Source organism: Curtobacterium sp. YR515 (genome assembly GCF_900113095.1).
Taxonomy (GTDB): Bacteria; Actinomycetota; Actinomycetes; order Actinomycetales; family Microbacteriaceae; genus Curtobacterium.
The window spans coordinates 288,042-343,512 of sequence record NZ_FOOD01000003.1 but is presented as its reverse complement, the minus strand read 5'-3'; the positions used below and the strand labels follow the sequence as shown (position 1 = coordinate 343,512).

Genomic DNA, 55,471 nt, shown 5'->3' with positions numbered 1-55,471 from the left:
GCGGCCTGCCCGACGTGCGCGCCGCCCGCGCCTACGTCGAGGGGGTGCTCGCCGTCGCGGCAGCCGTCCGACCGCTGGTCGAGGCCCCGCGCGCCCTGCTCAGCATGGGCGGCAGCGCCTGGTTCGACGGCGTGGTCGACGCGGTCGCCACCCGCCCCGACGGCCTCGACGTGCTGCTCCGGTCCGGCGCGTCCCTCACGCACGACGACGGCTTCTACGCCGAGCGCACCCCCTTCGGCCGCCACCCCGACGAGGGCTCGCTCCTGGCCGCGATCGAGGTCTGGGGACGCGTCACGTCGTGCCCCGAGCCCGGGCTCGCGCTCGTCGCGGTCGGCAAGCGGGACATCTCGTTCGACGAGGGGCTGCCGGTGGTCCGTTCCGTCCGACACGTCGGCCCAGGAGGCGCGGCTGGCGTCGTCCCCGTCGCACCCGACCCCGGGGCGGTCACCGTCACCCGCCTCGACGACCAGCACTGCTACCTCGCGCTGGCGGACGGGGCACTCGCGCTCACGCCCGGCGACGTCGTCGTGTTCGGCATCTCGCACCCGTGCACCGTCTTCGACAAGTGGCGCCAGGTGACCGTCATCGACGACGACGAGACCGTCCTCGACACGATCGCGACGTGGTTCTGATGCGCGCCACGACCCCTGTCGCCCCCTCCACCGAGGACGCTCCGGCACGGAACGCCGCCCTGTCGCTCCGACGCGGGCTGCGGCTGCTCGACCGCATCGCCGACCGCACCCGGAACGGCGAGCCGTCGGTGTCGCTGACCGTGCTCGCCGCGGAGCTCGGCACCTCGAAGTCGACCGTGCTCCGGCTGACCGCCCCGATGCTCGAGAACGACCTGCTGCGCCGTACCCCGGACGCCGGCTTCACCCTCGGGCTCGGGGCGCTGCTGCTCGGGCAGAGCTACCTCGAGGGCATCGACCTCCGCGCCGCCGCAGCCCCGTTCCTCCGGCGGACCGCGGAACGCACGGGGCTCACCTGCCACCTCGTCGTCCCGGACGGCACCGACATCGTCTACGTCGACAAGGTCGAGACGCGCGGCACGGTCCGGATGGGTTCGCGGATCGGCAACCGACTGCCGATGCGGAACACGGCCTCGGGCAAGGCGATGGTGGCGTTCGGCGAGCCGGAGCTGCTCGACCGGGTGCTCGCGGAACCGGCCACGGCGATGACCGAGCACTCCATCGTGGACGACGACCGCTGGCGCGCCGAGATCGACCGGACGCACGGCCGTGGCTACGGCATCGACGACCGCGAGAACGAGCCCGACATCCGCTGCGTCGCCGCGCCCGTGCTCGACCACGCGAACCAGGTCGTCGGCGCGATGAGCATCTCGGGGCTCGCCTCCCGGTTCCCCGCCGCGGCCGTCCGCGAACTCGGCGACCGCGTCGTCCGGACCGCGCTGGAGATCTCGGTCGCGCTCGGCTCCTCCTCCGCCCAGCTCGCCCTGGCGAAGGGCACCCGGTGACCGGCCGCGTCCTGACCTTCGGGGAGACGATGCTGCTCCTCACCGGCGGGGACACGGGTGCCGTCCCGGACCTCGAGCACATGCGGGTCGACACCGGCGGAGCCGAGAGCAACGTCGCGATCGGCCTCGTGCGCGCCGGCGTCCCGACGACGTGGATCGGCCGCGTCGGCACCGACCCCGCCGGGGACCGCGTGACGCGCGACGTCCGGAGCGCGGGCGTCGACGTCGTCGCGGTGCCGGACCCGGACCGCTCGACGGGCATCATGATGAAGGAGCGCCTGGCCGACGGACGCACGCGGGTGACCTACCACCGCCGGGGTTCGGCGGGGTCGGCGCTGCGGGCGAGCGACCTGCCGGCGAGCGCCGTCGAACGCGCAGCGCTCCTGCACGTCACGGGCATCACCCTCGCCCTCTCCGAGGACGCCAGGGCCACCGTCCAGGCCGCGCTCGACCGCGCGGACGCCGCCGGGGTCCCGGTGTCCTTCGACGTGAACCACCGGCCCAAGCTCATCGACGCCGAGACCGCCCGCGCCCGCTACCGGGCCGTCGCCGAACGGTCGTCGATCGTCTTCGCCGGCGACGACGAGGCCCGACTCGTGCTCGGACTCGGCGACGACGAGGGCGACGACGAGACGCTCGCGCACGAGCTCGCCGCCCTCGGCCGGGGTCGTGCCGTCGTCAAGCTCGGCTCCCGGGGCGCGGTGGCGTCGGTGGACGGTGCGTTCCTGCGGCGCCCGGCGACCCCGGTGCGCGTCGTCGACCCCGTCGGTGCCGGTGACGCCTTCGTCGCGGGCTGGCTCGCGGCGACCCTCGGCGGAGCCACGACGGCCGAGGCGCTCGACCGTGCCGCCGACGCCGGTGCGCTCGCCTGCACGGTCGAGAGCGACTGGCGCCGCCCGGACCCGGCCGCGCTGCACGACCCGACCACCCCCACGGACGTCGACCACGCCGTCCACGACCGCGTCGACCGCTGAGGCGAGGAACGAAGACCATGACGAACACCACCAGCACCGACCCGTCCGCCGCTCCCCGTGTCCGGCACCGGCACGCCGCCGGCCCCGCGATCGCGATCCTGCGCGGCGGGACGGGTGACCACGTCGAGGACGTCGTCGCGACACTGGTCGACGCCGGGGTCCGGGCGATCGAGATCACGACCAACACGCCCCGCTGGCGGGAGGGCATCGCCTGGGCCGCCGAGCGCTACGGCACGGGCGCGTCGATCGGCGTCGGCACGGTCCTCGAACCACGACAGCTCGACGAGGCCGCCGCCGCGGGTGCCGTGTTCGCGGTGAGCCCGCACCTCGACGCGGCCATCGGGGAACGGGCGCACGAGCGTGGTCTGGGCTGGTACCCGGGCGCCGCCACCCCGACCGAGATCGTCCGCGCCTGGCAGCTCGGGGCGCGCGCGGTCAAGGTGTTCCCGGCCGCACAGCTCGGCGGCCCCGCATTCCTCAAGCAGGTCCTCGCCCCGCTCGACTTCGTCGACGTCATCCCCACGGGCGGCATCGGCGTCGAGGACGCGTCCGAGTACCTGGCGGCCGGCGCCGTCGCCGTCGGCCTGGGTTCGCCGCTCGTCGGTGACGCCCTGACGACCGGCGACCTGGACGGCCTCCGCACCCGCGCCGAACGACTCGTCGCGGGGCTCGCACGGTGACGTCCGAGGTCCTGCTCACCGGCGGCTCGGTCGTCGACACCGACGGCACGGCCCACCGATCGGACGTCCTCGTCCGCGACGGCCTGGTCGCCGAGCGAGGCGGGCCGGGCGAGCGCCTCCGGGCCGGGGCCGACGCCACGGTGGTCGACTGCACCGGCCGGCTCGTCATGCCCGGGTTCGTCGATGCGCACTCCCACGCCGGGTCCCTCGTGTTCGACGAGCGCGTGCAGCTCGCCCTCCTCCGGCAGGGCGTCACGACGATCGTCACCGGACAGGACGGCGTCGGTCCGGCACCGGGCGACGGCTCCTACGCCGCACGGTACTTCGCGGCGATCGACGGTCCCCACCCGACGTACCGCGGCGGCGGCATCGCGGGGCTGCTCGCGACGTACGACGGCACGACCGCGCTGAACGTCGCCACCCTCGTGCCGGCCGGCACCGTCCGGCACGAGGTCACGGGCGACGACCCGGCCCCGGCCGACCCCGGCCAGCTCGACACCATGCGCGCCCTCGTGCGGCAGGGCATGACGGACGGCGCCGTGGGGCTCGCGACCGGCCTCGACTACGTCCCCGGACTCCACGCCGGCACCACGGAGATCGCCGCCCTCGCCGCCGAGTCCGCGGCCGCCGGCGGCACCTACGTGACCCACATGCGCGGCGGCTACGAGACGAACGCCGGCGCCGGCATCGAGGAGGTCGTCCGGATCGTGCGCGCCGGCGGCGGCCGCGCCCACGTCTCGCACCTCCACGCTCCCGTCGGCCTCGCGCTGGCGGAGCTCGCCCACGCCGAGGCCCAGGGCGCCCCGCTGTCGTTCGACGCCTACCCGTACTCGCGCGGCTGCACGATCCTGTCGATGCTGCTCCTGCCCGCGGGCCTGGCCCGGCCGGGCACCGACGACCTCGCCCGGGCGCTCGCAGTGGACGGCGGGCGCGCTGCCGTCCGCGCCGCGGTGCTCGAACGGGTCCTCGGGCGCGCCGACCTCGGACCGGGCTGGGCCGAGCAGATCACGCTGTCGCACGTCCCCGCGCCCGAGTTCCACGCGCTGCAGGGCCGCACCCTCGCCGAGGCCGCCACGGCCACCGGGACGGACGCGGTCGACCTCGCGCTCGACGTCCTGGTCGACTCGGACCTGCAGGTCACGGTCGTGATGCGGGTGCCGCACCCGCGGACGCCCGAGCAGCTGGCGGACCTGTTCCGGTCCGGCGGCCACACCGGCGGGTCCGACGGCATCTTCGTCGGGACGCACCCGCACCCCCGTGCGTACGGCACCTTCGCACGGTACCTCGGGGACTACGCACGGCCCGGCCTGCTCACGTGGTGGGAGGTCCAGCAGCACCTGTCGACACTGCCCGCCGAGCGCTTCGGACTCGGGCACCGCGGCGCCGTCGCGCCCGGGTGGATCGCCGACCTCGTCGTCGTCGACCCCGAGCGCGTCCGTGCCCGATCGACGTACGCCGAGCCGATGCTGTTGGCCGAGGGCGTCGACGACGTCCTCGTCGCGGGCGTCCCGGTGCTCACCGACGGCGTCCTGACGCACGCGACCCCCGGTGCCGGCATCCGCCGGACGACGTGGAGCCGTCCGGGCGGTGCGCGCACCGGGGGTCGATGAGGCTTCACTCAGCGAGCACGCCGAGCGATCACGCCGGGGCCGGCCGGGTCACTCCGCCGTCGGGAGCACCGCGACGACGTCGATCTCGACGAGGATGTTCGCCAGGTGCGACTGCACCGTGGTGCGGACGGGGTACGGCTGCGAGAAGTGCTTGGCGTACTCCTCGTTGAAGGCGGGGAAGTCGCGGTCGGAGTGCTCGAGGTGGACGGTCGACTTCACGACGTCGTCGAGCGTGGCGCCGTGCTCGGCCAGGACGGCGGCGACGTTCGCGAGCACCTGGGCGGTCTGACCGGCGACGTCGTCGGCGATCTCGCCCGTGGCCGGGTCCTGCGGACCGAAGCCGGCGGTGTAGAGGAAGCCGTTCGCGACGATCCCCTGGCTGTACGGGCCGGCGGGCTTCGGCGCGTTGTCGGTCACGATGGCGGTCTTGTTCGGCACGGTGCTCCTCGGTGTCGATCGGGGTCGGTCGGACGTCGCCCACGGCACCGACCGCGCCGTCGCGGCCGGAGGACGACGCTCCCAGGCTAGGTGAGCGCCCCGCGCCGGACCCGGCCGTCCGTCGGGCTCGTTCCGGTCTGCAGAACGCGAGTCGCGCCTCCCGAGCCGAGCCGTGAGGAACACCCAGGCAATCGCCGTCTACGCTCGTACCGTGCCCTCTGCCATGCCCGAACACCGCGGAGCGCCGCGGTGAACCGCCTGGACGGGACCCTGACGGAGTCGATCGCGAGCGGACGCCGCCGTGTCCTCGACCTCGCGACCGCCCTGCCGGCGTGGGCCGCCGTGCTCCTGGTGTGGACCGGCGGGCGCATCGTGTCGACGTTCTGGTTGGCGCTCGCGTTCCCGCTCATCGGGCGCGCCCTGCCGGAGAACGCGATCTGGGGCAACGACCACGGCTTCCTCAACTTCCTGACGGCGTGGGACGGGCAGTACTACGAGCAGATCTCGGTGCACGGGTACCCGACGACCCTGCCGCTCGACTCCGCGGGCCACGTCGCGCAGAACGCGTGGGCGTTCCTCCCGGCGTTCCCCTTCACGATCCGGATGCTGACCGCGTCGACCGGTGTGCCGTTCGACGTCGGCGCACCGGCGATCGCACTCCTCGCCGGACTCCTCGCCACCTACCTGCTGCACCGGCTCGTCCGCGACCGTGCGGGGTCGGCGGCGGCCATGTGGGCGGTGTTCTTCTTCACGTGCGGTCCGCTGTCGTTCCTGCTGCAGGTCGGGTACGCCGAGAGCATGTTCCTCGCCCTCGTGTTCGGGGCGCTCCTCGCGCTCGACCGTCGGCGGTACGGGCTCCTCACGGTGCTCGGGGTCGTCGCCGCGTTCACCCGGCCCGGAGCCCTGGCGATCCCGCTGGTCCTCGGGGTCGTCGCGCTGGTGCGGTGGATCCGGGCGCGTCGGACCGAGGGGGTCCGGTCCCTCGACGCGTTCCCCGTGGCGGAGCGCGTGCGGGTCGTGGCCGCCGGCGTCGTGATGGTGGTCGCCGGGTTCGCGTGGCCGCTGATCGCCGCGCACGCGACCGGGTCGCCGAACGCCTACCTCGAGACCGAGATGTCCTGGTGGGTGAACTTCATCGGGCGGGTGGACTTCATGCCGCTCACGCCGTGGTTCCTCATCGCCGGCCGGTGGTTGGGCGTGGGCGGGATCCTCATCGTGGTGTTCCTGCTCGTGTCGTACCCGGTCTGGCTGCTGCGTCGGTCGACCCGGCGCCTCGGGTTCACGACCGTGGTCTTCTCGGCCTCGTACGCGCTCTACGTCTTCGCGGTGTCGTTGCCGATGGCCTCGACGCCCCGGCTCCTGATGCCGCTCGCGCCGCTGTTCGGGTCGCCGGAGCTCGTGGCGAAGCCGTGGATGCGGTGGACCCTGGTGGTCTGCGCGGTGCTCGGGCAGCCGGTGCTCGTCGCCGTGCTGTGGCTGCTCGGCCCGCCGTGACCGGACGGACGACGCCCGGCACCCGCGGTGTGCGGGGACCGGGCGTCCGTCTTCAGCGCTAGAGCTCGATCGTGCCGTGGTCGCCGGTGTCCGGCTGACTCTGCTTGCCGATGGCGGCCTTGAGGGTCTGCACGAGGCTGCCGACCGGGCCGGTGTCCTGCGTCCAGTACTCGACCGAGTCGCCCTCGACGGTGAGGAGTCGGATCGAGGGGTCCTCGCGGCCGTCCGGGAACCAGGCCTCGGCGAACGGGGACCACAGCTCGTCGATGACGGAGTCGTCCTGGCTGACCGTCGCGGTGCCGGCGATCGACAGGTACCCGCCCTGCGACTCGATCGCGACGTTGACGTGCGGGTTCCGGGCGATGTCCTCGACCTTCTCGCTCCCGTCCTGCACGAGGAAGCGGAGTGTGCCGTGGAACGCCTTGTCCTGCACGGCGAGGGGCCGTGCGTGGAGCTGGCCGTCCTCGCTCACGGTCGTCAGGAGTGCCGTGTGGGCTCCGTGGACGATGTCCGAGATGGCTGCGCGCTGGTCTGCCTCTGTGTCGGTCATGGTGCTCCTCTCGCGTCGTGCGCCCCGTTGTGCTCGACGTGCGGCCGGCCCTCGGGGCGCTGTCCGTTCCGGCCAGTCTGCCCCTCGACGCTGAGCGCGTCCGGCGGACGGGGCTGCGGGGCCGTGCGGGCGCGGTCGCGGGCGGGGCTGCGGGGCCGTGCGGGCGCGGGCGGGAGTGTGCGACAACACCGATGTCGTACGACCTCGACGATGTCGCCGCCGCGCGCGTGCAACTGTTGCGCCCGCAAGGAGCGACATCGCGGACGTCGTACGACGGCGACGATGTCGTTCCGGGTCGCCCCGACCGCCCGGACGCCCGCCGCGCCTCAGACCGGCTCGCGGATGGTCGTCTCGACGTCGACGACCTGCGGGATCCGCGGCATCGAGGCGAACCCGAACGCCACCGGCGGGTCGAGCGGCGCCAACGACCCGAGCGACTCCCCCGCCCAGGTCCCCCGCACGCCCGTGACGTCGTGCGCCCCCGTCACGCCGTAGTACTCGCGACGCCCGTTGCCCGCCGACCCCGCGGTCCCCGACCCGGGTGCGACGAGCCGTGCGACCGGGTCGATCGCGGCGAGCCACCGGGGGTCGCGGGCGATCTGCTTGGGGACGATGCGGAGCACCCTCCCGAGCGGGGAGATCGTGCCGACGTCGATGGAGGCCTCGAGGGCGCCCGCCGACAGCTCGAGTCCCCTGGCGGTCCGGCGAGCCGAGACGTCGACGACCGAGACCGTGTCGAACCGGTAGGTCCCGGAGACGTACGCGGCCACGATCTCGTCGGGCGCGAGGAGCACCGAGGAGCCGTCCGGCAGCTCGAGGAAGACGTCCGTGAAGGCACCGAACGGCGAGCGCTCCCACATGCCGACCACGATGCGGATGCCCGAGGTCGTGCCGACGCCCATGATCCGACCACGGAACCGACGTTCGAGTGCAGCGGGGCGTGACGACATGCCCTGGACCGTACCCGGCGACCCCGTGAGCGGCGCGGACGGGGCGAGCCGCGCCTCCAGGCCCGCCGGACGGACCCGAACGGACCCGGACGAACCCGACCGACCCGGCCGACCCGCCGCGGTCGACCCAGCGCCTACGCGACCGGCACCGGCGCCGCGAGCAGCTCGCGCACCCGCGGCGCGACCTGCGTGCCGTAGAGCTCGATCGACCGCATCATGTCCTCGTGCGGCAGACGCCCCGTCGCGTACCGCATGTCGAACCGCGAGACGCCGAGGATCCGCATGTTCCGCGCGATCTTCCGGGCGACCGTCTCCGGCGACCCGACGTAGAGCGACCCGCCCGCGGACAGCCCGGCACGGTAGCCGGCGACGTCCAGGGGCGGCCAGCCGCGCTCCCGACCGAGCTGGTCGGTGACGGCCTTGTGGTACGGCCAGTAGCGCTCGGCCGCCTCTTCGTCGGTGGCGGCGACGAACCCGGGCGAGTGCATCGCGATCGGCTGCTGCGGCAGGTCGAGCTGCGTGAGCGCCTGGCGGTACAGGCGCGAGAACGGCGCGAACTGCGCGGGCTGTCCGCCGATGATCGCGAGGAAGAGCGGCAGACCGTACGACGCCGCACGGATGACGGACTGCGGGGACCCGCCGACGCCGATCCAGGTCGGGATGGGGCCGTGCTCGAGCTTCGGGTAGACGTCCTGGTCGACGAGCGAGGCGCGCTTCGTGCCGGACCAGGTGACCGCGTCGCCACCGCGGAGGGCCGCCCAGAGCTGGAGCTTCTCCTCGAAGAGGACCTCGTAATCGGAGAGCTCGTACCCGAAGAGCGGGAAGGACTCGGTGAAGGACCCGCGGCCGAGGATGACCTCGGCACGACCGTCGGAGATCGCGTCGACGGTGGCGAAGCGCTCGTACACGCGCACGGGGTCGTCGGACGAGAGCACGGTGACGGCGGACCCGATCCGGATCGAGGAGGTCCGGGCGGCGATCGCGGCGAGGACGACCTCGGGGGCGCTCACGATGAAGTCGGCACGGTGGTGCTCGCCGACGCCGATGAAGTCGAGGCCGACCTGGTCGGCGAGGACAGCCTGGTCGACGACGTCGCGGATGCTCTGAGCGTCCGACTTGACGCTGCCGTCGGGCAGCTCGGTGACGTCGCCGAAGGTGTCGAGGCCGAGCTGGACGGGGCCGATCCGCTCGGGTGCGGGCGGTGGCACGTCCGAGGGGCGGTCGGTGCCGAATGCGTTGCTCATGGTGTCCTGTCCTCCCGAGCGCACGTCCATGCATCTGCATGTTCATGCGTTCGCATCAATCTAGCACCCTCGCACCGGATCCGCACCCCCGGCGGAGTACGGTCACGCCCATGCCGCAGATCCCCGACCAGACCGGCCGCCGCATCGTCGTCACCGGCGCGAACAGCGGAACCGGCAAGGAGACCGCCACCCGCCTGGCCGCAGCCGGCGCGTCCGTCGTCCTCGCCGTCCGCACGACCGCGAAGGGCGACCGGGCCGCAGCCGACATCCGTGCGGCGCACCCCGGTGCCGACGTCGAGGTGCGGGAGCTCGACCTCGCCGACCTCGCGAGTGTCCGACGGTTCGCCGCGGGCATCGCCGCGGACGACCGGACGCTCGACGTCCTCGTGAACAACGCCGGGGTGATGGCGCCCCCGAAGCGGTTCGAGACGGTCGACGGCTTCGAGCTGCAGTTCGGCACGAACTTCCTCGGCCCGTTCGCCCTGACGAACCTGCTGCTCCCGACGCTGCTGCGCTCGCCGGACGCCCGGGTCGCCACGATGTCGAGCCTCGCGGCGATCCCCGGCCGGATCCGCTTCGACGACCTGCAGTGGGAGCGCGGCTACAACGGCTGGCGGGCGTACGCGCAGTCGAAGCTCGCCGACCTGCTGCTGGCGCTGCACCTGCACCGGCTGTCGGTCGAGCTCGACTGGCCGCTCGTGAGCACCGCCGCGCACCCCGGCTACACCCGGACGAACCTGCAGTCGGCGGGGCGGTCGCTCGGTCGGTCGAAGCCGGTCCGGTCCTCGAACCGCGCACTGCCCTTCACGCAGGACGTCGAGCAGGGCTCCGAGCCGCTGCTGTACGCCGCGGTCGGGCCGAACGCGGTCGGCGGCGCGTACTACGGACCGTCGGGGCCGTTCGGGCTCGTCGGGCCGACCACGACCGTGTCGATCCCCGGGTCGGCACGGAAGGCCGACCTGGCGCGTTCCCTCTGGGCGGTCGCCGAGGACCTCACCGGGACCACCCCGCCCGTCTGACTCGGTCGGACGGTCCAGGAGGCGCGGCTCGTCCCCGCCCGTCCGCCGTCAGAACCGCACGTGGTCGCGTTCGAACGCGGCCGTCACCGCCGCCGCGATGGCCCGCTGTCCGCGCACGGTCGGGTGCACGTCGTCGGACTGCATCCACGTCGGGTGCCCCCGCAGCGGCTCGCCGATGTCGACGTAGGTGCCGCCCTCGCGAGCGAGGGCGTGCCGGAGCGCCCCCGAGATGGACGCGAGCTGCGCCGGCGGGGCGTCCTGGTTCCAGATGGCGCTGAGGCCGATGAGCCGCGCGTGCGGCAGCCGACGGTGCACCTCGTCGACGACCTGGTCGGTGGCGCTCCGGACCTCGGCGGTGTCGAGTCCGAGGTCGTTCGAGCTCGCCTGCACGAGGACGACCTCGGGACGGAGGTCGACCGCACGCCCGACGATGGTCGCGTAGTCGCTCGCGCAGTCGTCGTCGTCACCGAGGGCGGCCACGCCTGCGCCGTCGCACGACAGGTTCGTGAGCGACCAGCCCTGGGCGTCCGCGACGACGGCCGGCCACGCCTCGGCGGTGGTGAGGCCGTGCCCGCCGCTGATCGAGTCGCCGACGACCACCACGCCGACACCCGCGGCGTCGTCCCAGGGGCGGGTCGTCGCCGTCGTCGGGTGGGACGTCGCGTCGGCAGCGGCCGGCGGGCTCGAGGCGCACGCCCCGAGGGAGACGGCCACGACGACCGCCGTGAGGACGGCGAGCACGCTCCGGGTTGCGGTGGTCACGAACGGTGAAGGTACGCGCTCCGGCCATGACCGGCCGCGGGTGCGCGCTGCGGGTGCGCTCAGGCGCGGTGCAGCGCGGTGCAGCGCGGTTCGGCTCGGCGAGGACCGCGCTCAGGCGCGGTGCAGCTCGACCGAACCGTCCAACCGGCCGGGCTCGGTCAGCCGCGCGTGCTGCAGGACGGTGCGTCCGGGGGCGACCGCCGCGGCGACGATCGACAGCGTCGCGAAGTGCCCGTCCGGCTCGTGCGCGTCCCGGAGGATCGCGTCCGGATCGTCCGCCGGCAGCGACGCCGATCCGGCGAGCAGTCCGAACCAGCCGCCCCACCCGTCGCCGGCGTCGGCACCGGCGTCGGCCGCCCGCAGTTCGTCGAAGGGGCCGAGCACCGGCGGCCCGACCGGAGCGTCCACGGCACGGAAGGCGTCGAGCCACCGCCCGATGCGCGGCGCCGCGGGGTCGTCCGGTTCGCCGTGCGTGACCATGTGCACGCCGCGGCCGAGCGCGGTCGTCCGGACCTCGGTGCCGTCCCAGGTCGTGACCTCGGCGCCGTCGGCCGTCGCCCGCACGAGGTTGAACGCGCGCGTCGTGGGCAGGGTGCCGTCGTGGCCGGGGAGCGCCCCGGTGACCGCGTCGAGCGGGACGACCCCGCGGGTGGTCCACGTGCCGTCGTCGCTCGGCACCGGTTCGCCCCGGTTGAGCACGACCGCGAGCCCGGCGCCGTCGGACGCCGCGAGCCACGCCCCGCCCGCCGAACGGTCGCGGACGCCGCGGATCGACGGGTCGCGCTCGGGCCACCAGGCTGCCGGCGGGTCCCACGGACGCTCCGGCGACTCGTCGCGCATGGCGAGCATCGTGACGGGCCACTCGGACCCGGGGTCGACGCGGACGACGACGGTGCACATGGGATCGATCCTCGCACGACGTGCCGGGTAGCGTGACCGGTGTGAACGCAGCAGCAGAGCGCCGTCTGACCGTCGTCGTCGGGATCACCGGGGGCATCGCCGCGTACAAGGCCGTCGGCGTGGTCCGCGACCTCGTCAAGCGGGGACACGACGTGCACGTCGTCCCGACCGAGGGCGCGCTCCGCTTCGTCGGGCTGCCGACCCTCGAGGCGCTCAGCCGCAACCCGGTCACCACGAGCGTGTTCGAGGACGTCGCCGAGGTGCGCCACGTCTCGCTCGGGCGCCGGGCGGACCTCGTGGTCGTCGCCCCCGCCACCGCGGACGCGCTCGCCCGGATGACCGCGGGGCTCGCCGGGGACCTGCTCGGCACGACACTGCTCGCGACCGAGGCGCCCGTCGTCGTCGCTCCCGCGATGCACCCGCAGATGTGGGAGCACCCGGCGACCCGGGCGAACGTCCAGACCCTGCGGGAGCGCGGCGTCCGGTTCGTCGGCCCCGTGGTCGGGGCCCTGACGGGCGACGACGCGGGGATCGGCCGGATGGCGGAGCCCGAGGACATCGTCGCCGGGGCACTCGCGGTGCTGGACGACCCGGCACCGGCCGGCCGGACCGGCGCGGACCACCCGACGGACGCGGGTCGCGGCGACGGGGACGACCCGCGCCTCCCGACCGACACCGCCCTCCCGCCGACCGCAGCCGCCGCCGAGAAGGCGGGGACCACCGGCGCCCGCGGCGAGCTCGGCGACCTCGCCGGCGTCCGCGTCGTCGTGAGCGCCGGCGGCACGCGCGAGCCCTTCGACCCGGTCCGGTTCGTCGGCAACCGTTCGAGCGGTCGTCAGGGCGTCGCGATCGCCGCCGACGCGGCCCGACGCGGCGCGGCCGTGACGCTCGTGAGCGCGAACGTGGACGCGTCGCTGACCGCCGGACTCGACGCGACCGTCGTGCCGGTGGGGTCCGCCCTGGAGCTCGCCGACGCCGTCCACGCCGCAGCGGCCGACGCCGACGTCGTCGTGATGACCGCGGCCGTGGCCGACTACCGGCCCGCCGAGGTGCGAGCCGACAAGCTCAAGAAGGAGGCGCAGGGCGACACCATGACGCTGGAGCTGGTGCGGAACCCCGACGTCCTCGCCGACCTCGTCGCGTCCCGCCGGACCGGCCAGATCATCGTCGGCTTCGCCGCGGAGACCGAACCCGACCGTGCCGCACGCATCGAGCTCGGACGCGCCAAGATCGCCCGCAAGCCGGCGGACATGCTCGTCGTGAACCACGTCGGCTGGTCCGCGGGGTTCGAACGCGAGGAGAACGCCGTCGAGGTGCTCGTCCCCGGCGGCGAGGTGGTCCGCGAGGCCTCCGGCAGCAAGGCCGACGTCGCGACGGTCATCCTCGACCTCGTCGCGACCGCGCTGACCTGAGGACTCTCCGTGCGTCCCGAGCGCGCCGCGGGCACCATGGACGCATGCGACGACGCGAGCGCGCACGACGCGCCACCCGGACCGCCACCCTCCTCGCCGTCGTGCTGGGCGGGGCCGGCGTCACCCACTTCCTGCGGCCGAGGGGCTACGACCGGATCGTCCCGGACGCCCTCCCGCCGCGCCTGACCACCCTGGCGTCCGGCGCCGCCGAGCTCGGCATCGCGACCGGCCTGGCGATCCCGGCCACCCGCCGGGCCGCGGGCTGGGCCGCCGCCGCACTGTTCCTCGCCGTCTTCCCCGCGAACGTGAAGATGGCGAACGACCTGCTCGACAGCCCGCGGTCGACGCGGGCGATGCGGCTCGTGTCGGTGCTCCGCCTGCCGCTGCAGGCACCCCTCGTCGCCTGGGCCGTGCGCGTCGGCCGGCACGCGCCACGACGGTGACCGAGCCCGCACGGGACCGAGCCGCGGTCCCGCTGCTGCACCGACCGGTGACGGTGCACGCCTGGGAGGACGTCGTCTTCGCGCACTGGCGTCACGACCCCGAGTCGCTCGCGCGTCTGGTGCCGCGCGGCACCCGCCCCGACGTCGTCGACGGCAGTGCGTGGGCCGGCCTCACGGCGTACGTCTTCCGCGAGACCCGGGTGCCGCCGTTCCCGCCGTCCGGACGCCTCGGCTCGATGACCGAGGTGACGATCGAGGTGCTCACCGTCGACGACCGCGGTCGCCGCGGGGTCGCCTACCGCACGGTCGACACCGCGAACGTGCCCGCGATCGTGGCGGCGCACGCCCTGCTCGGGGTGCCGTACACGTTCGCGCACGCGCGGGCGCGACGTCGTGGGGACACGCTGTCCTACCGGTCGGTGCGGCATCCGGCACGCTCCCTCCACCCGGTCCGCTGGCTCCGCGGACGCCGGGGCGGACCAGGGTCCGGTGCGGCGTGGCCCGGCGGTCCGGTCTGGCCGGGCAGTACGGGTGGGCCAGGAGGCGCGGTGCGACCCCGCCACGACGCCACCGTCCGGGTCGTGTCCGGTGACGTCGTCGACGACCGACTGGCGACGGACCTCACCACCCGACAGGGCATCCACGCCCGGCACCTCGCGCAGACGCTGTTCTGGCAGCGCCAGCACCCGCCGCTGACGATCCGGTCGGCACGGCTCGAGCGGCTCGGCGGCGACCTGCCCGACGCCGTCGGGATGCCCGGGCTCCTCGACCGCGAACCCGACTCGCTGCTCGTCGTGGACGGCACGACCGTCCGCTACGCCTGGGGGGACGTGGTCCGGTGAGCGACGATCCGCACGACACCGACCAGCACGGCACGGACCGGTTCGACCTCGACCGGTTCGTCCGCGCGCAGCAGGGTGTGCACGACACCGCGCTCGCCGAGCTGCGGCGCGGCCGGAAGTCGTCGCACTGGATGTGGTTCGTGTTCCCCCAGCTCGCCGGGCTCGGCCGCTCGCCCACCGCGCAGCGGTACGCACTCGACGGCCTCGACGAGACCCGGGCGTACCTCGACCACCCCGTCCTCGGCCCGCGGCTGCTCGAGGCGACCCGTGCGGCGGAGTCCGCCCCGGCCCGGACCGCCGACGACCTGCTCGGGGGCATCGACGCGCTGAAGCTCCGGTCGTCCATGACCCTGTTCGCCGCGGCCGCCGCCGACCCGGAGCCGTTCCGGGCCGTCCTCGACCGCTGGTACGACGGCACCGAGGACCCGGTGACCCTCCGGCTGCTCCACCCCCACGACTGACACGCTCCGAGCCGACAGGGACACCGTTCACATATCAGGTACGGTGAACCGTGCGCCCGCACCGACCGGTGGGACGCCCGCCGACGCCACGATCCCGGAGGAACCCGCATGCCGGTCCCCAGCAGTGCACCGACCGAGCACCAGCTGCTCCGCGACACCGTCCGGCTCAAGATCCACGCCGCGATCATGGACGGCACGCTCGAGCCCGGCGAGCGACTCAACGACGACGAACTCATCGCCTGGCTCGGCGTCTCCCGCACCCCGATCCGCGAAGCGCTGAGCCAGCTCGCACGCGCCGGCCTGATCGAGATGGCGCCGAACCGCTACACCCGCGTCACCACGCCGGACCCGACCGAGGTGGTCGAGGCGCTGCAGACCCTGGGCGTCCTGTTCGGCGGGGTCGTGCGGCTGGCGGTCCCGCGCCTCGGCGCGAGCGCGAAGAAGAAGATCCTCGCCCAGCTCGACGCCACGATCGCGGACTACGAGTCGCACGACGTCGCCGCGGTGAACCGTGACGCCCTCGCCGTGTTCGCCCGCTACGTCGAGGAGTGCGGCAACGAGAACCTCCAGCGCGTCTGCCGGGACACCATGGACGGCCTCGCATTCCGACTGCGGCTGCCGAACCTCGACGAGCTCGTCGACTGGGACCAGATGACGGCCGACTTCCGCCGTCTGCGTGAGGCCACCGCGTCCGGGGACAACATCGAGGCGGAGCTCGCGACCGAGGCGATCCACCTGCTCCCCGGCGAGAAACGCTGACCCCGCCTGAACTCCCGTACAGGAACACGCCCGTCTCGCCCTCGCGAGGCGGGCGTGCTCCGTCCGCCACGGCGGTCGGCGACAGCGCGGCGACCCGCGCGACGCTCCCAGTCACACCGTCCGACGAGCCGGTAGCATCGCCCCGACCACCCCGTCGAGCGACCCGGAGCACCGTATGAGCCACCGCCAGCCGGACCGTACCGAGATCGCCGCGCGCCTCGCCGCGGCGGTCGGCCGGATCAACCGGCGGGCCCGCACGGACTCGGCCTCACTCGGGTACGGCATCGTCTCGGCGCTGGCGACGATCCAGCGCGAGGGACCCCTGCGCCCGGGCGACCTGTCGCGGATCGAGGTCGTCACGAAGCCGACGATGACCCGCATCCTGACCGAGCTCGAGCAGCGCGGGTTCATCGAGCGCGAGGCGGACCCCCGGGACGGTCGGGCGTTCATGGTGACGGCCACCCCCGAGGGCATCGCAGCGGTCGAGCGAGCCCGTTCCACCCGCACCGGCATCGTCGCCGAGCTCATCGCCGAACTGCCCGACACCGACGTCGACGCCATCGCCGCCGCGCTCGACGCCCTCGAACGCGTCGCGCAGGGTGAGCGCACCCAGGAAGCTCACACCTCCCGGGCCTGACCAGCCCGTTACCGAACCGTTACCAACGGGTGGACGGACGGTTCTGCCAGACAAACTGGACGGTGCACCCAGCAACACCGGTCATCGTGGCGGCTTCGCCCAGCGGCGGCCACCCCACGGTCGCCCGTCGGCGGACGGACGGGCCCCACACCACCGTCCGGTCCTCCCCCGGCTCGCGAACTCCTGACGACGGACGTCTCGTTCATCCGCACCCCTGCGCGCTCCCCCACCCCGCGTGCAGCGTCACGAGTCACGCACCACGAGCCGGCCGACCACCGGAATCGATGACAGGACGCAACACCGACCTCCCCACCACCACCGCCTCGACCCGACGTGAGGCCCTGAACTCCCCCAACCGGCGCCTCCGCCGCGCGCTCCGCCGCCCCACCACGCTCATCGTGGGCGGGGCCGCCGTCCTCGCGGTCGCCGGAGGCATCGCCACCGTCGGCACGCAACCCGCGATCGGCGAGGCCCTCGGCATGCCGACCGCCAGCGCGACCGCGGCACCGGCACTCGCCGGGACCGCGCTCGACCGGGCCCAGGCCGCGGCGACCATCGCCACGGCCGAGACGATCGCCGACTCGGCGAACGAGAAGACCGACACCGGCGTCCTCGAGCGCCGCATCGACGCGCTCGACGACTACCGGACGCTCTCCGGCGCGGCACTGACCTCGCGGATCTCCTCGACGGTCGACGCCACGACGGCGGTCGCGGACGCCAGCGCCGCGCAGGACAAGCAGGACGCCGACGCGAAGGCCGCCGCTGCCGCCGCAGCGAAGCGCGCCGCGGCCGAACGGGCAGCAGCCGCCGAGGCCGCGCGCAAGCAGGCCGCCGCGAACACGGTCGAGGGCGCCAAGGCGACCGCGAGCTCGCTCGCCTCGTCGAAGTACGGCTGGGGTTCCGACCAGTTCCAGTGCCTCGACAACCTGTGGACCAAGGAGTCCGGTTGGAACTACCAGGCCGTCAACGCGAACGGCGGCGCGACCGGCATCCCGCAGGCCCTCCCCGGGTCGAAGATGGCCACGATCGCCGCTGACTGGCGGACGAACGCGACCACCCAGATCACCTGGGGCCTGCAGTACATCAGCGACGCGTACGGCACCCCGTGCGCCGCGTGGTCGCACTCGCAGGCGTCGAACTTCTACTGAGCCGACGCCAGGCACGCACGACGAACGACCCCGGGTCCTGCACCCGGGGTCGTTCGTCGTGTAGGCATACGCAGGTGACCACCATCGGACTCCGCCGCATGGCACCCCGCGACCCCACCGAGGCACACCGCGCGGCCAGCCCCCTCGAGCTCCTCTTCGACCTCGTCTTCGTGGTCGCCGTCGGGTTCGCCGCGACGAACCTGCACGAGATCGAGGTCGACGGGCACGTCTCGTCGGCCGTCCTCGCGTACGCCTTCGTCTTCTTCGCGATCTGGTGGGCGTGGCTCAACTTCACCTGGTTCGCCACCTCGTTCGACACCGACGACTGGCTCTACCGCGTGATGACCTTCGTGCAGATGGCGGGGGTGCTCGTGCTCGCCGCCGGGGTGCACGCCGCGATGGTCGAGGGGTCGACCACGGTCGTCGTGCTCGGCTACGTCATCATGCGGCTCGCCCTCGTCGGGCAGTGGCTCCGGGTCGCCGCGTCGTCGTCGGAGTACCGGCGGACCGCACTCCGGTACGCCGGCGGCATCGTCGTCGTGCAGGTGCTCTGGGTGCTCGCGCTCCTGCTGCCGGACCGCGTCTCGTGGGGTGTCATCCCGGTGCTCATCCTGCTCGAGGTCCTCGTCCCGCCGTTCGCGGAGGCCGGCACGCAGACCACCCCGTGGCACACCCGGCACATCGCGGAGCGCTACTCCCTCTTCACGCTGATCGTCCTCGGCGAGGGGCTCGTGGCCTCGGCGAACGCGGTCATCGACGGCATCGCGCACGCCGACCACCTCGGGTCGCTCCTCGTGCTGGCGGCGTGCGGGCTCGTGATCGTCGCCGGACTGTGGTGGATCTACTTCTCCCGCGAGCAGCACGACCACATCCGGTCCCTGCCGACCGCGCTCCTGTTCGGCTACGGTCACTACCTCGTCTTCGCCGCCGCCGGGGCACTCCCGGCGGGGATCGAGGTCGCGGTGAGCGCCGACGCGGGCGAGGCCGACCTGTCGCACGCGACCGTCGCGGCCACGATCGCCGTGCCGGTCGCGTTGTTCGTGCTGTCGATCTGGGCGCTGGCGCTCCGGCCGTCCCTCAGCCTCGGCTGGAACGTCGTCGTCGTGGCGCTCGCGCTCGCGGTGCTCGCGAGCATCGCCGTGCCGTCGGTGTCCCTCGTGGCGACGGCACTGCTCGTCGCCGCCGTGGTCGTCGTGCTGGAGGTCGCGGACCGACGACCGTGACCCGCGGGCGGACGTGAGCGGGGCCCGTGACGGTGACCGGCTGACGGACGGGAGGCGCGGCGCGGGCCCGCGCCGTCCCTCCCGAACCGCAGGCGGGTGCGTCAGCCGACGCGCGCGATCCGCACGTCGACCCGGCTGAGCGGCAGGCCGTGCTCGGTCGCTGCGGCGAGCGCCGCGAGGTGTGCCGCGCGTGCCGTCTCGGGTGCCGGGACGGAACCGTCGGTCCCGATCACGATGCGGAGCACGTCGTCGTCGAGCACCACGCGCGCGACCGTGGTGCGGGTCGCGAGGTTCTTGGCGGCACCGACCGCGCTGCCGAGCGTCGGGCGTGCCCGGTAGAGCTCGGCGACCCCGGGGACCGCGACGACCGCTGCCTCGATCGCGGCGAAGGTCTCGTCGTGGCTGCTCATGCTCGTTCCTCCTCGGCGTCGGGGTCCGGCTCGTCGTCGGACGGTGGCAGCAGGTCGCGCACCACGACGTCCACGGACTCGACGAGCAGGTCGGTCTCGGTCGCGAGGACCTCGGCGACGGTCTCGCGGATGTCCGACGCCACGCGCTGGATCGTCGACCCGGCGCGGACGGCGATCTCGACGACGATGCGCACCGGGGCACCGAGCTCGGTGACGTCGCCCTCGAGCGTGCACCGCGCGATGAGGGCGTCGGGCACCGCGTCGCCGGCGGTCCGGACGAGCGAGCGGATGGCGCCCTCGGTCATGACCGGGCGTTCGGTGGGCGCCGCCGGCCGGAGCGGGACGTCACGGCCGGCGCGTGCCTCGAGCGAGATGTTCGCGAGCACGCCGCTGATCCACGACTCGTCGGCGGGTGCTTCCTGTTCGGCGGCGGCCTCGAGCGAGCCGAGCGAGGACTGCCGGAGCCGCACGATGGCGGCGAGGGCGTTCTGGCACGCGGCGGAGTGGTCGATGCTCGGGTCGGCCGGCTGCATGCCGGCGTCGAGGTAGTCGGCCAGCTCGTCGATCGTGTGGCCGTCGAGGTCGTCGGGTTCGAGGGAGTCGAGCCGGACGGGATCGGGTTCGGTCATCGCCATCCCTCCATGAGACGGATCATGTTCTTGCGCGCCCGGGACAGCAGTCCCCGGACGGTCGAGGTCGGGAGGTCCAGTTCCTCCGCGATGGCCTCGTACGAGTACTCGAGCACTTCCTTCATCACCCACGTGCGGCGCTGCGCCTCGGGGAGTTCGGCGAGCGCCGTCTCGACCGCTTCCTCGCGGGAGCGGGCCTCGGCGACGCGTTCGGGTGCGTCGTCCGCCGGTGCCTCGACCTCGAGCTCGGTGACGTCGTCGTGGAACCGCCGGGCCCGGATGCGGTCGATGCACTTCCGGCTGAGGATGCGCATGAGCCACGCCTTGACCCGGGCGCCGTCCTGGAGCGTGTCGAGCTGGTTCCAGGCGGTGATGAACGTCTCCTGCACGACGTCGTCGAGTTCGTCGGTCGAGCCGAGGGTCCGGCGCGCGTAGGCACGGAGCAGGGGGGTGTGGCGCCGGATGAGGACCTCGAACGCCCGGACGTCGCCGTCGGACGATCGACCAGCGAGGACGGCGTCGTCGAGGTCGGTGAGGGGCTGGTGGTGCACGCTTTCCTTCTACTGGTGTGGGGTCGGGGGTTCCTGAGTGCGGTGCCGTCGTGCCGCTAGGCCGCGTGGGCCGGGTGTCCGTGCGTGCGGCGGACCTTCATCGGGCCGACGGGCCGCGCGGACAGCGACCGGACGCGTGCCTGCGCCAGGAGGTGCTCGTGCCCGACGCGGACGAGCGCGGTGGTCGCGAGGTGTGCTGTGGGTACGGTGTCGGTCATGACGGGGTCCTCCATCGGGGTGCTCACCGATGGGACGGAACGGGCAGCCGGATCGTCACACTTCTGCGTTCGCGGGTTCCGCGGCAGGCTGGGGGCATGTCCCTCGTCACCGCCGTCTGCCGCGTCGACCGCCTGCTGCCCGACTCCGGCACCATCGGGGTCACCGCGATCGACAAGCGCCCCGTCGACGGCCCCGTCCGGGTCCGTCCGCTCGGGCTGTACGCCGACGTGCAGGCGGACCGGAAGCACCACGGTGGCGAGGACCAGGCGGTGTACGCCTACGCGGACGAGGACGCGGCGTACTTCGCGGACCTGCTCGACCGGGACGTCCCGCCGGGGCTGTTCGGCGAGAACCTGCGCACGACGGGCGTCGACGTCACCGGCGCCGTGACGGGGGAACGCTGGCGGATCGGCGAGACCCTCGAGCTCGAGGTCACGATCCCGCGGATCCCCTGCGGCACCTTCGCCCGCCGGATGCGGGTGGACAAGTGGGTCAAGCGGTTCACGGAGGAGGGCCGCCCCGGCGCCTACCTCCGCGTGGTGCGGTCCGGGCCCGTGTCCGCCGGCGACCCGGTCGTCGTCACCCACCGACCGGACCACGGCGTCACGATCGGCCAGCTCTTCACGGGCCTGACGCCCGAGCAGGCACAGGCCGTGCTGTCGTCGGGGCGCGGGACGGGTCCCGGTGGCCCGGGGACGGGTGGGCTCGCGCCGAAGGTCGTCCGGGACGTGTCGAAGGTCCTGGCGCGCGCGACCGCCTGAGTGCGGGCGGTCCGCCGCGCCCTGGTCAGTCCGGCTGCGTCCGGCGCACCGGGTCGATCGGGCGCTTCGCCTGCGGCAGCTTCGCGACGACGAGGTCGTACGCGTTGCCGACGAGGTCCTCGACCAGGGTCTCGTCGATGCCGTCCCCGGGTGACAGCGTGATCCAGTGCTGCTTGTTCATGTGCCAGCCCGGGGTGATCTCGGCGTGGTCGCGCACCAGGGCGGCACCGTGGGGCGGCGCGCACTTGAGGTTCACGATCGGCACGCCACGGAGCTCGGACGTCATCACGAACATCTTGCCGACGACCTTGTAGACGAACGCGCCTTCGCCGAAGGGCTGGGTCTCCGCCACCGCGGGCAGGGCCATCGCGGTGCGGATCGCGACCTCGTGCAGCGTCTCGCCGTCCATGTGCTCCAGCATGCACCGGACCGCCGACGGTGCACCTCGTTCTGGGGTGCGTGCGGACCCCGGTTCCGAACTATCCTCAGGCCGTGCACATCACCCGAACCCTCAGCATCGCCGCCGCCACCGCCGTGATCGCTGCGACCGCCGTCGTCGGCGGCGCCTCGACCGCGCAGGCCGCCCCCACCGTCTACAAGAACTGCACCGCCGTGCAGAAGGTGTACTCGGGCGGGATCGCGAAGAAGTCCGTCACGAAGAACCGCGTCACCTCGAAGGGCAAGGTCACGTACCGGGCGCTCAAGGGCACGGTGAAGAAGGACGACGCGCTGTACGCGGCGAACAAGAAGATGGACGCCGACGGCGACGGGATCGCCTGCGAGAAGAGCTGACCCCGGTCCGTCAGAGGGGCGGGACGCCCTCGTGTCCCGAGCGCGGGCGGGCCGTCCCGGCGACACCCGTCACGACCGACCCCGGTGGGACGTCCTTCGTCACCACCGTGTTCGCGCCGACGACGGAGTCCGCGCCGACCGTGATCGCGCCGATGAGCGACGACCCGGCACCGAGCACGACGCGGTCCCCCACCGCCGGGTGCCGACGGGCTCCGGGCCCATGGTCGCCCCCGCGGCCGCCGAGGGTCACCCCGTGGAAGAGCACGACGTCGTCTCCGACCACCGCGGTCTCCCCGATGACGACCCCCATGCCGTGGTCGATGAAGAACCGGCGGCCGATGCGGGCACCGGGGTGGATCTCGATGCCGGTGACCGACCGCGCGACCTGCGCGAGGACCCGGGCCGCGAACCGCGACCCCGGCAGGCCCTCGGCGATCCAGAGCCGGTGCGTCAGTCGGTGGGTCCAGACGGCGTGCAGCCCCGAGTAGACGATCGCGTTCTCGAGGTCGCCACGGGACGCGGGGTCACCGCGGCGTGCTGCGGCCAGGTCCTCCCGGACGGTCCGCAGCACGCCTCGTCGGGCGGGACGACTCACGCAGTGAGTCCCTCGAAGAGGACCGTCGACAGGTAGCGCTCACCGGTGTCGCACACGATCGCGACGACCCGCTTGCCCGCGTTCTCCGGGCGTGCGGCGATCTCGATCGCTGCGTGGATGATCGCGCCGGACGAGATGCCCGCGAGGATGCCCTCCTGCGTGCCGAGGTCGCGGGCGACCCGGAGCGCGTCGTCCAGCTCGACGTCGAACACCTCGTCGATGACCGACTGGTCGAGGACCTCGGGGATGAAGTTCGCGCCGATGCCCTGGATCTTGTGCGGACCCGCCTTGCCCTCGGTCAGCAGCGGCGAGTCCTTCGGCTCCACCGCGACGATCTGCACACCGGGCACGCGCTCCTTGAGGACCTGGCCGACACCGGTGATCGTGCCGCCCGTGCCGACGCCCGCGACGAACACGTCGACGTGCTCCTCGGTGTCGCGGAGGATCTCCTCCGCCGTCGTCTTCCGGTGGATGGCCGCGTTCGCCGGCGTCTCGAACTGGTGGGCCAGGATCGCTCCGGGCGTCTCGGCGACGATCTGCTCCGCCTTCGACACCGCGCCCTTCATGCCCTCCGGCCCCGGGGTGAGGACGATCTCGGCACCGTACGCGCGGATGAGGGCGCGACGCTCGACACTCATCGTCTCGGGCATCGTGATGACGACCCGGTACCCGCGAGCCGCGCCGACCAGTGCGAGCGCGATGCCCGTGTTGCCGGAGGACCCCTCGACGATCGTCCCGCCGGCCTGCAGCTCGCCGGACTCCTCGGCTGCGTCGATGATCGCGACGCCGAGCCGGTCCTTCACGCTCGCACCCGGGTTGTAGAACTCGAGCTTCGCCAAGACCTCGGCACCGCCCTCCTTCGGGAGGCGGTTCAGCCGGACCAGCGGCGTGTTCCCGAACGCCTGCGAGATGTTGTCGTGGATCGTGCCGCTCATCGGTACCGTCCTCTTCGGGTCAGGTCGCGTGCCTCCGCCCTGGAGGCACGGCGTGCGCTGCGATCCTAGCGATCCGACCCCGGATGGTGCTGCCTGTGTGACGCGTGCTGCGCACCGGGCGCGCGCCGCGCCTCCCGTCCGTCACGCCGCGACCGCGACGCGCGTACCGTGCGCCGCAACGACGAGGAGGTCGCCATGTCCAAGGAGCAGCAACCCGACGCCACGCCACCCGTCGTCGACCGCGCAGCGTTCGACACGGCGCTCGCCGCGCAGGTGCGCGACGAGAAGGAACTCACCCGCCACGGCGACCGCATCTCGGCCGCGCGCCGACGGCTCCCGATGGTCCGCGTCGACGACTACGAGTTCACCGGTCCCGACGGTCCCGTGCGACTGACGGAGCTGTTCGCCGGGAAGTACCTGCTCCTCGTGCAGAACGTCATGTACGGACGGGACTGGGACGCCGGCTGCCCGAGCTGCACGTGGGCCGTCGACAACCTGCCCGCCGACATGGGCCGCCTCGACGACGAGGGGATCGCGTTCGCGATGGTCTCCGAGGGGCCGATCGAGCGGCTCGAGGCCTGGCGGCAGCAGCACGGGTGGCCGCACACGTGGGTGTCGTCCGGCGCGACGAGCTACCACGACGACTGGGGCTGGACCGTGCACAGCGACGACTGGGACGGCCCGGTGCCCGGCTACTCGTACTACCTGCTGCGCGACGGTGTGCCGTACCTGACCTACGCGACCGGTGCGCGCGGGACGGAGGCGATCCTGCCGGTGCCGCACATCATGGACCGCACGGCGTACGGGCGGCAGCAGGACTGGGAGGACAGTCCCGAGGGCTGGCCGCAGTACCCCACCTACGGTTGACCGGGCCACCGGTCAGCGCACGTGCGCCGTCCGCGCGAACCGCTCGTCCGTCGCCGCGAGCACCCGCAGCACGTTGCCGCCGGCCAGGGCACGCAGGTCCTCCGGACCCCAGCCACGACGCTGCAGTTCCGCCGCCAGCACCGGGTACCGCGACACGTCCCGCAGGTCCGGCGGCAGCACGGGCGTCCCGTCGTAGTCGCCGCCGAGCCCGATGTGCGCCGCGCCGGCGACCTCGCGCGCGTGCTCGACGTGGTCCGCCACGTCCGACACCGTGACGAGCGGGGGCTCCCCCACCGAACCGGCGTCCTCCCAGTCGGCCCACGCCCGGGACACGAACTTCGGCACGAAGGTGATCATCACCACACCGCCGTTGTCGCGCAGGCGGGCGAGTACCTCGTCCGGGACGTTCCGCGGGTGGTCGTTCACCGCGATCGTCGACGAGTGGCTGAACACCACGGGCCGGGTGGCGACGTCGAGGGTGTCGCGCATGGTCTCCGGCGACGTGTGCGACAGGTCGACGAGCATCCCGATCCGCTCCATCTCGGCCACGACCTCGCGCCCGCGGTCGGTCAGGCCGCCGTGCGGGTGGGAGCCGGTGGCCGAGTCGGCCCAGGGTGTGTCGTCGTTGTGCGTGAGGGTCATGTACCGGACCCCGAGCCGGGCGAGGTCGCGGAGCACCGCCAGGTCGTCGCCGATCGAGTGGCCGCCCTCGGCGCCGAGGAGCGACGCGGTGCGCCCGGCGTCGACGGCCGCGACGACCTCGGCCGCGGTCCGGGCGAGGGTGAGCGACTCCGGGTACCGCTCGATGATCCGGTGTGCGAGGTCGACCTGCTGCAGCGTCGCGCGGACGGGATCGGGGACGTCGGTGGGGACGAACACCGACCAGAACTGCCCGACGACCCCGCCGGCACGGAGCTTCGGCAGGTCGGTGTGCAGGGACCCCTGCTCGGAGTCGATGCCCTCGATCCCGGAGTCGTGGGTCTCGCGCCGCTCCCAGGGCAGGTCGTTGTGTCCGTCGATGACCGGGAACGGGAGCGCGTCGAACGTCATGGCCACGACGCTACCGCGACGACCGCCGTCGCTAGGCTCGCCCCATGGACCCCGTCACGCTGCGGACCGAGCGGCTGGTCCTCTCGGTCCCCGAGCTCACCGATGCCGACGACGTCGTCGCCTACGCGACCGATCCCGACGTGGTGGCGTTCATCCCGATGCCCGAACCGTACGGTCACGCCGAGGCCCGCCACTGGCTCACGGCCGTGGTGCAGGACGGCTGGGCGTCGGACACCCGCTACGAGTTCGCCCTCCGCCGTGCCGACGACCCACGGCTGCTCGGTACCGTCGGGCTCTTCGGGTTCGCCGGCGGCGGCGCGGAGATCGGGTACGCGACCCACCCGGACGCCCGCGGGCACGGCTTCGTGACCGAGGCGGCGGACCGCGTGCTGCAGTGGGCGTTCGCGCCGGCTCCCGACGGGCTCGGGCTCGCGCGCGTGCAATGGCGGGCGATGGCGGAGAACCGTGCGTCGATCGCCGTCGCGCAGCGGCTCGGCATGCGGTACGAAGGGCGTCAGCGGTCCGCGGTGCTCCAGCACGGCCGCCGCCACGACCAGCTGCTGGCGGCCGTCCTGCGCGACGACGACCGATCCGTCCGACCGGTCTGGCCGACGTCGTGACCGTCGCGTTCCGGGTCGTCACCGACCTCGCCGCCCCGCCGGAGCGCGCGTTCGCGCTGTCGCTCGACATCGGCGCGCACGAGCGGTCCATGGCCGCCACGGACGAGCGCGCGGTCGCGGGTACCACGGCCGGCACGATCGGGCTCGGTGAGTCCGTCACGTGGCGCGCGCGGCACTTCGGGATCGTGTGGCGGATGACGAGTCGGATCACGGCCCTGGAGGCGCCTCACCGGTTCGTCGACGAACAGGTGCGTGGACCGTTCGCCCGGTTCCGGCACGAGCACCGGTTCGAGCCGTCGGCCGGCGGCACGCGGATGGTCGACGAGATCGAGTTTCGCGCACCGCTCGGGGTGCTCGGGGTCGTCGCCGAGCGGCTCGCGCTGGCTCGGTACCTGCCGCGGCTGATCCGGGAGCGCAACGCCTCGCTGGCGGCCGAACTCGCCGACGAGCGCGGCGGTGCCGGCGAGGACGAGCGCGGCGACGGCACGGGTCAGGGCGCGGCGAGCTCCCCCAGCGCGTCGTAGGCCTGCGCCACCGCGTCCACCCGTGCACGCCCGCCCGGGCCGGATGCCTCGTACACGTCGTTCGCGACCGCGGCGACGACGGCGAACAGCGCCGCCATCGAGTCGAACGCCGACGGGGAGTCCACCGGGCAGAGGATCGCCGTGGCCGCCGGGGCCGCGATGACCGCCGCGGTCGGGTCGCCCAGGACGACGACGTCCGCGCCGCTGGCGACGCAGTGCCGCACGAGCTTGCCGATGCCGGCGGCGTGCCGGCGCACCGTGACGATGATGACGAGGTCGCGTCGGTCGAGATCGGCCACCTCTTCGCCGAGGCGCTGCCCCGGGGCCGGGCCGATGCGGACGTCCGGTCGGACCTGCGCGAGCTGGGCGCGCAGCTGGAGGGCGATCGGGTACGCCCCGCGCTCCCCCGCCACGAGCACCCGCCGCGCGCGGACGATCCGCCGGGCGAGACGGGGACGGTCGGCCCGTGCGAGCGAGGCGAACGCGGCGTCGAGGTTGCGCGACTCGACGGCGCGCTGGTCGACGTGCGCCGCGTCCTCGGCGGCCCACGGCAGGCCGGAACCCCGTGCCGACATCAGGTTCTGCCGGACCTCGGCGGCGTCCTGGAAGCCGAGCGACCGGACGAGCCGGGAGACCGTGGCCTTCGAGGTGCCCGACTCGGCGGCGAGCTCGGCCGAGGTCCCGACGAGCAGGAGTTCGGGGTCGTGGCGCACCATCGCGGCGACGCGGCGCTCGGCCGGGGACAGCTGCTCCCACACCGAGTCGATGCGCGCCCGGACGTCGGGGCCCGCGGTGCTCACGCTGCGGCCACCCGTCCGACCGCGACCGCGAGCGCGTCGAGCCCGAGGGCGATGTCCTCGGTGGAGACGAACTCGTCGGGGTGGTGGCTGATGCCGTCCGGGTTGCGGAGGAAGAGCATCGCGACGTCGGTCACGAGCCCGAGCGACATGGCGTCGTGTCCCGCGCGGGAGAACAGCTCGATCGGACGGGGCTCCCCCGTCGACTCGATGCCCGCCCGGACGGCGTCCATCAGCCGCGGTGCGCAGAACACCGCCGGCGCACGGTGGACCTCGGTCGGCTCGACGCTGACGCCACGGCGTTCCCCGATGAGCGCGAACGCCTTCGTGATCTCGTCCCACACGGCGTCGCGTCCCTCGTCGAACTCCCCGCGCAGGTCGACCGAGAACCGTGCCAGCCCCGGGACGACGTTCACCGCGCCGGGTTCGACGGTCATGGTGCCGACCGTGCCGACGTGCTGCGACGCCCGGCAGATCCGTTCGACGGCGAGGGCGGCCTCGGCGGCGGCGAGCAGCGCGTCGTGCCGTCGGTCGTAGGGGGTGCCGCCGGCGTGCCGGGCCTCGCCGACGGCCTCGACGGTGAACCGCCGCGCGCTCGCGATGCTCGTGACGACGCCGAGCGCCTGACCGGCCTGTTCGAGGTACGGTCCCTGCTCGATGTGCGCCTCGAGGTAGCCGGCGAGCACCGACGGTTCGACCGCGGCCTCGTGCACGCGCGACGGGTCGAGCCCGAAGCGGGTGAAGGCGTCGCGGAGGGTGACCCCGTCGCCGTCGGCGAGGTCCCACCAGGACTCGTCCCAGACACCGGCGACCGCGGAGGACCCGAGCAGCGCCTTGCCGAAGCGGGTGCCCTCCTCGTCGGAGAACGCGATGACCTCGAGCGCGACGGGGAGCGGGCCGTCGGCGGTCACGCGCGCCACCGTCCGGATCGCCATCAGGACCCCGACGATCCCGTCGTACCGGCCGGCGTCCACCACGGTGTCGAGGTGCGATCCGAGCAGCAGCACGGGGGCGTCCGGGGTCGCACCGTCGACGCGGCCGTGCAGGTTGCCCGCCGCGTCCTGCCAGGTGCTGAGGCCGGCGTCGCGCATCCAGCCGGCGACGATCGCGTTGACCCGTGCGTGCTCCGGCGAGAGGTAGACGCGGGTGATCCGGCCGGGCTCCTCGGTGACGGTCGCGAGTTCGTCGCACCACCCGGCGATCAGCGTCGCGTCGGCGGTGGCGGTCGCGGAGGCCCGGACCACGGACGGCGCGCTCACGCCGACACCCCGGCAGCGACGACGCCTGCGCCGGCGTAGACGTCGAGCGCCGCGTCCACGCCACCGCCGGACGGCACCGCGTGCCCGGCCCGGCGCAGGGCGTGCTCGAGCGCGGCGAGGGTCGTCACGACGGTGTCCTTGCGCGCGTTGTAGCCCATGGTGCCGATCCGCCAGACGCGTCCGTGCAGCGGCCCGAACGACGTGCCGATCTCGATGCCGTGGTCGTCGAGCATCGCGGCGCGGACCTGGTCGCCGACGACGTCCGACGGGATCTCGACCGCGACGACGTTGTGCATCTTGTGCCCGAGGTCGCCGAAGACGCCGAGCCCGAGTGCCTGCACCCCGGCGGTCATCGCGCGACCGGCGGTCTCGTGCCGTGCGACCACGGCGTCGCGGCCCTCCTCGAGCAGGATCCGGGCGCACTCGTTCGCGGCGTAGAGCATCGACGCGGCCTCGGTGTGGTGGTTGAGCCGTCGCGGGCCCCAGTAGTCGAGGATCATCGCGAGGTCGAGGTAGTTCGACCGGATGGGTTCGTCGGCGACCTCGTCCCCGGGTTCGCGGATGCCCGCCTCGACGCTGCGACGCTGGTCGAGCACGGCGACGGCCCGCGGCGAGACGGTGAGCGGCGCGCTGCCGGACGGTCCGCCCAGGCACTTCTGCAGCCCCGCGCTCACGGCGTCGATGCCCCAGGCGTCGACCTCGAGCGGGTTGCCCCCGACGGTGGCGGTCGCGTCGGTGTAGAACAGCACGCCGTACCGTTCGCAGATCGCTCCGAGCTCGTCGAGCGGCTGGTTCATCGTGGTCGAGGTGTCGCCCTGCACGATCGCCAGGACCTTCGGGCGCACCCGCGCGATCGCGTCCTCGATCGCCGACGGGGTGAACACCTGCCCCCACTCGGTCTCGATCGTGTGGACCTCGGCCCCGGCACGCCCGGCGATCTCGGCGAGCAGGTGCCCGAAGCGCCCGAACACCGGCACGAGCACGCGGTCCCCCGGGGCGAGCAGGGAGACGAGCGCCGCCTCGATGCCGGCGCGGGAGGTCCCGTCGACGAGGACGGTCGCCTCGTTCGTGGTGCCGAACACCCGCCGGTACAGCTCCTGCGTCTCGTTCATCGTGGTGGTCATCCACGGGTCGTACTGCCCGACGAGCGGTGTCGACAGGGCACGGAGCACCCGTGGGTCGGCGGTGATCGGCCCCGGTCCCATGAGCAGACGGGCGGGCGGGTTCACAGGGAGCATGTTCGGTCCTCTCGTTCCGGTGGAGATCGTATCGGAACGATCGTTACAGCGGTGTTCCCGCGAGCACGGGTCGGTCGACGAGCGCCCCGATGACGGACGCGACGCCGCCGTCCGCGGTCGCGACCAGCTGACCGCGCAACCAGGTCTCGGTGACGCTGCCCCGTGCCTCCAGACCGGCGAACGCCGAGACGGGGTTGCGGTGCGCGAGCCCGGCCACGTCGACGACCGCCGAGGCGGACGGGTCGAACACCGCGAAGTGCGCGAGTGCGCCCGGCGCGATGCGCCCGCGGTCGGCGAAGCCGGCGAGCCCCGCCGGGCCGGTCGTGAAGTGCGGCAGCAGCTGCTCGAGCGCGACACCGCGGCGCCGGGCCTCCGTCCACACGGCACGGAAGCCGACCTGCAGCCCGGCGATCCCGCCCCAGGCGGTCCCCCAGTCGTCGGTCTTGAGGTCCGCGGTGGAGGGCGAGTGGTCGGACACGATCATGTCGATCGTCCCGTCCAGGACCCCGGCCCAGAGCGCGTCGCGGTTGGCGTCGTCGCGGATCGGCGGGCAGCACTTGAACTCGGTCGCCCCGTCGGGGATCGTGCCGGCCTCGAAGGCGAGGTAGTGCGGGCAGGTCTCGACCGTGATCCGCACGCCGTCGTCCTTCGCGGCGCGGATCATCGGCAGCGCACCGGCGTCCGACAGGTGCAGGACGTGCACGCGAGCGCCCGTCTCGCGGGCACCCTCGACCACTCGGGCGATCGCGGACCGCTCGGCGTCGACCGGGCGGGTGGCGAGGAAGTCCTCGTAGTGTCCGCCGAGCGCCGCGTGGTCGACCAGGAACTCGGGGTCCTCGGCGTGCACGATGAGCAGGGCGTCGATGCGGGCGACCTCCTCGATCGCCGCGCGCAGCTGCGGTGCGTCGAGGTGCGGGAACTCGTCGACCCCGGACGGCGCGGTGAAGCACTTGAAGCCGAACACGCCGGCGTCGTGCAGGCCAACGAGCGACCCGAGGTTCGCCGGGACGGCACCGCCCCAGAACCCGACGTCGACGGCGACGCGGCCCGCGGCGCTCGCGCGCTTCACCTCGAGCGCCTCGACGGTCGTCGTCGCGGGGATCGAGTTGAGCGGCATGTCGATGATCGTGGTGACGCCACCGAGTGCGGCTGCACGGGTCGCCGAGGCGAACCCCTCCCACTCGGTGCGGCCGGGCTCGTTCACGTGCACGTGCGTGTCGACCAGGCCCGGGAGCAGGACGTGCGCGTCGGGCACGGTGCGGTCTTCGACGGCGTCGACGAGTTCGTCCACGGCCACGACGGCGTCGACTCGCCCGTCGCGGACGACGACGGCTGCGGGCCGGAAGACGCCGTCGATCCAGGCGCGGCCGGCGCGCAGGACCAGGTCAGCGGGTGCGGGTGCGGCCGTCGTGTCGCCGGCGGGGCCCTGGAGGCGCGTCATGCGCCCGCCCCGACCGTCGCGCCCGCCATCGGCCGGCGTTCGAACCCCGCGAGCAGTCCCGCCATGGGCTTGGCCGGGGGTGGCGCGTACTCGCCGCGTCGCCCGGTCGTGAGCCCGAGGCGCACGAGGGACTCGGCGAGCACGGTGGCCGCCGCGACACCGTCCACGACCGGCGCCCCGACGGCCCGGGACACCTCGGCGCAGAAGTCCGCCATGCCGGCGCAGCCGAGCACCACGGCATCGGCGCCGCCGGCGAGCACGGCCCGGCACTCCTCGACGACGAGCGACCGGGCGTCCGAGTCCGGGTCCTCCAGGCGGAGCACGGGGACCTCGCACGCCCGGACCTCGGTCACGAGCGACGCGAACCCGTACCGTTCGGCGAGCTCGTGCGCCCGGCCGGTGGTCCGGCTCAGGGTGGTCACCACGCCGAACCGGCGCCCGAGCATCGCGGCGGCGTGGAAGGCCGCCTCCGCGATGCCGATGACGGGTCCGGTCGCGACCTCGCGTGCCGCGTCGAGCCCGGGGTCCCCGAAGCACGCGACCACGAACGCGTCGACACCGTCCTGCTCGCCGAGCGCGATCTGCTCGAGGAGCCCGGGGACGGCCAGCGCCTCCTCGTAGTGGCTCTCGATCGACGCCGGCCCCATGGTGGGGTTGACGGCCTCGACGATCGTCCCGGGCCCGGCGACCGCGGCGGCGGCGCTGCCGATCGCCGCGGTCATCGAGGAGGTGGTGTTGGGGTTGACGACGCGGATGCGCATCGAGTTCCTTCCGGTGGTGCGGGTGGGACGGCTCGGTCGGTCAGGCCCGGCCGACCGCGGCGCCGTCGTCGACGGACGGGTCGTCGGCGGCCAGCACGGGCATGCTCGGACGCAGGCGCTCCATCCCGACGAAGACGACGAGGCCGAGGGCGCACCCGATGAACCAGCTGTAGTTCGACAGCCACGGGACGACGCCGAGCGCCGACGGCAGGACCGCGCTGGCGACCGACACCGCACCGGTGACGACGAGCGTCCAGATGGCGTTCGGGTTGAAGCCCTTGACGTACCAGTACCGGGCCGCGGGGTCCTTCGTGTACATGTCGTCGACGGCGATGCGCTGCTTCGCGACGATGTAGTAGCCGGCGATGAGGATCCCGAACAGCGGGCCGATCAGGGCGCCGAGGACCCCCAGCGTGTACAGGATCGCCTGGTCGTTGCCGTACCAGTTCCACGGGGTGAGGAGGACGGACCCGACGGCCGCGATCATGCCGCCCGCCCGCCAGCTGATCTTCCGCGGGGCCACGTTCGAGAAGTCGAACGCGGGGCTGATGAAGTTCGCGACGATGTTGATGCCGACGGTCGCGGTGACGAAGGTCAACCCGCCGAGGAGGATCGCGAACGGCGCCCCGATCGCCTGCACGGTCTCGATCGGGTCGGTGATGAGCTTGCCGAACACCGGCACCGTGGCACTGGCGCAGAGGACGGTGAGCACCGAGAAGAACAGGAAGTTGATCGGCAGGCCCCAGAGGTTGCCACGCTTCACCGCGTCGAACGACTTCGCGTAGCGGGAGAAGTCGCCGAAGTTCAGCATCGGGCCGGAGAAGTAGCTCACCACGAGGGCGATCGCGGACAGCATCACCGGGATGCTCGCGCCGAACGACAGCGGCGCACCGGCGGACAGCGTGAACGAGATGTTCCCGATGCCGGCACGGCTGACGAGGTAGATGGCGAGGGCGATCATGATGACGTACACCGCCGGGCCGGCCCAGTCGATGAACCGCCGGATCGCGTCCATGCCCATCCAGAAGAGGGCGCCCTGTGCGACCCAGAGGATGGCGTACGAGATCCAGCCGAGCGCGGAGAGCCCGAGGAACGAGTGCTCGAGGAGCCCCGCCGAGGCCGGGATGAACTTGAGGAAGACGATGTTGAGCGACTGGGCGGCGAGGAAGGTCTGCACGCCGTACCAGGCCATCGCGATGAGCCCGCGGATGATGGCGGGCACGTTCGCCCCGAGCACGCCGAACACCGCGCGGTTGATCACCGGGTACGGCACCCCGGTGCGCTGGGACGGCTTGGCGACGAGGTTCGCGAACACCTGCACGATGAGGATGCCGACCACCAGGGCGATGAGCACCTGCCAGCTGGCGATGCCCAAGGCGAACAGCGATCCGGCGGTGACGTAGCCGCCGACCGAGTGCACGTCCGACATCCAGAACGCGAAGATGTTGTAGCTCGTCCACGTCTGCTTGCGGAGCGGAGCGAGGTCCTCGTTGGTGAGCGCCGGGTCGTACCCGGGGCGGACGACGCCGGCACCGGCGGGTGCTGCCGTCGTGCGGGGGGCGTGGGGCGCGGCGACCGGGGGCTGGATCTCTGTTGCCATGGCGTCCTCCGAAGGAGTGGGAAGGGCGAGCGGTGCCCGCCTCTGCCACGACGCTACGGAGACACTGCGCCCGGACCGTTACCTCCGTGTAACGGTCGTGTGTCGTGACGCCCGTCCTGGAACGATCGTTCCGACACGGACACCGACACCGATCGCCGTCCGCCCGCTCAGAGCGCGTGCGCCCCGAGGACCGCCCCGGCCGCGTACGTCGCGGCCAGGGCCAGCGCTCCCCCGGTCACGACACGGATCGTCGCCCGCGTGCGCGGCGCACCACCGAGCGTGGCACCGGTCGTCCCGGTGGCGGCGAGCGCGACGAGGACCGCGACGACCGTCACCGCCACGCGGGCGGGCTCGGGGCTGAGGAGCATCGCGAGGAAGGGCAGCGCGGCACCGGTCGTGAAGGTCGCCGCCGACACCCACGCGGCACGCCACGGGCTGACCACCTCGTCCTCGGCATCGCGGAGCGCGACCGCTGCCCGTCGACGGCGCACCTCGGGTCGGACGAGCTCGTCGGCGACGGCGCTCGCGACGGCCGGGTCGACGCCGAGGCTCCGGTAGTGGGCGGCGATCGTGCCGGCGTCCTCCGACTCCGCCTCGAGCTCGGCCTGGTGGGCGGCCTGGCCGGTGCGCTGGGCGTCACGGGCACCACTGACGGACACGTACTCGCCGAGGGCCATCGAGACCGCTCCGCCGACGAGGGCTGCGGTGCCCGCCGCGATGACCGGACCGGTCCCCGCGCCGGCTCCCGCGACGCCGACGAGCACCGCCGCGACCGAGACGATGCCGTCGTTGGCCCCGAGCAGGCCGGCGCGCAGCCAGTTGAGCCGGGCGGCGCTCGTGGCGTCGCGGTCCGTGGAGGGCAGGACGAGGTCCGCAGCGGTCGACATGCGAGTCAGGATGCCACTCGTCGCGGGTCGGCGCCAGCATGGTGAGGCTACCCTGATCAGGGGTTTTCCGATGAGGGCAGCCTCACCTCACCGGTCTGTGGCGTGCGGGAAGCCGCATCGGCACCGCACCCTCGGCACCCGGGCGGAACGTGCGGGCGCCCGGGTGTCAGGATCGGCCCATGAGCGCGGGAATCAGGATCGACCACGTGGGCGTCACGGTGCCGGACATCGATGCCGCCACGGCGTTCTTCGAGGCGGCGTTCGACGCCGTCGTGCTGTACGACATGCGCTGCCGCACCGAGGAGCCGAACGCGACGGCCGAGGCGCACCGCTACCTGGGGATCCCGTCGACGATGGCACAGGGCGCGATGCGGATGCTCGCACTGCCGGACGGACCGGGGCTCGAGCTGTTCGAGTACCACGGACCGGACCAGCACCGTCCCGTGCACCCCGCGGACCTCGGGTGGCAGCACCTCGCGATGTACACGGACGACCTCGACGGCACGCTCGCCCGCATCGAGGCAGCCGGGGGCACCCGCAACTCGGACCCTCGGGACCTCCGCGGCCTCGAGGTCGGCGAGGGGAACCGGTTCGTGTACACCCGGACCCCGTGGGGCTCGACGCTCGAACTCGTCAGCTACCCGACGCCGCAGCCGTACCTGCTCGTCGCACCACGGGCGAAGTGGGCGCCGTGGCCGAGCGCGGCCGACGCGCTCCCCGCACCGCAGCCGGAGCCGGAGCCCCAACCGTCCTGACGGCTCAGTCGTCGACGCCGTCGGTGGCCCAGACCCGGGTCGGCCGACCGCTCAGTGCGTGCGCGAAGGGGTCGCCCACGGGACGGAACCCCGCGCTGCGGTACAGCCGGAGCGCCGGCGCGTTGTCGTCCAGCGCGTGCAGCAGGGCTCGGCGGTGGCCCGCGGCTCCGGCCTCGGCGACGGCTCCCAGCAGCAGGGACCGTCCGAGTCCGTGCCCCTGGGCCCGCGGGTCGACGGCGAGGAGCGAGAGGTAGGCCGCGTCCTCCGGGTCCCCCGGACGCCCCGTCCCCGGAGCGGTGACGAGCGCGAACCCGGCGATCGCCGCGGCCGCACCACGGTCCGGCTCCGTCGACGCCACGACGAGCGCGACGCGGGGCACCGCGAACTTCGACCGGGCGCGTTCCCGCACCGCGTCCGACTCGGGCACGCCGTCACGGGTGGCGACGGCGCGCGTCCACAGGTCGACGCACGCGGTGACCTCGTCCTCGACGGCGGCACGCACGACGAACGAGGACCCGATCACCCGTTCAGCGTACGGCTGCGGACTGCCCCACCCGGAACGACGCCCCGCGGTGCTCCGCCGGCAGCCGGTCACCGCGGCCGTGCAGCTTGTGCCGCAGCGATCCGGGCTCGTAGCCGTCGGGGTAGACGCCGCGGGCACGGAGCTCCGGCACGACGAACTCGATGACGTCCTCCCACGTCCCCGGGGTCACCGCGTAGGCGAGGTTGAACCCGTCGACGTCCGTCTGCTCCTGGATCTCGACGAGCCGGTCGGCGATGGTCGCCCCGCCGCCGACCGCGACCGGGCCGAGGCCGCCGATCGCCGTGTGCCGCGCGAGGTCCCGGATCGTCCACTTCGACCCGTCGGACCCGGTGGCCGCCGCGATGTTCGCCGCCGCGGACTGGATCGCGTTCGACTCGACGTCGCCGAGCGGCTCGTCGAGGTCCCACTGCGACAGGTCGACGCCCATCCAGCCGGAGTTGAGTACGAGCGCCCCGAGCTCCGAGGCGTAGGACAGGTAGTCCTCGTACTTGGCCTGGGCGAGCTCGTCGGTGGCGTCGGTGATGACGGTGAGCAACGTGTAGACGCGGGCGGCGTACCGGTCGCGACCAGCAGCCTCCAGGGCGTCACGGACCTTCCGCACGGTCGACGCGAGCTGCTCGACGGTCGGTGCGCCCACGAACACCGCCTCGGCGTTCTCGGCCGCGAACCGGATGCCGCGCGGCGAGGCCCCGGCCTGGTAGATCACGGGCGACCGCTGGACCGACGGCTCGGACAGGTGGATGCCCGGGACGTCGAAGTGCGTGCCGTGGTGCTCGATCGGGTGGACCTTCGCGGGGTCGGTGAAGACGCCGGTCTCGCGGTCCTCGACCACGGCGTCGTCCTCCCACGAGCCCTCCCACAGCTTGTAGAGGACCTCGAGGTACTCGTCGGCGACGTCGTACCGGTCGTCGTGCGAGAGCTGGTCGGTCTGCCCCATGTTCCGCGCGGCACTCGGCAGGTACCCGGTCACGACGTTCCAGCCGATGCGGCCCTTCGTGAGGTGGTCGAGCGTCGAGATGCGCCGGGCGAACGGGTACGGGTGCTCGTACGCGGTCCCCGCCGTGATCCCGAAACCGAGGTGCTCGGTCACCGACGCCATCGCGGACACGAGCAGGATCGGGTCGTTCACGGGGACCTGCGACCCGGTGCGGAGCGCGGCCTCGTTCGAGTCGCCGTAGACGTCGTACGTCCCGAGCACGTCGGCGATGAAGATCCCGTCGAAGTTGCCCCGCTCGAGCAGCTGCGCGAGGTCGGTCCAGTACGACAGGTCGTTGTAGTGCCGGGACCGGTCCCGCGGGTGCCGCCAGAGCCCGGAGGACTGGTGCGCCACGCAGTTCATGTCGAAGGCGTTGAACCGGATCTGACGGTGCTCGCTGCTCGTGCTCACGGGCGTGACGGTACGTGCCGTCCCGGGGCGGACGGCGGAAGGTGACGAACCGTGACGTGGGACTGCGGGCCTGGAGGGACGGTGCGGGCCCGCCCCGTGCCTCCTGGGCCGCAGACCGGTCGCGTCAGGAGCGCGTGGTCGCCTCGCGCGCGGCGGCCTCGGCCGCGACCCACGCGAGCATGCCGCACTTGACCCGCATGACGAACTTCGAGACGCCGTGGAACGCGACGAGGTCCTCGAGCACGTCCTCGTCGGGTTCGCCCGCACCGCGGGACCGCATCATCGTGCGGAACTCCTCGGTGAGCGCGAGCAGCTCGGGCACCGTGCGACCGACCGCCATGTCCGTGAGGACCGACGCCGACGCCATCGAGATCGAGCAGCCGTCGCCCTGCCACGCGAGACCGGCGATGCGGTCCGTGCCGGGCTCGAGGCGCACGCGCACGGTGATCTCGTCGCCGCAGGTGGGGTTGCGCTCGAAGTGCTCGGCGTCGGCGTCGGGCAGCTCGCCGTCGCCGTGCCGGGCCTTCGCGTGGTCGAGGATGACCTGCTGGTAGAGGGAGTCGAGGGCGCTCATGCGGTCGCTCCGAAGTAGCCGCGGACCTCGCCGACGGCCGTGAGGAACCGGTCGACGTCCTGCTCGGTCGTGTAGACGTACGTGCTCGCACGGCTGGTGGCGACGAGTCCGAGCCGACGGTGCAGCGGTTGGGCGCAGTGGTGGCCGGAGCGCACCGCGATGCCCTGCGCGTCGAGGTACTGCGAGACGTCGTGGGCGTGCACGCCGTCGACGTCGAACGACACGAGACCGGACCGCGGCACGCCGGCGGGCGGACCGACGACGTTGATGCCCGGGATCGCGGCGAGTCCGGTGAGCATGCGCTCGGCCAGGTGCTCCTCGTGGGCGCGGACCCGCTCCATGCCGATGCCCTGCAGGTAGCGGACCGCCTCGGCGAGCGCCACGGCCTGCGACACGGGCTGGGTGCCGGCCTCGAACCGCTCGGGTGCCGGCATGAAGTCGGTGCGCTCCATCGTCACCGTGGTGATCATCGAGCCGCCGGTCCGGAACGGGGGCAGGGCGTCGAGCAGCTCGTGGCGGCCCCAGAGCACGCCGATGCCGTTCGGCCCGAGCATCTTGTGCCCGGAGAACGCCGCGAAGTCGACGCCGAGCGCCTGCACGTCGAGCGGCCGGTGCGGTGCGGACTGGCAGGCGTCGAGGACGACGAGGGCACCGTGCGCGTGGGCGGCCGCGACGACGGCCGACACCGGGGCGACCATGCCGGTGACGTTCGAGACGTGGGCGAAGGCGACGACCTTCGTGCGGTCGGAGACCAGGGCGACGGCGTCCTCGGCCGTCCAGGTGCCGTCGTCCGCGACGGGGACCCAGCGGAGCGTCGCACCGGTCAGCGCGGCGAGCTCCTGCCACGGGACGAGGTTGGCGTGGTGCTCGGCCTCGGTGACGAGGACCTCGTCGCCGGGTCCGATGCGGAAGCGCTCGGCATCGGGTCCCCCACGGCCGCGGCTGGCGTTCGCGATGCCGTACGCCACGAGGTTGAGGGCGTCGGTGGCGTTCGCGGTCCACACGACCTCGGACGGTGACGCCGCCCCGACGAACCCGGCGACGGTGGCCCGGGCGTCCTCGTACGCGTCGGTGCTCAGCGCGGCGAGGGTGTGCGCACCACGGTGCACGGCGGCGTTGTCGTGCTCGAGGAAGCGTCGCTCGGCGTCGAGCATCTGGCGGGGTCGTTCGGCGGTGGCCCCGGAGTCGAGGTAGGCGAGGGGGAACCCGTTCACCTCCTGCTGGAGGATCGGGAAGTCCCGTTTGATCGCCTCGACCTCGGACTCGGTGAGCGGTTGGTTGGGCGCCACGACAGTCACCAGACAATGGTGGTCTGCTCGCGGCCCGGAGTCCAGTCGGACGGGTACCGCTGACGGCGAACGGCCCCGGACACGTGGTCCGGGGCCGTCCGTGCGGTGCGCGGGAACCGCGTCACTCGTTGCCGATCTGCTTGTCCGCGGCGTCACGGGCGCCGTCGATCTTGTCGTCGTACTTGCCACCCGTGGCCTTCTTGACGGCGTCGGCGACACCGCCGAGCACCTTGTCGCTGATGTCCTCGGCCTTCTCGCTCTTCAGGGCGTCCTGGACCTTGTTGTCCTGCAGGAAGTCCTGGGCCTTCTTCGTGATGTCGTCGAACCCCGCCATCGGTTGCTCCTCGTCGCCGGTACGGAGCCCGGTGCCCCGTCGTGCGGCCGATCGTAGGCCCGTGGCCCGTCGGGTGTGCCGGATCGTGACGAAGTGTTCACACCATCTGCGCGCTGCGTCGGCGGGCGAGCACGTAGGCGACGGCGACCGACCCGGACACCGCCAGGAGCGAGGGGATGAGGATGTCGGTCCCCTGCTGGGTGAACTCGACGACGAGCACGAGGGCCGTGAAGGGCGCCCGCATCGTCGTCGCGAGGAAGGCCGCGGCGCCGATGAACGCGAACGCCGTGAGGCTCGGCCCGTCGGTCGGCCAGAGCAGCAGCCAGAGGCCACCGAGTCCGCCGCCGACCGCGGAGCCGATCGCGATCGACGGGGTGAGCGTGCCGCCGACGGCCCCGGCACCGATCGTGGCCGAGGTCGTGATCGTGCGGATGACCCCGAGCGCGAGCAGGAACAGGATCGGCGAGAGCCCGGCGACGGAGCCGTCCTCGAGCGAGGCGTTCATCGCGAGGACACCGAGCGCCCGCCCGTTGCCGAGGATCTCGGGGAAGGGCACGGCGATGAGCCCGACCATGGCGAAGACGACCGGCAGCACGACGATGAGCCGCCACCCCTTCGGCGCGAGTCCCTGCAGCCGGTTCGTGAGCTTCACGAAGCCGACGCCCGCGAACCCGAGGACCGGCCCGACGATCACCGCCCAGACGAGCAGCGACGGCGAGAGGTGCATCGCCGGCACGTGGTAGAGCACCTCGTCCGGGATCACGAGGCGTGCCACGAACGCCGCGACCGCGCTCGTCGCGAAGGCCGGCAGCGCGGTCGCGAAGGTGAGCTCGCCGAGCAGCACCTCGACCGCGAACAGGGCGCCCCCGAGCGGGACGTCGTAGACCGCGGCCAGACCGGCGGCGGCACCGCAGGCGACGAGGATCTTCGTCTCGCGGGCGGTCAGGCCGGCCCGTGCCGTCACGAGCTGGGACAGCCACGCCCCGATCTCGCGCGGCGCCACCTCCTTGCCGATCGAGGCGCCGAGCCCCACGGCCAGGATCTGCACGCCCGCGTTCGCCACCGTCGCGAGGGCGGGCATCCGCTTCCCGCCGACGGCCGCGGGCACGGAGACGACCGGGCGGCCCCAGCGTCGGAGCGCCCACCAGGCGACGCCGGTCAGGAGGCCGGCGGCGACGAGGGCGAGGAAGCGGTTCAGGGCACTCGGTGCGTCTGCGGCCTCGAGGTGGCCGCCGAACGGGTACCCGAACGCGACGAACTGGATGAGCTGCAGCGCGAGCCACACCGAGATGCCGGCGATGCCGCCTGCCACCCCCACCAGTCCGGTGACGACGGCGAGCTTGAGTGCCCAGACCGGGGTCGCACGTGTCGCGTGTCCAGGGTGCGGCATGACCGGAAGCCTAGCGGCACGTCGGCACCGCCCCCGCGACCGGGCGGACGCTGCCGGGCCGAGCCGCGCCTCCTGGGCGGTGGCCGCACCCGCTGCCGTCAGACGGCCGTGAGCCGGTACGGCACCACGCAGTCGGCCGGCACGAGCGGCGGCTGCAGGCCGACCGTCTCGAGCGCGCGCGCACGGAACACCCGGTCCCCCGACCACCACGGCGGCGGCACGATGCCGTGCCCGTCGCCGACCACGACCGGGTCGACCCGGTACGCGGTGTCCGGGTCGAGGTCGCGGAAGGTGACGCGGCCGGTACCCGACACCTCGGACCGGCCGGTGCTGACGAAGAAGAACAGCGCCTGCCGCTTGTCGGCGGCGACCGTGCCGGACACGAGCCGGGTCTCGTCGACCTCGTCGACGCGCACGAGGTCGCCGCCGTGCAGCAGCCCCCGCCACTCCTTGTGGAGCGCGATCCACTCGGCGAGCGCCGTCTCCTCGGCGTCCGTCGCCTGCGCGAGGTCCCACTCGATGCCGAAGTGCCCGACGATCGCGGTCCCGGCACGGAACGCCAGGTCGTGCACCCGGCCGGTCGTGTGGTTCCGGCCGCTCGCGACGTGGGAGCCGAGCAGCTCCGGGGGCAGGAGCTGCTGCGTCCACCGGTGCATCTGCTGCCGCTCGAGCGGATCGATGTCGTCCGACACCCAGACGCGGTCGGTGTGCTCGATCACGCCGAGGTCGACGCGGGCACCACCCGACGAGCACGACTCGATCTCGAGCGCCGGGAACCGCTCCTTCAGCGTCGCCATGAGCCGGTACGCCGCCAGGGTCTGCTCGTGGACCGCTGCGCCGCCGCCGAGGTGCCCCGCCTCGACGAGGTCGCGGTTGTGGTCCCACTTGACGTAGTCGACGCCGTACTCGCCGATGACCGCGGTCATGCGCTCGAGCAGGTACGCGAACGCCTCGGGGATCGCGAGGTTCAGCACCTGCTGGTCCCGGGACCGGACCGGCAGGCGACCGTCCGCCTGCAGGATCCACTCCGGGTGGGCTCGGGCGAGGTCGCTGTCCTCGTTGACCATCTCGGGCTCGAACCACAGGCCGAACTGCATCCCGAGCGCCCGCACCCGGTCGACGATCGGACCGAGGCCGTCCGGCCAGACGCCCTCGTCCACGTACCAGTCGCCGAGGCCCGCGTGGTCGTCACGACGGTGCCGGAACCACCCGTCGTCGAGCACGTACCGCTCGACCCCGAGCCGTGCGGCGCGCTCGGCGAGGTCGGTCAGCCGGGCGAGGTCATGGTCGAAGTAGACCGCCTCCCAGACGTTGAGCGTCACCGGGCGGGGCGTCCTCGGGTGCTGCGGGCGGCTGCGGAGCCACCGGTGGAAGCGGCGGGCCTGGTCGTCGAGGCCGTCCCCGTACGCGGCGTACACCCACGGCCCCTCGTAGCTGTCCCCGGTGCCGAGGCGCACCTCGCCGGGGAGCAGGAGTTCGCCGCCCCCGACGACCTGACGACCGGTGGCGAGGCGTTCCGCGAGGTGCCGGTGGTTGCCGCTCCACGCCGTGTGCACGCCCCAGACCTCGCCGTGGGCGAAGCCGAACCCGGGGACGCCGACGCTCAGGACCGTGGCGGCGTCGGCGCCCGTCCGGCCCTTCCGGCCCTCGCGCTCGTGGGTGCCGACGACGAGCTCGCGCCGCTGCGGGGTGCGTTCCTTGCCCCAGCGGCCGGCGAAGTCGAGGACCTCGCGGGCGTGCGACGGGACCGGGAGGGCCAGGGTGAGGTCGTCGACGGTGTAGGTGCCGGCGGCCGTGTTGGTGACGGCGGCGCGGGTGCGGACGAGGCCGGAGGGGAGCATCTCGACGGTGAGGCGGAGGGCGAGGCCGGCGGTGGCGTCCACGGCGCGGGCGGTGACGGAGGCGGGGGCGGGGGCGCGGGTGCCCGCGGTGTCGGCGGTGTCGGCGGTGTCGGCGGTGCCGGCGGTGTCGGCGGCGCCGGTCACCTCGAGCTCGGTGACCGTGAACGCCGGGGACCAGTCGCGCCCGTCCCGGTGCCCGGACAGCCCCGGTCGCCCGGTCCACCCCCGGTGCGGCTCGGGCAGGATCGCCAGCCGGACCGGCACGTCCGCCTCGTTCGGCGCGACCGGCGCCACGTCCGCCTCGGCCAGGGCCGCGAGCTCCGCGTCGTCGAGCGGACCGAGCGCCGCGCCCCAGTGCACCACGGCGGGCAGGCCACGGTCGCGGCAGTCGAGGACGAGGGAGACGCCCCCGGCGGTCAGGTGGACGAGGTCGTGCGGCATGAGTGCTCCAGTCGGCGACGATGACGGCTCGACGAGTCTCCCGCTCTGGGAGCGCTCCCAGCAAGTCGACGCGCGCACGGCGTGTGCGGATGCACACCGATCCGGGTCAGAACCAGCGCTTGACCTTGAACACCACCCACAGCGCCGCGGCGAACGCCACCATCGCGACGATCGCCAGCGGGTACCCCCACGTCCAGGAGAGCTCGGGCATGTGCGTGAAGTTCATGCCGTAGATCGCCGCGATGAGCGTCGGGGCGAAGAGGATCGCCGCCCAGCCCGAGATCTTCTTCGTGTCGTCGTTCTGCTTCTGCGCCGCGAGGGTCGAGTCGACCGTCAGCGCGTTCTGCAGCAGCTGCCGGAACGTGTCCAGTCGCTCCACCGTGCGGATCGCATGGTCGAGCACGTCGCGGAACCGACGCTGCATCTCCACCGGGAGGTGGTACTTCTCCGCCCCGCGGTGCAGGTTCTCGATGATGTGGATGAGCGGCCGGGCCGCGCGCTGGAAGTCCACGACCTCGCCGAACAGCTCGTAGATGCGACGGGAGACCCCGGCCTCGCCCGCGAAGAGCTGGTCCTCGATCTGGTTGATGTCCTCCTCGAGGCCGTCGATCACCGGCACGTACCCGTCGACGATCGAGTCCATCAGCGCCCAGAGCTGCGCCTGCGGGCCCACCGTCACGAGTCCCGGCTTGCCGCTCATCCGCTGGAGTGCCCGCGGGACGGTCTGCTTGCCACGGGGGTCGGCCTTCACGACCACGAGGAAGAAGTCCTCCCCGACGAAGGCGTGCACCTCGCCGAACGCGACCTCCTCCTGCTGGTCGTTGTACAGCGCGGGCTTGAGGACGACGAAGAGCGTCGAGCCGTAGCGCTCGAGCTTCGGCCGCTGGTGCCCCTCGGCGGAGTCCTCCACCGCGAGTTCGTGCAGGCCGAGCGCGACCGCGACGTCGCCGAGCTCCTCGGCGTCGGGCTGGTGGAGCACGATGCACGCGCTCGCTCCCTGGTCCTCGAGCATGCGGAAGGTGTCGTCGAGCGAGGGACTCGGGATCGGGGCGATCCGGTCGACGTAGACGGTGTTCAGTTCGACAGACACGTCACCACCGTACGCAGGGCGAGCGTGCGGGGGTCGGACGCGACCGACGTGCGGGCCAGGAGGCGCGGGTCGGGCCCGCACCGCGCCTCCAGTCCGACCCGTCCCCCGTCTGCTGGACGTGCGCTGCGCGCCGGGCCCGGCCACGCGCCTACGGTGCAGGTCATCAGCATGCTGACGAAAGGGGCTGACATGAAGAGGATCTGGAAGCGGATCGCAGTCGCGGTGAGCGCGGTGGTCGCGGTGGTCGGCGCGTTCGTCGGCTCGGGAGCCGCCGGCGGGACGCCGATCCAGGACGCTGCCGGCGGAGCACTCTCGGCCTCGTCGACGGCGATCGCGCCGGACGGGCCGGCGTTCTCGATCTGGAGCGTCATCTACGTCGGGCTGCTCGCCTACGCGATCCGCCAGTGCTTCCGCACCGCCGACGACGACCGGCACGCTCGGCTGACGGTGCCGGCGGTGCTCTCGCTCCTGCTCAACGCGGCGTGGATCCTGAGCGTGCAGTTCGGGTTCCTGTGGTTGAGCGAGCCGATCATCGTCGCGCTGCTCGCCGTGCTGGTGTGGACGTTCGTGCTGCTGCGGCGGTCGAAGCCCTCCGGGATCGTCGAGGCGATCGTCACCGACGGCACGTTCGGGCTCTACCTGGGGTGGGTGTGCGTCGCGACGGCGGCGAACACGGCCGCGGTGCTGACGGCCGCGGGCTTCCGGGGCTTCGGGCTGTCGCTGGACGTCTGGGGCGTGGTGATCGCGCTCGTGGCCGGGCTCGTCGGGGTGCTCCTCGCGGTGTGGGGCCGGGGACGCCTGGCGCCGACGGCGTCGCTCGCGTGGGGGTTGGCGTGGGTCGCGGTCGCTCGGCTCGACGGGCCGCTCGTGTCGACGCCGACCGCCGTCGCGGCGGTGGTGGCCGCGGCTGCGGCGGTCGTCGTGACGCTCGTGGTGCGGGCTCGCGCGGGGTGGCGCGGCGCGGCTGCGCCGGCGCGCGTCGCGGCCGCCTAGCGGCGCGCGGGGCTGCGCTTCCGACGTTTCGCGCTGAGCGACAGTTCACGGCCCGCGGGCCGCGTGAACTGTCGCTCAGCGCGAAAGTGCGCGCCGCCACGCGCGGCTCGCGGGCGGCAGCCGAGACTCGGCTGGGCGGACACCTTGGCGGGCTGGGCGCCGCGAAACCGTCCGTCGGGCCGAGTCTCGGCGAAGCGCCGCGCCGCGCCGCGCCGCGGCGCCCGCGCTCAGCGCGCCGCGGCCGCCAGGCCGTGCGCCGCCGCCACGGCGGCGTTCACGACCTGGCCCGCGTGCACGTTCACCCCGAGCGCCAGGGCCGGGTCGGCAGCGGTCGCCGCCTCCCACCCCTGGTTCGCGATCGCCACGGCGTAGGGCAGCGTCGCGTTCGTCAGCGAGATCGTCGAGGTGCGCGGCACCGCTCCCGGCATGTTCGCCACGCAGTAGAAGACGGTGTCGTGCACGGCGAACGTCGGGTCGTCGTGCGTGGTCGGGTGCGATCCCTCGAAGCACCCGCCCTGGTCGATCGCGATGTCGACGAGCACCGACCCGGGCTGCATGTCCGCCACCATGGCGTCGGTCACGAGCTTCGGCGCCGAGGCCCCGGGGATCAGCACCGACCCGATGACGAGGTCGGCCTCGCGCAGGGCCGAGGCGATCGCGTGCGCCGAGGACCGCAGCGTCGTGATGCGTCCGTCGAACCGGGCGTCCAGCGCACGCAGGCGCGGCAGGCTGATGTCGAACACGGTGACCTCGGCGCCGAGGCCGAGCGCCATCGTCGCCGCGTGCTCGCCCGCGACCCCGCCGCCGATCACGACGACGCGGCCCTTCGGGGTGCCGGGCACGCCGCCGAGCAGGAGCCCGCGCCCGCCGTTCGCCCGCATCAGGTGGTTCGCGCCGACCTGCGCCGACAACCGCCCGGCGATCTCGGACATCGGTGACAGCAGGGGCAGCGACCGGTCCGGCAGCTGCACGGTCTCGTACGCGATGGCCGTCGCCCCGGACTCGACGAGCGCGTCGGTCAGCGGCCGGTCCGCGGCGAGGTGCAGGTAGGTGAACAGGACCTGCCCTGGTCGGATCGAGGCGTACTCGGCGGCGACCGGCTCCTTGACCTTCAGGATCATCTCGGCGCGCGCCCAGACCTCGGCGGCCGTCGGGACGATGGTGGCCCCGGCCGCGGCGTACTCGGCGTCCGGGAAGGACGACCCGTCACCGGCTCCAGACTGCACGAGCACCTCGTGTCCGTGCAGCGCCAGCTCGGCGACACCGGCGGGTGTCGCGGCGACGCGGAACTCGTTGTTCTTGACTTCGGTTGGGACGCCGATCAGCATCACTGACTCCTTCGTGGGCGGTGCGCGTTCGACACCCACGATGCGCCGAGGTTCGTTACAGGACTGTTTCGGCCGAACATCTGAGCAATGTGGCCTGGTTCCGTGTGCCGAGATTCGGCGTCAGAACACCTTGCCCGGGTTGAGGATCCCCGCGGGGTCGAACACCCGTCGGATCCCCCGCTGCAGCTCGAGCACGTCGTCGCCGAGCTCGTCGCCGATCCACCGCCGCTTGAGCACCCCCACGCCGTGCTCCCCCGTCAGCGTCCCGCCGAGCTCGATCGCCGCCCGGAACATCGCGTCGGCCGCGTCCCACACGTGCTGCGGCACCTCGTCGCCCTCGAACACGAAGTTCGGGTGCAGGTTGCCGTCCCCGGCGTGCGCGACGGTGGGGATCGCGATGCCGTACTGCTCCCCGATGGCCTCGACGCGCGCGAACATCTCGGCGAGCCGACTGCGCGGCACCGCGACGTCCTCGATGAGGACCCGGCCACGCGCCTCCATGGCCGGGTGGAACGACCGGCGGATCGTCAGCAGGCGGTCGCGTTCCGCCGCCGACCCGGCCAGGCGCACGGTCCCGCCCTCGGCCTGGAGGCGCGGCACGGCTCCCAGCGCCGCCTCCGTCGCACCCGGCCCGTCGTACTCCACGAGGAGGAACACCCCGCCCGCCGCGGTGCTCCCCACCGTCTCGGCGATCACCTGCGGCCCGAGGTGGGCCGCGATCCCCTCGAGTGCGGCGGCGTCGAGCAGTTCAACCGTCGACGGACGCTCCGCCCCGGCGACGACGGACGCCGCGGCGCGGGCGGCGGCCTCGACGGTCGGGTAGACGGCGCCGAGGGTGGCCGGCTCCCCCGCCGGGATCGGCACGAGCCGGACGGTCGCGCCGACGATCACCCCGAGCGTGCCCTCCGACCCGACGAGCAGCGCCGTGAGGTCGAGGCCGGTGACGCCCTTGACGGTGCGGTGCCCGGTGGCGACGAGCCGCCCGTCCGCGAGGACGACGTCGAGGCCGAGCACCGCTTCTCTGGTGACGCCGTACTTCACGCACCGGAGGCCGCCCGCGTTCGTGGCGATGTTCCCGCCGACGCTCGCGATGGCCGCACTCGCCGGGTCGGGCGCGAACCGCAGGCCGTGTTCGGCGACGGCCGCGTTCAGGTCGCCGTTCAGCACGCCGGGCTCCACCACCGCGTACTCGTCCTCCGTCGAGACCGAGACGATGCGGTCCATGCGCGCCACGCTCAGGACGACGGTGCCCTCGGTGCCGTTCGCCCCGCCCGCCAGCCCGGTGCCGGCGCCGCGCGGGACGACCGGGACGCCGAGGCCGGAGCACGTCCGGAGGGTCGCCTGCACATCCTCGACCGTCCGGGCGTCGACCACGGCGACGGGCCCACCCGGGGCGATCCAGCCGGACTTGTCCGTCCGTGCCGCGTCGAGCACTCCGCGCTCCGTCCGGACGACCACGCCGTCCGGGTCGGCGAGGGCGGAACGGAGGGCGGTGACGACGGTGTCCATCCCGCCACGCTACCGAGCGCGGAGGGACTCGCTCGGCAGTTCCCCGAACCGTGCCCGGTACGTGGCCGAGAAGCGCCCGAGGTGCCCGAAGCCCCACGCCCTGGCGATGTCGGCCACCGAGGTGTCGTCACGGTCGCCACGAAGCAGGTCGGCACGGGCACCGTCGAGCCGGACGCCGCGGAGCAGGTCGCCCGGTGTCTGGTCGAGGTGCCGGCGGAGGGACTGCTGCAGGCCGCGCGGGCTGAGCCCCGCCGCCGCGGCGATCTCCGGCGTCCCGATCGCGTCGCGCGCGTGCTCGTGGACGTACTCGAGCGCACGGCGGACCCGCTCGTGCTCGGGCCCGCTGCCGGTGACCGTCGTGCGCCAGCGGCTCCGCTCGGGGAAGGCCGCGACCGCCGCGGTGGCGAACGCCTCGGCGATGTCACGCCGGGCGACCGCGGTGAGCTCGTGCCCGACGTCCAGCCAGGTCGACGAGTACGCCCGCACGACCGACTGCCAGGCCCGCATGCCGTCGGCGGTCGGGCGGCGGAGCGCTTCGAACGCGAAGTCGTCCTCGCCGACGACCGAGCGGAGGAACCCCGCGTCGAGGTGCACGAGGTTGAGGCCGATGTCGCGGTGGTGCAGTTCGTACGTGTCGGCGAAGGGCAGCACGACCGGGACGCCCGGTTCGAGCTCGACGCTCGTGCCGCCGTACGTGATCGTGCTCGACCCGCTGCGCATCCAGGCGACCAGGAACGCGTCGTCGACACGGCTGTCGCTCCGCAGGTCGACCAGGAAGCGCGAGGACCGGAGCGACAACAGCTCGTCGCCCACGCCGGCGAAGTCCCAGCGGGTGTCGCGGTGGGTCCGCCGGACCGCGGGCGAGCGGAAGTCGTAGTCCCCGGTGAAGAAGGCGAGCGCCTGGTCGACGTCGGTGCCCGCGATCCGCCGCGAGTACCGCGTGTCCCCGACGCTGCAGGCGCCACCGGAGTGGCGGGTGTCCATCGTGGCAACCATGGTCGAGAACCTACGGGGCACCACCGACAATCCGGACCGCGCACCCGGGGTCAGGGCTGCAGGATCGCCTGCCCGACGCTCTCGTCGAGGATGAGGTCGGTGATCAACCCGGCGGCGAGGGCACCCTTCAGCGACGCGGCCTTCGAGCGTCCGGCCACGACGCAGACCCGCCGCGGCGCACGCTTGATCGTGTCGAGGTCCGGAGCCCCGGCTCGAGCGTTCACCCCGATGTCCTTCCACGATCCGTCCGCGCGGTAGAACACCGTCGAGACGTCACCGACGACCTGGGCCTTGGTCAGCTCGTCGCGGTCGGACGGGTCGAGGTACCCGCCGGAGTACACGTGCGAGGGCACCGGGGCCTGGGGCGCTCCGACACCGAACACGACGAGGTCCATGCGCTCGTGCAGGTCGAGCACCCGGCGGATCGAACGCTCCCGGAAGAGCGCCTGCTTCGTGGCCGGGTCGTCGAAGAACGCCGGGACCGGGAACTGCTGCACGAACGCGCCGTACGCCTCGCCGAACCGCCGCAGGATCTCGGACGCGTAGACGATGCCCGTCGTCCGGGTGTTCGCGGCGCCGTTGATCTGCACCACCGTGGAGCCGTGCGTGGTCTTCGGCACGAGGTAGCGGCTCACCGCGCTGACGGTCGAGCCCCACGAGATCCCGATCACCATGTTCGACTCGACGTACTGCGTCAGGATGCGCGCAGCGGACAGCGCGACGCGTTCGAGTCGGTCGACGTCGCTGGTGTGGTCCGGCACCGGCACGACGTGCGCGTGCACCCCGAAGCGCGATCGGATGCTCCGGCTGAGCGCCGCGGCCTGGTCGAGGGGCGAGCGGATCTGGATGTCGACGAGTCCGGTGTCCCGCGCGTACTTCAGCAGGCGGGAGACCGACGACCGCGAGGTGCCGAGCTCGTCGGCGATCGCGTCCATCGTCAGGTCCTGCAGGTAGTACAGATGCGCGGCGCGCAGCGCCTGCTGCGTGCGCATGGGCTGCGCTGCGTCACTCATGGGAACCGAGCATGCACGGACGTGCACGGCCTCTGCAACCCCTGTCGTGCCTCCCGACCCTCGATCGGCCCGTCCGGACACGTGTGCTGCACGTTCGTGCACGCGAGTTGCCCGCCTTCTCACGGAGGCGCACGATCGATGTCGAACCACCACGGAACCCACGAAGGAAGCGACGCAGCAATGTCGAAGAAGACGCAGCCCCGGAACACGGTGAACGCGCTCACGGAGCGCCCGAACGCACAGGTCCTCGTGGTCGGTGGCGGCATCAACGGCATCGCCACCTTCCGCGACCTCGCCCTGCAGGGGGTCGACGTGGCCCTCGTCGAGCGCGGTGACTACGCCTCGGGCGCGTCCGCCGCGTCGAGCCACATGATCCACGGCGGCATCCGGTACCTCGAGAACGGCGAGTTCCGCCTCGTCCGCGAGAGCGTGCAGGAGCGCAACGGCCTCATCCGCATCGCCCCGCACTACGTCAAGCCGCTGCAGACCACGATGCCGATCTTCTCGACTTTCTCGGGCATCATGAACGCCCCGCTGCGGATGCTCACGCACAAGCAGCGCTCGACGAAGGAGCGCGGTGCCGCGCTCATCAAGATCGGCATGACGATCTACGACTCCTTCTCGCGCGACGGCGGTTCGGTCCCGAAGCACCGCTTCCTCACGAAGAAGGCCGCGCTCGCGGACATGCCGGCGCTCAACAAGGACCTCAAGTACACGGGCACCTACTACGACGCCTCGGTGCACGAGCCGGAGCGCCTGGCGCTCGACGTGCTCAAGGACGGCCTCGCCGCGGGGACGGGTGAGGGCTCGGCGTCGACCGCCCGTGCGGTGAACTACGTCGAGGCCGCCGGGACCCGCGACGGTGGCGTCCTGCTCCGCGACCGTGAGACCGGCGAGGAGTTCGTCTTCACGGCGGACGTCGTCGTGAACGCGTCCGGTCCCTGGACCGACCTCACGAACCAGGCGTTCGGCGGCGAGACGAAGTTCATGGGCGGCACGAAGGGCTCCCACATCGTCGTCGACAACCCCGAGCTGCTCGAGGCGACGAAGGGCCGCGAGCTGTTCTTCGAGAACAACGACGGCCGCATCGTGCTCATCTACCCGCTCAAGGGCCGGGTGCTCATCGGCACGACGGACATCGACGCCGACCCGGCGAAGCCCGTCACCACCACCGACGAGGAGATCGACTACTTCTTCGGCCTGGTGGAGCACGTCTTCCCGCAGATCGAGCTCACCCGCGACCACATCGTCTACAGCTACTCCGGCATCCGCCCGCTCCCCCGGCACGAGGACACCGCCCCCGGCTTCGTCTCGCGCGACTACCGGATCGTGGACACCCCGATCGCCGGGCTGCCGCGGACCACGGTGCTGTCGCTCGTCGGCGGCAAGTGGACCACGTTCCGCGCCCTCGCCGCGCACCTCTCCACCGACGTCACGACGAAGCTCGGCATCACCCGGACGGTCGACACGACCGGCATGGCGATCGGCGGCGGCAAGGACTTCCCGACCACGGACGCCCAGCGCGCCCTCTGGATCAAGTCGCACCGCGACGGTCTCGACGCGTCCGTCGTCGAGGGGCTGCTCGAGCGCTACGGCACCCGTGCCGCCGAGGTCGTCGACGTCCTGGTCGACGGACCGGTCGAGCCCCTCGAGTCGGACCCGGCGCTGACCCGCGCCGAGGTCGCGTACTTCGCGGAGCACGAGCAGGCCGTGCACCTGGTCGACGTGGTGCTGCGCCGCACGAACCTCGCGTTCGTCGGCGGCGTCACGATCGACCTGCTCGACGAGCTGGCCGACGTGCTCGCCGGGTCGCTCGGCTGGACGCCCGAGGAGCGTGCGGACGAGGTCCAGCAGACGCTCGACGTCCTGCGCAAAGCGCACCGGGTGATCGTGCCGCTGACGTCCGCATCGCAGCTCGCGTAGTCCACGCGACCGACCACGGACGGGAGGCGCGGTGCCAGCTGGCACCGCGCCTCCCGTCCGTCTGCTGGTCGCGTCAGAACCGCTCGCCGGTCGGGTCCTGCGCCGTCCGGTCGATGAGCTGCTCGCCACCGACGGGCTCGCCCTCCCAGTCGACGAGGCGCCAGCCGTCGTCGAACGACCCCTCGAGCTCGACGATCCCGGTGTTCTCGAGGTGGCGCTTCGTGCCGAAGTGGTCCGGCGTGTTGTCGGCCGCGGCACTCGCCCACGTCCGGATGGCCGCTCCGTGGCTGACCGCGGCCGCCACGTCGACGCCGGTCTCGAGGATCTGCCGGACCGCGTCGTCGTAGCGCGCGAAGAACTCGACGCCGCTCTCGGCACCGGGCATCCGGGTGGTGCGGTCCCCGAGCGACCAGCCGTGCACGGTCGAGATGTACGTCTGCACGGACACCTGGTCGCGCTTGCCCTGGGTGTCGCCGGCCTCGATCTCGCGGAGGCCCGGCAGCACCACCGGCTCGAGGCCGAGCGACGTGGCGAGGGGCGCCGCGGTGATCTGCGTGCGGACCATCGTCGAGACGAACAGCCGCTCGATCCCCCGGTCGGCGAGCGCTGCCGGCAGGGCGTCGGCCTGCTGCTGCCCGAGTTCGGTCAGGCCCGGTCCGGGGACGACGGCGTCGAGCACGCCGTTCACGTTCGCTGGGGTCTGGCCGTGGCGGATGAGCAGCAGTCGCATGGAGCCACCCTACGGAACGCCGGTGACGTCACCCCTGCCGGGTGTTCCACCGGGGGTTCTGCTTGTTGATGACGTAGACACGGCCGCGGCGGCGGACCACCTGCGACCCCGGGATCTTCTTGAGCGCCTTGAGCGAGTTGCGGACCTTCACGAGCGACCTCCTGCGTCGGTGTCCTCATTGTTGAGAACGATGATCATGTACATTAGCCGACATGCGTCCCGCCGCCATCACCCTCGTCTCCGCCCTGCACGACGTCGACGCCGACCGCGTGGCCGTCCGGCTCGCGACCGGTCACCGGATGCACGCGCCCGCGAACGCCGTCGCCGCGGTCCGAGCCGTCGCCGACCGCGCCGAGCACCTCGACCGGGTCTGCGGGCCGGATGCCGACCACGGGCTCGTCGTCACGCTCCCGCCGGGTGCCGACACGCGTGCGGTGGGGATGATGCTCGCCAACGCCGCGCGCGCGGAGACCGGCGACGACCGGGTGCTCCGCCACGTGGTGAGCGTGCTGCGCGCGGACGACGTGGCGCACCTGCTCTGGTCCGAGGTCGACGACGCGTTCGTCGCGGCCGACCGCGTGGCGTCGCTCGTCGAGTACGCCACGGTGATCGTCCTCGACCGGGTCGGCCCGGTGCCGCTGGGGCGCCGCCGCGGACTGCTCGCGCTGCTCCACCGGTTGGCCCCGCAGGCGGTCGTCGTGGCGCTCTCGTCGATTGGGAGCGCGGCCGACCTGCCCGCGTCGAACGGCGGAGCGGCGCGGGTCCTCGCCCAGGGAGCGGGATGGATGCGCGCACTCTCGGGCTCGGGCGGACGGGACCCGCGGGACGGCCTGGTCGCGCTGCGCTACCGGGAGCCGCTGCCCTTCCACCCCGGCCGCCTCGCGTCGGTGATCGAACGGGAGCTGACCGCGGGGCGGAACGGCCGGGTGCTGCGGTCCCGTGGGTTCTTCCGGCTCGCCTCCCGGCCGGACCACGTCGGGTCGTGGTCGAGCCTCGGGGCGATGCTGGCGCTCGACCCGACCGCGAACCCGTCGTGGGACGCGGACGCGCCGATCGGGCAGGCGCTCTGGTTCGTCGGCGAGCGGTTGGACGTGCCGGCCATCGAGCGGGCGCTGGACGGGGCGCTCCTCACGTCGGACGAGCTGCTCGCGGGGCCGGAGGTGTGGCGCACGTGGGTCGACCCGTTCCCGGTGTGGCCGGCGCTCGACCCGTCGGAGGAGCACCGGAAAGAGTGACGCCCGCGCCTCCCGTCCGTGGTCGCGTCAGCAGGCCGCGTCAGCGCACCGCGCTCATCTCCCGCTCGCGCGCACGGCGGGCAGCGTCCTCGGCGGCGAACGGCAGGTCCCCCAGGTCGAGGTTCGGGTTCGTGTCCTGCGTGAGGACGAGCTCGCGGGCTTCCTCAGCGGTCTCCACCGCCGGCATCGACCCCGGCAGCGGGCGTCGCGAGGACTCCTTCATGCAGAAAACCCCGATCGCCCCGACGACGCTCATCGCCATCAGGAAGTACGCCGGCGCGAGCTCGTCGCCCGTCGCCGTGAGCAGGGCCTGCACGATGAGGGGCGTGGTCCCGCCGAACACCGCGATCGCGATGTTGTAGGCGAACCCCATGCCGCCGTACCGGGTCGACGTCGGGAACAGCGCCGGCAGCGAGGCCGCCTGGTTCGAGACCCACAGCGCCGTCATGAGCGCGAGGAGCCCGAGCCCGGCGAGCGTCGACCACTGCGCGCCGTGCCCGATCAGCAGGAACGCCCGGACGACGAGCACGACGGTGGTCGCGGCACCGATCCACATCACGACGCGACGGCCGAGCTTGTCGGACAGCTTGCCCGTGAGCGGGAGCATCACCGCGAGCAGCACGAGCACCGGGATGGTGAGCAGCGTGCCGTCGAGCGCCGAGTAGCCGAGCGAGTCGGTGAGGTACGTCGGCATGTACGAGGTCAGCGCGTACCCGACGGTGTTCGACGCGGCGACGAGCATCACGGCGATGACGATCGGGCGCCAGTGGTCGCGGACCATGACGAACACGTTCGCCGGGCGCTCCCCGGACAGCGAGGCACGGGTCTCGGACGCGGCCTCCTGCGCGGCCTGGGTGGCCTGGAACACCGGCGACTCCTCGATGCGCAGGCGGAAGTAGATCGCGACGACGCCGATCACCCCGGCGGCGAGGAACGGGAAGCGCCAGCCGTAGGCGGTCATCGCCTCCTCACCCAGGGTGAGCTGCAGCACCGAGACGACGGTGGCCCCGAGCGCGAAGCCCAGGTAGCTGCCGAAGTCGAGGATGCTGGCGAAGAAGCCGCGGCGGCGGTCCGGCGCGTACTCGGTCACGAACGTCGTCGCGCCGGCGTACTCACCGCCGGTCGAGAAGCCCTGCGCGAGCT

60 protein-coding genes (2 of these 60 only partly in view) are annotated in these 55,471 nt (G+C 73.2%); 24 read left to right on the top strand and 36 right to left on the bottom strand.

Annotated features, from left to right (window positions below; translation table 11 throughout):
• The 5 genes in view from BM028_RS09785 to BM028_RS09765 are tightly spaced (at most 17 nt apart) and all read left to right on the top strand, a layout consistent with a single transcriptional unit that may run on beyond the window.
• Positions 1–632, top strand: the 3' portion of a protein-coding gene (locus BM028_RS09785; RefSeq protein WP_092386253.1) for an alanine racemase. It extends 583 nt beyond the left edge of the window; only the last 632 of its 1,215 coding nucleotides appear in the window; its start codon lies off the left edge, out of view; the stop codon is at positions 630–632.
• Entirely contained in the window at positions 632–1,474 is an 843-nt protein-coding gene (locus BM028_RS09780; protein ID WP_092386250.1) for an IclR family transcriptional regulator, read from the top strand. Before BM028_RS09785 ends, BM028_RS09780 begins: the two co-directional genes overlap by 1 nt.
• Positions 1,471–2,448: a sugar kinase gene (locus BM028_RS09775; protein ID WP_092386248.1), complete on the top strand. Its 978-nt coding sequence runs from the start codon at positions 1,471–1,473 to the stop codon at positions 2,446–2,448. The genes BM028_RS09780 and BM028_RS09775 overlap by 4 nt, the downstream gene beginning before the upstream one ends.
• Positions 2,449–2,465: 17 nt before the next feature.
• Positions 2,466–3,128, top strand: coding sequence for a bifunctional 4-hydroxy-2-oxoglutarate aldolase/2-dehydro-3-deoxy-phosphogluconate aldolase (locus BM028_RS09770; RefSeq protein ID WP_092386246.1), 663 nt, complete (start codon positions 2,466–2,468; stop codon positions 3,126–3,128).
• Complete coding sequence (locus tag BM028_RS09765) at positions 3,125–4,738, top strand: N-acyl-D-amino-acid deacylase family protein (RefSeq protein WP_092386244.1); 1,614 nt, start codon at positions 3,125–3,127, stop codon at positions 4,736–4,738. Before BM028_RS09770 ends, BM028_RS09765 begins: the two co-directional genes overlap by 4 nt.
• 48 nt (positions 4,739–4,786) lie before the next feature.
• Here BM028_RS09765 and BM028_RS09760 read toward each other — a convergent pair whose 3' ends face one another.
• Positions 4,787–5,176, bottom strand: a complete 390-nt coding sequence (locus BM028_RS09760; protein ID WP_070418297.1) for a RidA family protein — start codon at positions 5,174–5,176, stop codon at positions 4,787–4,789.
• Positions 5,177–5,425: 249 nt separating this feature from the next.
• Between BM028_RS09760 and BM028_RS09755 the strand changes: the two genes are divergently transcribed.
• Positions 5,426–6,670: a hypothetical protein gene (locus BM028_RS09755; protein ID WP_092386242.1), complete on the top strand. Its 1,245-nt coding sequence runs from the start codon at positions 5,426–5,428 to the stop codon at positions 6,668–6,670.
• Between the two features lie 58 nt (positions 6,671–6,728).
• On the opposite strand, the gene BM028_RS09750 is transcribed toward BM028_RS09755, so the two are convergent.
• The 3 genes from BM028_RS09750 to BM028_RS09740 all read right to left on the bottom strand — a co-directional run bounded on the left by BM028_RS09750 (position 6,729) and on the right by BM028_RS09740 (position 9,414).
• Entirely contained in the window at positions 6,729–7,220 is a 492-nt protein-coding gene (locus tag BM028_RS09750) for a pyridoxamine 5'-phosphate oxidase family protein (protein WP_070418296.1), read from the bottom strand.
• A gap of 326 nt (positions 7,221–7,546) precedes the next feature.
• Positions 7,547–8,170, bottom strand: a complete 624-nt coding sequence (locus BM028_RS09745; RefSeq protein WP_070418295.1) for a hypothetical protein — start codon at positions 8,168–8,170, stop codon at positions 7,547–7,549.
• A gap of 134 nt (positions 8,171–8,304) precedes the next feature.
• Positions 8,305–9,414 (bottom strand): LLM class flavin-dependent oxidoreductase, encoded by a 1,110-nt coding sequence (locus tag BM028_RS09740; protein ID WP_083295248.1) that lies wholly within the window; start codon positions 9,412–9,414, stop codon positions 8,305–8,307.
• 110 nt (positions 9,415–9,524) lie between these two features.
• On the opposite strand from BM028_RS09740, the gene BM028_RS09735 reads away from it, so the two are divergent.
• Positions 9,525–10,433: an SDR family oxidoreductase gene (locus tag BM028_RS09735; RefSeq protein ID WP_092386238.1), complete on the top strand. Its 909-nt coding sequence runs from the start codon at positions 9,525–9,527 to the stop codon at positions 10,431–10,433.
• A gap of 48 nt (positions 10,434–10,481) precedes the next feature.
• Here BM028_RS09735 and BM028_RS09730 read toward each other — a convergent pair whose 3' ends face one another.
• Positions 10,482–11,195: an SGNH/GDSL hydrolase family protein gene (locus tag BM028_RS09730; protein WP_175496044.1), complete on the bottom strand. Its 714-nt coding sequence runs from the start codon at positions 11,193–11,195 to the stop codon at positions 10,482–10,484.
• Between the two features lie 111 nt (positions 11,196–11,306).
• Complete coding sequence (locus BM028_RS09725; protein WP_092386234.1) at positions 11,307–12,095, bottom strand: NRDE family protein; 789 nt, start codon at positions 12,093–12,095, stop codon at positions 11,307–11,309.
• A gap of 65 nt (positions 12,096–12,160) precedes the next feature.
• On the opposite strand from BM028_RS09725, the gene BM028_RS09720 reads away from it, so the two are divergent.
• The 8 genes from BM028_RS09720 to BM028_RS09685 all read left to right on the top strand — a co-directional run bounded on the left by BM028_RS09720 (position 12,161) and on the right by BM028_RS09685 (position 19,020).
• A complete protein-coding gene (locus BM028_RS09720) occupies positions 12,161–13,507 on the top strand; it encodes a bifunctional phosphopantothenoylcysteine decarboxylase/phosphopantothenate synthase (protein ID WP_092386635.1) in 1,347 nt (448 codons plus the stop codon).
• A 44-nt stretch (positions 13,508–13,551) separates the two neighbouring features.
• A complete protein-coding gene (locus tag BM028_RS09715; protein ID WP_071294565.1) occupies positions 13,552–13,950 on the top strand; it encodes a DoxX family protein in 399 nt (132 codons plus the stop codon).
• Positions 13,947–14,792: a DUF2071 domain-containing protein gene (locus BM028_RS09710; RefSeq protein WP_175496043.1), complete on the top strand. Its 846-nt coding sequence runs from the start codon at positions 13,947–13,949 to the stop codon at positions 14,790–14,792. Before BM028_RS09715 ends, BM028_RS09710 begins: the two co-directional genes overlap by 4 nt.
• Positions 14,789–15,253, top strand: a complete 465-nt coding sequence (locus tag BM028_RS09705) for a DUF1810 domain-containing protein (RefSeq protein ID WP_092386230.1) — start codon at positions 14,789–14,791, stop codon at positions 15,251–15,253. Before BM028_RS09710 ends, BM028_RS09705 begins: the two co-directional genes overlap by 4 nt.
• A 108-nt stretch (positions 15,254–15,361) precedes the next feature.
• Positions 15,362–16,012 (top strand): GntR family transcriptional regulator, encoded by a 651-nt coding sequence (locus tag BM028_RS09700; RefSeq protein WP_071294568.1) that lies wholly within the window; start codon positions 15,362–15,364, stop codon positions 16,010–16,012.
• A gap of 175 nt (positions 16,013–16,187) precedes the next feature.
• Positions 16,188–16,649: a MarR family winged helix-turn-helix transcriptional regulator gene (locus tag BM028_RS09695; protein ID WP_070418288.1), complete on the top strand. Its 462-nt coding sequence runs from the start codon at positions 16,188–16,190 to the stop codon at positions 16,647–16,649.
• Between the two features lie 284 nt (positions 16,650–16,933).
• Positions 16,934–17,797, top strand: coding sequence for an aggregation-promoting factor C-terminal-like domain-containing protein (locus BM028_RS09690; RefSeq protein ID WP_092386228.1), 864 nt, complete (start codon positions 16,934–16,936; stop codon positions 17,795–17,797).
• 74 nt (positions 17,798–17,871) lie between these two features.
• On the top strand, positions 17,872–19,020 hold the full coding sequence (locus tag BM028_RS09685) for a low temperature requirement protein A (RefSeq protein ID WP_254789507.1): 1,149 nt from the start codon (positions 17,872–17,874) through the stop codon (positions 19,018–19,020).
• Positions 19,021–19,121: 101 nt separating this feature from the next.
• Here BM028_RS09685 and BM028_RS09680 read toward each other — a convergent pair whose 3' ends face one another.
• Genes BM028_RS09680 through BM028_RS18510 form a run of 4 tightly spaced genes read right to left on the bottom strand, consistent with a single transcriptional unit; the run spans position 19,122 to position 20,828 of the window.
• Complete coding sequence (locus tag BM028_RS09680) at positions 19,122–19,430, bottom strand: hypothetical protein (protein ID WP_070418287.1); 309 nt, start codon at positions 19,428–19,430, stop codon at positions 19,122–19,124.
• Complete coding sequence (locus BM028_RS09675; RefSeq protein ID WP_071302884.1) at positions 19,427–20,059, bottom strand: Asp23/Gls24 family envelope stress response protein; 633 nt, start codon at positions 20,057–20,059, stop codon at positions 19,427–19,429. Before BM028_RS09675 ends, BM028_RS09680 begins: the two co-directional genes overlap by 4 nt.
• Positions 20,056–20,610: an RNA polymerase sigma factor gene (locus BM028_RS09670; protein WP_070418286.1), complete on the bottom strand. Its 555-nt coding sequence runs from the start codon at positions 20,608–20,610 to the stop codon at positions 20,056–20,058. Before BM028_RS09670 ends, BM028_RS09675 begins: the two co-directional genes overlap by 4 nt.
• A 56-nt stretch (positions 20,611–20,666) precedes the next feature.
• Positions 20,667–20,828, bottom strand: a complete 162-nt coding sequence (locus BM028_RS18510; protein WP_175496042.1) for a hypothetical protein — start codon at positions 20,826–20,828, stop codon at positions 20,667–20,669.
• A gap of 96 nt (positions 20,829–20,924) precedes the next feature.
• On the opposite strand from BM028_RS18510, the gene BM028_RS09660 reads away from it, so the two are divergent.
• On the top strand, positions 20,925–21,590 hold the full coding sequence (locus tag BM028_RS09660) for an MOSC domain-containing protein (protein ID WP_083403161.1): 666 nt from the start codon (positions 20,925–20,927) through the stop codon (positions 21,588–21,590).
• Between the two features lie 25 nt (positions 21,591–21,615).
• On the opposite strand, the gene BM028_RS09655 is transcribed toward BM028_RS09660, so the two are convergent.
• On the bottom strand, positions 21,616–21,999 hold the full coding sequence (locus tag BM028_RS09655; RefSeq protein WP_070419456.1) for an MmcQ/YjbR family DNA-binding protein: 384 nt from the start codon (positions 21,997–21,999) through the stop codon (positions 21,616–21,618).
• An 83-nt stretch (positions 22,000–22,082) separates the two neighbouring features.
• On the opposite strand from BM028_RS09655, the gene BM028_RS09650 reads away from it, so the two are divergent.
• Complete coding sequence (locus BM028_RS09650; RefSeq protein ID WP_092386224.1) at positions 22,083–22,382, top strand: excalibur calcium-binding domain-containing protein; 300 nt, start codon at positions 22,083–22,085, stop codon at positions 22,380–22,382.
• Between the two features lie 10 nt (positions 22,383–22,392).
• Here BM028_RS09650 and epsC read toward each other — a convergent pair whose 3' ends face one another.
• Positions 22,393–22,977 (bottom strand): serine O-acetyltransferase EpsC, encoded by a 585-nt coding sequence (gene epsC, locus BM028_RS09645; RefSeq protein WP_229086908.1) that lies wholly within the window; start codon positions 22,975–22,977, stop codon positions 22,393–22,395.
• On the bottom strand, positions 22,974–23,912 hold the full coding sequence (gene cysK / locus BM028_RS09640; protein WP_071294571.1) for a cysteine synthase A: 939 nt from the start codon (positions 23,910–23,912) through the stop codon (positions 22,974–22,976). Before cysK ends, epsC begins: the two co-directional genes overlap by 4 nt.
• Positions 23,913–24,107: 195 nt before the next feature.
• Here cysK and BM028_RS09635 point away from each other — a divergent pair, with 195 nt between their 5' ends.
• Positions 24,108–24,779: a DUF899 family protein gene (locus tag BM028_RS09635; RefSeq protein WP_092386631.1), complete on the top strand. Its 672-nt coding sequence runs from the start codon at positions 24,108–24,110 to the stop codon at positions 24,777–24,779.
• Positions 24,780–24,791: 12 nt separating this feature from the next.
• Here the strand turns inward: BM028_RS09635 and BM028_RS09630 are convergent, their stop codons facing one another.
• Entirely contained in the window at positions 24,792–25,829 is a 1,038-nt protein-coding gene (locus BM028_RS09630; RefSeq protein ID WP_092386222.1) for a dipeptidase, read from the bottom strand.
• Between the two features lie 44 nt (positions 25,830–25,873).
• Between BM028_RS09630 and BM028_RS09625 the strand changes: the two genes are divergently transcribed.
• Together BM028_RS09625 and BM028_RS09620 are read left to right on the top strand one after the other, a co-directional pair.
• On the top strand, positions 25,874–26,449 hold the full coding sequence (locus tag BM028_RS09625; RefSeq protein WP_070418282.1) for a GNAT family N-acetyltransferase: 576 nt from the start codon (positions 25,874–25,876) through the stop codon (positions 26,447–26,449).
• Positions 26,446–26,973 (top strand): SRPBCC family protein, encoded by a 528-nt coding sequence (locus BM028_RS09620; RefSeq protein WP_092386220.1) that lies wholly within the window; start codon positions 26,446–26,448, stop codon positions 26,971–26,973. The genes BM028_RS09625 and BM028_RS09620 overlap by 4 nt, the downstream gene beginning before the upstream one ends.
• Here BM028_RS09620 and BM028_RS09615 read toward each other — a convergent pair.
• The 7 genes from BM028_RS09615 to BM028_RS09585 form a co-directional block, all read right to left on the bottom strand.
• Positions 26,940–27,773, bottom strand: a complete 834-nt coding sequence (locus tag BM028_RS09615) for a MurR/RpiR family transcriptional regulator (protein WP_070418280.1) — start codon at positions 27,771–27,773, stop codon at positions 26,940–26,942. The genes BM028_RS09620 and BM028_RS09615 overlap by 34 nt on opposite strands.
• Positions 27,770–29,029, bottom strand: a complete 1,260-nt coding sequence (locus BM028_RS09610; protein WP_092386218.1) for an allantoate amidohydrolase — start codon at positions 29,027–29,029, stop codon at positions 27,770–27,772. Before BM028_RS09610 ends, BM028_RS09615 begins: the two co-directional genes overlap by 4 nt.
• Positions 29,026–30,267 (bottom strand): pyridoxal-phosphate-dependent aminotransferase family protein, encoded by a 1,242-nt coding sequence (locus BM028_RS09605; protein ID WP_092386216.1) that lies wholly within the window; start codon positions 30,265–30,267, stop codon positions 29,026–29,028. The genes BM028_RS09610 and BM028_RS09605 overlap by 4 nt, the downstream gene beginning before the upstream one ends.
• A gap of 43 nt (positions 30,268–30,310) precedes the next feature.
• The gene (gene allB / locus BM028_RS09600) at positions 30,311–31,708 is read right to left on the bottom strand and encodes an allantoinase AllB (RefSeq protein ID WP_175496041.1); all 1,398 of its coding nucleotides are present in this window, start codon (positions 31,706–31,708) and stop codon (positions 30,311–30,313) included.
• Positions 31,705–32,469, bottom strand: a complete 765-nt coding sequence (locus BM028_RS09595; RefSeq protein ID WP_092386214.1) for an aspartate/glutamate racemase family protein — start codon at positions 32,467–32,469, stop codon at positions 31,705–31,707. Before BM028_RS09595 ends, allB begins: the two co-directional genes overlap by 4 nt.
• A gap of 40 nt (positions 32,470–32,509) precedes the next feature.
• Positions 32,510–34,069, bottom strand: a complete 1,560-nt coding sequence (locus tag BM028_RS09590) for an NCS1 family nucleobase:cation symporter-1 (RefSeq protein ID WP_070418275.1) — start codon at positions 34,067–34,069, stop codon at positions 32,510–32,512.
• Between the two features lie 167 nt (positions 34,070–34,236).
• Positions 34,237–34,956, bottom strand: coding sequence for a VIT1/CCC1 transporter family protein (locus BM028_RS09585; RefSeq protein ID WP_092386212.1), 720 nt, complete (start codon positions 34,954–34,956; stop codon positions 34,237–34,239).
• Positions 34,957–35,135: 179 nt separating this feature from the next.
• On the opposite strand from BM028_RS09585, the gene BM028_RS09580 reads away from it, so the two are divergent.
• Positions 35,136–35,711, top strand: a complete 576-nt coding sequence (locus tag BM028_RS09580) for a VOC family protein (protein WP_092386210.1) — start codon at positions 35,136–35,138, stop codon at positions 35,709–35,711.
• A 4-nt stretch (positions 35,712–35,715) separates the two neighbouring features.
• Here BM028_RS09580 and BM028_RS09575 read toward each other — a convergent pair whose 3' ends face one another.
• From BM028_RS09575 to BM028_RS09540, 8 genes are all read right to left on the bottom strand, one after another.
• Positions 35,716–36,234, bottom strand: coding sequence for a GNAT family N-acetyltransferase (locus tag BM028_RS09575; RefSeq protein WP_175496040.1), 519 nt, complete (start codon positions 36,232–36,234; stop codon positions 35,716–35,718).
• Between the two features lie 4 nt (positions 36,235–36,238).
• Positions 36,239–37,642, bottom strand: a complete 1,404-nt coding sequence (locus BM028_RS09570; RefSeq protein WP_071302694.1) for an LLM class flavin-dependent oxidoreductase — start codon at positions 37,640–37,642, stop codon at positions 36,239–36,241.
• Between the two features lie 124 nt (positions 37,643–37,766).
• On the bottom strand, positions 37,767–38,216 hold the full coding sequence (gene sufU / locus BM028_RS09565; RefSeq protein ID WP_092386206.1) for a Fe-S cluster assembly sulfur transfer protein SufU: 450 nt from the start codon (positions 38,214–38,216) through the stop codon (positions 37,767–37,769).
• Positions 38,213–39,505 (bottom strand): SufS family cysteine desulfurase, encoded by a 1,293-nt coding sequence (locus BM028_RS09560; protein WP_092386204.1) that lies wholly within the window; start codon positions 39,503–39,505, stop codon positions 38,213–38,215. Before BM028_RS09560 ends, sufU begins: the two co-directional genes overlap by 4 nt.
• A 121-nt stretch (positions 39,506–39,626) precedes the next feature.
• On the bottom strand, positions 39,627–39,839 hold the full coding sequence (locus BM028_RS09555) for an antitoxin (protein ID WP_070418268.1): 213 nt from the start codon (positions 39,837–39,839) through the stop codon (positions 39,627–39,629).
• A gap of 97 nt (positions 39,840–39,936) precedes the next feature.
• A complete protein-coding gene (locus tag BM028_RS09550; protein WP_092386202.1) occupies positions 39,937–41,229 on the bottom strand; it encodes a chloride channel protein in 1,293 nt (430 codons plus the stop codon).
• Between the two features lie 98 nt (positions 41,230–41,327).
• Entirely contained in the window at positions 41,328–43,511 is a 2,184-nt protein-coding gene (locus BM028_RS09545; protein ID WP_092386200.1) for an alpha-galactosidase, read from the bottom strand.
• A 106-nt stretch (positions 43,512–43,617) separates the two neighbouring features.
• A complete protein-coding gene (locus BM028_RS09540; protein WP_092386198.1) occupies positions 43,618–44,601 on the bottom strand; it encodes a magnesium and cobalt transport protein CorA in 984 nt (327 codons plus the stop codon).
• A 189-nt stretch (positions 44,602–44,790) separates the two neighbouring features.
• Here BM028_RS09540 and BM028_RS09535 point away from each other — a divergent pair, with 189 nt between their 5' ends.
• A complete protein-coding gene (locus tag BM028_RS09535) occupies positions 44,791–45,594 on the top strand; it encodes a tryptophan-rich sensory protein (protein ID WP_092386196.1) in 804 nt (267 codons plus the stop codon).
• Between the two features lie 227 nt (positions 45,595–45,821).
• On the opposite strand, the gene ald is transcribed toward BM028_RS09535, so the two are convergent.
• The 4 genes from ald to BM028_RS09515 all read right to left on the bottom strand — a co-directional run bounded on the left by ald (position 45,822) and on the right by BM028_RS09515 (position 50,440).
• Positions 45,822–46,922, bottom strand: coding sequence for an alanine dehydrogenase (ald, locus tag BM028_RS09530; protein ID WP_092386195.1), 1,101 nt, complete (start codon positions 46,920–46,922; stop codon positions 45,822–45,824).
• Positions 46,923–47,042: 120 nt separating this feature from the next.
• Complete coding sequence (locus tag BM028_RS09525) at positions 47,043–48,431, bottom strand: FAD-binding oxidoreductase (RefSeq protein WP_092386193.1); 1,389 nt, start codon at positions 48,429–48,431, stop codon at positions 47,043–47,045.
• Between the two features lie 9 nt (positions 48,432–48,440).
• Positions 48,441–49,427, bottom strand: coding sequence for an AraC family transcriptional regulator (locus BM028_RS09520; protein ID WP_083403164.1), 987 nt, complete (start codon positions 49,425–49,427; stop codon positions 48,441–48,443).
• Positions 49,428–49,477: 50 nt separating this feature from the next.
• Entirely contained in the window at positions 49,478–50,440 is a 963-nt protein-coding gene (locus BM028_RS09515; protein WP_022905765.1) for a sugar-binding transcriptional regulator, read from the bottom strand.
• Between the two features lie 180 nt (positions 50,441–50,620).
• Between BM028_RS09515 and BM028_RS09510 the strand changes: the two genes are divergently transcribed.
• Positions 50,621–52,363 (top strand): glycerol-3-phosphate dehydrogenase/oxidase, encoded by a 1,743-nt coding sequence (locus tag BM028_RS09510; protein WP_092386191.1) that lies wholly within the window; start codon positions 50,621–50,623, stop codon positions 52,361–52,363.
• Between the two features lie 73 nt (positions 52,364–52,436).
• Here BM028_RS09510 and BM028_RS09505 read toward each other — a convergent pair whose 3' ends face one another.
• Positions 52,437–53,093 carry a histidine phosphatase family protein gene (locus BM028_RS09505; protein WP_071302701.1) on the bottom strand — a complete coding sequence of 219 codons (657 nt, stop codon included), beginning with the start codon at positions 53,091–53,093 and terminating at the stop codon, positions 52,437–52,439.
• Positions 53,094–53,121: 28 nt separating this feature from the next.
• Positions 53,122–53,244, bottom strand: a complete 123-nt coding sequence (gene ykgO / locus BM028_RS09500; RefSeq protein WP_022905672.1) for a type B 50S ribosomal protein L36 — start codon at positions 53,242–53,244, stop codon at positions 53,122–53,124.
• 61 nt (positions 53,245–53,305) lie between these two features.
• Between ykgO and BM028_RS09495 the strand changes: the two genes are divergently transcribed.
• Entirely contained in the window at positions 53,306–54,328 is a 1,023-nt protein-coding gene (locus tag BM028_RS09495; RefSeq protein WP_092386189.1) for a GTP-binding protein, read from the top strand.
• 40 nt (positions 54,329–54,368) lie between these two features.
• On the opposite strand, the gene BM028_RS09490 is transcribed toward BM028_RS09495, so the two are convergent.
• Positions 54,369–55,471, bottom strand: partial view of an MFS transporter gene (locus BM028_RS09490; protein WP_092386187.1) — the 3' portion only. 418 nt of this gene lie beyond the right edge of the window; only the last 1,103 of its 1,521 coding nucleotides appear in the window; its start codon lies off the right edge, out of view; the stop codon is at positions 54,369–54,371.

Bases quoted from the DNA above. Each gene is read 5' to 3' on its own strand.
- BM028_RS09780 (WP_092386250.1), top strand. From the start codon at position 632: ATGCGCGCCACGACCCCTGTCGCCCCCTCCACCGAGGACGCTCCGGCA.
- BM028_RS09770 (WP_092386246.1), top strand. From the start codon at position 2,466: ATGACGAACACCACCAGCACCGACCCGTCCGCCGCTCCCCGTGTCCGG.
- BM028_RS09750 (WP_070418296.1), bottom strand. From the start codon at position 7,220: ATGACCGACACAGAGGCAGACCAGCGCGCAGCCATCTCGGACATCGTC.
- BM028_RS09745 (WP_070418295.1), bottom strand. From the start codon at position 8,170: ATGTCGTCACGCCCCGCTGCACTCGAACGTCGGTTCCGTGGTCGGATC.
- BM028_RS09740 (WP_083295248.1), bottom strand. From the start codon at position 9,414: ATGAGCAACGCATTCGGCACCGACCGCCCCTCGGACGTGCCACCGCCC.
- BM028_RS09735 (WP_092386238.1), top strand. From the start codon at position 9,525: ATGCCGCAGATCCCCGACCAGACCGGCCGCCGCATCGTCGTCACCGGC.
- BM028_RS09725 (WP_092386234.1), bottom strand. From the start codon at position 12,095: ATGTGCACCGTCGTCGTCCGCGTCGACCCCGGGTCCGAGTGGCCCGTC.
- BM028_RS09715 (WP_071294565.1), top strand. From the start codon at position 13,552: ATGCGACGACGCGAGCGCGCACGACGCGCCACCCGGACCGCCACCCTC.
- BM028_RS09700 (WP_071294568.1), top strand. From the start codon at position 15,362: ATGCCGGTCCCCAGCAGTGCACCGACCGAGCACCAGCTGCTCCGCGAC.
- BM028_RS09695 (WP_070418288.1), top strand. From the start codon at position 16,188: ATGAGCCACCGCCAGCCGGACCGTACCGAGATCGCCGCGCGCCTCGCC.
- BM028_RS09690 (WP_092386228.1), top strand. From the start codon at position 16,934: ATGACAGGACGCAACACCGACCTCCCCACCACCACCGCCTCGACCCGA.
- BM028_RS09680 (WP_070418287.1), bottom strand. From the start codon at position 19,430: ATGAGCAGCCACGACGAGACCTTCGCCGCGATCGAGGCAGCGGTCGTC.
- BM028_RS09675 (WP_071302884.1), bottom strand. From the start codon at position 20,059: ATGACCGAACCCGATCCCGTCCGGCTCGACTCCCTCGAACCCGACGAC.
- BM028_RS18510 (WP_175496042.1), bottom strand. From the start codon at position 20,828: ATGACCGACACCGTACCCACAGCACACCTCGCGACCACCGCGCTCGTC.
- BM028_RS09660 (WP_083403161.1), top strand. From the start codon at position 20,925: ATGTCCCTCGTCACCGCCGTCTGCCGCGTCGACCGCCTGCTGCCCGAC.
- BM028_RS09655 (WP_070419456.1), bottom strand. From the start codon at position 21,999: ATGGACGGCGAGACGCTGCACGAGGTCGCGATCCGCACCGCGATGGCC.
- cysK (WP_071294571.1), bottom strand. From the start codon at position 23,912: ATGAGCGGCACGATCCACGACAACATCTCGCAGGCGTTCGGGAACACG.
- BM028_RS09635 (WP_092386631.1), top strand. From the start codon at position 24,108: ATGTCCAAGGAGCAGCAACCCGACGCCACGCCACCCGTCGTCGACCGC.
- BM028_RS09630 (WP_092386222.1), bottom strand. From the start codon at position 25,829: ATGACGTTCGACGCGCTCCCGTTCCCGGTCATCGACGGACACAACGAC.
- BM028_RS09625 (WP_070418282.1), top strand. From the start codon at position 25,874: ATGGACCCCGTCACGCTGCGGACCGAGCGGCTGGTCCTCTCGGTCCCC.
- BM028_RS09605 (WP_092386216.1), bottom strand. From the start codon at position 30,267: ATGCTCCCTGTGAACCCGCCCGCCCGTCTGCTCATGGGACCGGGGCCG.
- allB (WP_175496041.1), bottom strand. From the start codon at position 31,708: ATGACGCGCCTCCAGGGCCCCGCCGGCGACACGACGGCCGCACCCGCA.
- BM028_RS09595 (WP_092386214.1), bottom strand. From the start codon at position 32,469: ATGCGCATCCGCGTCGTCAACCCCAACACCACCTCCTCGATGACCGCG.
- BM028_RS09590 (WP_070418275.1), bottom strand. From the start codon at position 34,069: ATGGCAACAGAGATCCAGCCCCCGGTCGCCGCGCCCCACGCCCCCCGC.
- BM028_RS09585 (WP_092386212.1), bottom strand. From the start codon at position 34,956: ATGTCGACCGCTGCGGACCTCGTCCTGCCCTCCACGGACCGCGACGCC.
- BM028_RS09580 (WP_092386210.1), top strand. From the start codon at position 35,136: ATGAGCGCGGGAATCAGGATCGACCACGTGGGCGTCACGGTGCCGGAC.
- sufU (WP_092386206.1), bottom strand. From the start codon at position 38,216: ATGAGCGCCCTCGACTCCCTCTACCAGCAGGTCATCCTCGACCACGCG.
- BM028_RS09555 (WP_070418268.1), bottom strand. From the start codon at position 39,839: ATGGCGGGGTTCGACGACATCACGAAGAAGGCCCAGGACTTCCTGCAG.
- BM028_RS09550 (WP_092386202.1), bottom strand. From the start codon at position 41,229: ATGCCGCACCCTGGACACGCGACACGTGCGACCCCGGTCTGGGCACTC.
- BM028_RS09545 (WP_092386200.1), bottom strand. From the start codon at position 43,511: ATGCCGCACGACCTCGTCCACCTGACCGCCGGGGGCGTCTCCCTCGTC.
- BM028_RS09535 (WP_092386196.1), top strand. From the start codon at position 44,791: ATGAAGAGGATCTGGAAGCGGATCGCAGTCGCGGTGAGCGCGGTGGTC.
- ald (WP_092386195.1), bottom strand. From the start codon at position 46,922: ATGCTGATCGGCGTCCCAACCGAAGTCAAGAACAACGAGTTCCGCGTC.
- BM028_RS09525 (WP_092386193.1), bottom strand. From the start codon at position 48,431: ATGGACACCGTCGTCACCGCCCTCCGTTCCGCCCTCGCCGACCCGGAC.
- BM028_RS09520 (WP_083403164.1), bottom strand. From the start codon at position 49,427: ATGGTTGCCACGATGGACACCCGCCACTCCGGTGGCGCCTGCAGCGTC.
- BM028_RS09515 (WP_022905765.1), bottom strand. From the start codon at position 50,440: ATGAGTGACGCAGCGCAGCCCATGCGCACGCAGCAGGCGCTGCGCGCC.
- BM028_RS09510 (WP_092386191.1), top strand. From the start codon at position 50,621: ATGTCGAAGAAGACGCAGCCCCGGAACACGGTGAACGCGCTCACGGAG.
- BM028_RS09505 (WP_071302701.1), bottom strand. From the start codon at position 53,093: ATGCGACTGCTGCTCATCCGCCACGGCCAGACCCCAGCGAACGTGAAC.
- BM028_RS09495 (WP_092386189.1), top strand. From the start codon at position 53,306: ATGCGTCCCGCCGCCATCACCCTCGTCTCCGCCCTGCACGACGTCGAC.